General features: G+C 48.4%; 46 protein-coding genes (2 of these 46 running past the window's edge). 21 read left to right on the top strand and 25 right to left on the bottom strand.

The window, feature by feature from the left end; all coding sequences use genetic code 11:
* From J0A67_RS09450 to J0A67_RS09440, 3 genes are all read left to right on the top strand, one after another.
* On the top strand, positions 1–1,763 hold the end of the coding sequence (locus tag J0A67_RS09450; RefSeq protein WP_206569066.1) for a hypothetical protein. 3,673 nt of this gene lie to the left of the window's left edge; only the last 1,763 of its 5,436 coding nucleotides appear in the window; its start codon lies beyond the left edge, outside the window; the stop codon is at positions 1,761–1,763.
* Between the two features lie 24 nt (positions 1,764–1,787).
* Positions 1,788–6,059 (top strand): hypothetical protein, encoded by a 4,272-nt coding sequence (locus J0A67_RS09445; RefSeq protein WP_206569065.1) that lies wholly within the window; start codon positions 1,788–1,790, stop codon positions 6,057–6,059.
* Positions 6,060–6,240: 181 nt separating this feature from the next.
* A complete protein-coding gene (locus J0A67_RS09440) occupies positions 6,241–6,792 on the top strand; it encodes a hypothetical protein (protein WP_206569064.1) in 552 nt (183 codons plus the stop codon).
* A gap of 130 nt (positions 6,793–6,922) precedes the next feature.
* Here the strand turns inward: J0A67_RS09440 and topA are convergent, their stop codons facing one another.
* Positions 6,923–9,253 carry a type I DNA topoisomerase gene (gene topA, locus J0A67_RS09435; protein ID WP_206569063.1) on the bottom strand — a complete coding sequence of 777 codons (2,331 nt, stop codon included), beginning with the start codon at positions 9,251–9,253 and terminating at the stop codon, positions 6,923–6,925.
* Between the two features lie 158 nt (positions 9,254–9,411).
* Between topA and J0A67_RS09430 the strand changes: the two genes are divergently transcribed.
* The gene (locus tag J0A67_RS09430) at positions 9,412–9,879 is read left to right on the top strand and encodes a SixA phosphatase family protein (RefSeq protein ID WP_206569062.1); all 468 of its coding nucleotides are present in this window, start codon (positions 9,412–9,414) and stop codon (positions 9,877–9,879) included.
* Positions 9,880–9,975: 96 nt separating this feature from the next.
* Here the strand turns inward: J0A67_RS09430 and J0A67_RS09425 are convergent, their stop codons facing one another.
* Positions 9,976–10,851: a carbohydrate kinase family protein gene (locus J0A67_RS09425; RefSeq protein WP_206569061.1), complete on the bottom strand. Its 876-nt coding sequence runs from the start codon at positions 10,849–10,851 to the stop codon at positions 9,976–9,978.
* Entirely contained in the window at positions 10,844–12,205 is a 1,362-nt protein-coding gene (locus J0A67_RS09420) for a sugar porter family MFS transporter (protein ID WP_317195062.1), read from the bottom strand. The genes J0A67_RS09425 and J0A67_RS09420 overlap by 8 nt, the downstream gene beginning before the upstream one ends.
* Before the next feature lie 144 nt (positions 12,206–12,349).
* On the opposite strand from J0A67_RS09420, the gene J0A67_RS09415 reads away from it, so the two are divergent.
* The 5 genes from J0A67_RS09415 to J0A67_RS09395 all read left to right on the top strand — a co-directional run bounded on the left by J0A67_RS09415 (position 12,350) and on the right by J0A67_RS09395 (position 20,369).
* On the top strand, positions 12,350–15,727 hold the full coding sequence (locus tag J0A67_RS09415) for a methylmalonyl-CoA mutase family protein (RefSeq protein WP_206569059.1): 3,378 nt from the start codon (positions 12,350–12,352) through the stop codon (positions 15,725–15,727).
* A 97-nt stretch (positions 15,728–15,824) separates the two neighbouring features.
* Positions 15,825–16,244 (top strand): OsmC family protein, encoded by a 420-nt coding sequence (locus J0A67_RS09410; RefSeq protein WP_241265127.1) that lies wholly within the window; start codon positions 15,825–15,827, stop codon positions 16,242–16,244.
* Complete coding sequence (locus tag J0A67_RS09405; RefSeq protein ID WP_206569058.1) at positions 16,241–16,480, top strand: hypothetical protein; 240 nt, start codon at positions 16,241–16,243, stop codon at positions 16,478–16,480. Before J0A67_RS09410 ends, J0A67_RS09405 begins: the two co-directional genes overlap by 4 nt.
* A 23-nt stretch (positions 16,481–16,503) precedes the next feature.
* Positions 16,504–17,517: a hypothetical protein gene (locus tag J0A67_RS09400; RefSeq protein ID WP_206569057.1), complete on the top strand. Its 1,014-nt coding sequence runs from the start codon at positions 16,504–16,506 to the stop codon at positions 17,515–17,517.
* The gene (locus tag J0A67_RS09395) at positions 17,517–20,369 is read left to right on the top strand and encodes a PAS domain-containing hybrid sensor histidine kinase/response regulator (RefSeq protein ID WP_206569056.1); all 2,853 of its coding nucleotides are present in this window, start codon (positions 17,517–17,519) and stop codon (positions 20,367–20,369) included. The genes J0A67_RS09400 and J0A67_RS09395 overlap by 1 nt, the downstream gene beginning before the upstream one ends.
* A 33-nt stretch (positions 20,370–20,402) precedes the next feature.
* Here J0A67_RS09395 and J0A67_RS09390 read toward each other — a convergent pair whose 3' ends face one another.
* The 9 genes from J0A67_RS09390 to J0A67_RS09350 all read right to left on the bottom strand — a co-directional run bounded on the left by J0A67_RS09390 (position 20,403) and on the right by J0A67_RS09350 (position 28,478).
* Complete coding sequence (locus J0A67_RS09390) at positions 20,403–21,695, bottom strand: dihydrolipoamide acetyltransferase family protein (RefSeq protein ID WP_206569055.1); 1,293 nt, start codon at positions 21,693–21,695, stop codon at positions 20,403–20,405.
* An 87-nt stretch (positions 21,696–21,782) separates the two neighbouring features.
* The gene (locus J0A67_RS09385) at positions 21,783–23,039 is read right to left on the bottom strand and encodes a competence/damage-inducible protein A (protein WP_206569054.1); all 1,257 of its coding nucleotides are present in this window, start codon (positions 23,037–23,039) and stop codon (positions 21,783–21,785) included.
* A complete protein-coding gene (locus J0A67_RS09380) occupies positions 23,040–23,825 on the bottom strand; it encodes an SDR family oxidoreductase (RefSeq protein ID WP_206569053.1) in 786 nt (261 codons plus the stop codon).
* Positions 23,822–24,325: a dihydrofolate reductase gene (locus tag J0A67_RS09375; RefSeq protein WP_206569052.1), complete on the bottom strand. Its 504-nt coding sequence runs from the start codon at positions 24,323–24,325 to the stop codon at positions 23,822–23,824. Before J0A67_RS09375 ends, J0A67_RS09380 begins: the two co-directional genes overlap by 4 nt.
* 91 nt (positions 24,326–24,416) lie before the next feature.
* The gene (locus J0A67_RS09370) at positions 24,417–25,277 is read right to left on the bottom strand and encodes a DUF4412 domain-containing protein (RefSeq protein ID WP_206569051.1); all 861 of its coding nucleotides are present in this window, start codon (positions 25,275–25,277) and stop codon (positions 24,417–24,419) included.
* A 114-nt stretch (positions 25,278–25,391) separates the two neighbouring features.
* Complete coding sequence (gene fmt, locus J0A67_RS09365; protein WP_206569050.1) at positions 25,392–26,375, bottom strand: methionyl-tRNA formyltransferase; 984 nt, start codon at positions 26,373–26,375, stop codon at positions 25,392–25,394.
* An 80-nt stretch (positions 26,376–26,455) separates the two neighbouring features.
* Positions 26,456–26,833, bottom strand: a complete 378-nt coding sequence (locus J0A67_RS09360; RefSeq protein ID WP_206569049.1) for a hypothetical protein — start codon at positions 26,831–26,833, stop codon at positions 26,456–26,458.
* Positions 26,823–27,212 (bottom strand): hypothetical protein, encoded by a 390-nt coding sequence (locus tag J0A67_RS09355; protein WP_206569048.1) that lies wholly within the window; start codon positions 27,210–27,212, stop codon positions 26,823–26,825. Before J0A67_RS09355 ends, J0A67_RS09360 begins: the two co-directional genes overlap by 11 nt.
* Before the next feature lie 84 nt (positions 27,213–27,296).
* The gene (locus J0A67_RS09350; RefSeq protein ID WP_206569047.1) at positions 27,297–28,478 is read right to left on the bottom strand and encodes an exo-beta-N-acetylmuramidase NamZ family protein; all 1,182 of its coding nucleotides are present in this window, start codon (positions 28,476–28,478) and stop codon (positions 27,297–27,299) included.
* Between the two features lie 40 nt (positions 28,479–28,518).
* On the opposite strand from J0A67_RS09350, the gene J0A67_RS09345 reads away from it, so the two are divergent.
* Positions 28,519–29,736, top strand: a complete 1,218-nt coding sequence (locus J0A67_RS09345) for an ABC transporter permease (RefSeq protein WP_206569046.1) — start codon at positions 28,519–28,521, stop codon at positions 29,734–29,736.
* Here J0A67_RS09345 and J0A67_RS09340 read toward each other — a convergent pair.
* Positions 29,720–30,466, bottom strand: a complete 747-nt coding sequence (locus J0A67_RS09340) for a polyprenol monophosphomannose synthase (RefSeq protein WP_206569045.1) — start codon at positions 30,464–30,466, stop codon at positions 29,720–29,722. The genes J0A67_RS09345 and J0A67_RS09340 overlap by 17 nt on opposite strands.
* A gap of 96 nt (positions 30,467–30,562) precedes the next feature.
* Between J0A67_RS09340 and J0A67_RS09335 the strand changes: the two genes are divergently transcribed.
* Complete coding sequence (locus tag J0A67_RS09335; protein WP_206569044.1) at positions 30,563–31,444, top strand: ATP-grasp domain-containing protein; 882 nt, start codon at positions 30,563–30,565, stop codon at positions 31,442–31,444.
* Positions 31,445–31,785: 341 nt separating this feature from the next.
* Positions 31,786–32,526 carry an MBL fold metallo-hydrolase gene (locus tag J0A67_RS09330; RefSeq protein WP_206569043.1) on the top strand — a complete coding sequence of 247 codons (741 nt, stop codon included), beginning with the start codon at positions 31,786–31,788 and terminating at the stop codon, positions 32,524–32,526.
* 140 nt (positions 32,527–32,666) lie between these two features.
* Here J0A67_RS09330 and J0A67_RS09325 read toward each other — a convergent pair whose 3' ends face one another.
* From J0A67_RS09325 to J0A67_RS09285, 9 genes are all read right to left on the bottom strand, one after another.
* On the bottom strand, positions 32,667–33,467 hold the full coding sequence (locus tag J0A67_RS09325; RefSeq protein WP_206569042.1) for a tetratricopeptide repeat protein: 801 nt from the start codon (positions 33,465–33,467) through the stop codon (positions 32,667–32,669).
* 230 nt (positions 33,468–33,697) lie between these two features.
* Entirely contained in the window at positions 33,698–34,795 is a 1,098-nt protein-coding gene (hisB, locus tag J0A67_RS09320) for a bifunctional histidinol-phosphatase/imidazoleglycerol-phosphate dehydratase HisB (protein WP_206569041.1), read from the bottom strand.
* Between the two features lie 87 nt (positions 34,796–34,882).
* Positions 34,883–35,950: a histidinol-phosphate transaminase gene (hisC, locus tag J0A67_RS09315; protein ID WP_206569040.1), complete on the bottom strand. Its 1,068-nt coding sequence runs from the start codon at positions 35,948–35,950 to the stop codon at positions 34,883–34,885.
* Positions 35,947–37,242, bottom strand: coding sequence for a histidinol dehydrogenase (gene hisD, locus J0A67_RS09310; RefSeq protein ID WP_206569039.1), 1,296 nt, complete (start codon positions 37,240–37,242; stop codon positions 35,947–35,949). Before hisD ends, hisC begins: the two co-directional genes overlap by 4 nt.
* 28 nt (positions 37,243–37,270) lie before the next feature.
* Positions 37,271–38,131, bottom strand: coding sequence for an ATP phosphoribosyltransferase (gene hisG, locus J0A67_RS09305; protein ID WP_206569038.1), 861 nt, complete (start codon positions 38,129–38,131; stop codon positions 37,271–37,273).
* A 486-nt stretch (positions 38,132–38,617) separates the two neighbouring features.
* Entirely contained in the window at positions 38,618–40,903 is a 2,286-nt protein-coding gene (locus J0A67_RS09300; protein WP_206569037.1) for a S9 family peptidase, read from the bottom strand.
* A 102-nt stretch (positions 40,904–41,005) separates the two neighbouring features.
* Complete coding sequence (locus J0A67_RS09295; protein WP_317195056.1) at positions 41,006–41,539, bottom strand: DUF5655 domain-containing protein; 534 nt, start codon at positions 41,537–41,539, stop codon at positions 41,006–41,008.
* A gap of 145 nt (positions 41,540–41,684) precedes the next feature.
* Positions 41,685–42,677: an endonuclease/exonuclease/phosphatase family protein gene (locus tag J0A67_RS09290; protein ID WP_206569035.1), complete on the bottom strand. Its 993-nt coding sequence runs from the start codon at positions 42,675–42,677 to the stop codon at positions 41,685–41,687.
* Positions 42,678–42,754: 77 nt separating this feature from the next.
* Complete coding sequence (locus J0A67_RS09285; RefSeq protein WP_206569034.1) at positions 42,755–43,900, bottom strand: acyltransferase family protein; 1,146 nt, start codon at positions 43,898–43,900, stop codon at positions 42,755–42,757.
* Positions 43,901–44,134: 234 nt separating this feature from the next.
* Here J0A67_RS09285 and J0A67_RS09280 point away from each other — a divergent pair, with 234 nt between their 5' ends.
* On the top strand, positions 44,135–45,526 hold the full coding sequence (locus tag J0A67_RS09280; RefSeq protein ID WP_206569033.1) for a S8 family peptidase: 1,392 nt from the start codon (positions 44,135–44,137) through the stop codon (positions 45,524–45,526).
* 84 nt (positions 45,527–45,610) lie between these two features.
* Here the strand turns inward: J0A67_RS09280 and J0A67_RS09275 are convergent, their stop codons facing one another.
* Positions 45,611–47,821 carry an adenylate/guanylate cyclase domain-containing protein gene (locus J0A67_RS09275; protein WP_206569032.1) on the bottom strand — a complete coding sequence of 737 codons (2,211 nt, stop codon included), beginning with the start codon at positions 47,819–47,821 and terminating at the stop codon, positions 45,611–45,613.
* Positions 47,822–47,990: 169 nt separating this feature from the next.
* On the opposite strand from J0A67_RS09275, the gene J0A67_RS09270 reads away from it, so the two are divergent.
* From J0A67_RS09270 to J0A67_RS09235, 8 genes are all read left to right on the top strand, one after another.
* Positions 47,991–50,546, top strand: a complete 2,556-nt coding sequence (locus J0A67_RS09270; RefSeq protein ID WP_206569031.1) for a family 20 glycosylhydrolase — start codon at positions 47,991–47,993, stop codon at positions 50,544–50,546.
* Positions 50,547–50,635: 89 nt separating this feature from the next.
* Positions 50,636–51,313 carry a response regulator transcription factor gene (locus J0A67_RS09265; protein WP_206569030.1) on the top strand — a complete coding sequence of 226 codons (678 nt, stop codon included), beginning with the start codon at positions 50,636–50,638 and terminating at the stop codon, positions 51,311–51,313.
* Positions 51,310–52,596, top strand: coding sequence for a sensor histidine kinase (locus J0A67_RS09260; RefSeq protein WP_206569029.1), 1,287 nt, complete (start codon positions 51,310–51,312; stop codon positions 52,594–52,596). Before J0A67_RS09265 ends, J0A67_RS09260 begins: the two co-directional genes overlap by 4 nt.
* Before the next feature lie 63 nt (positions 52,597–52,659).
* Positions 52,660–53,475: an HAEPLYID family protein gene (locus J0A67_RS09255; protein ID WP_206569028.1), complete on the top strand. Its 816-nt coding sequence runs from the start codon at positions 52,660–52,662 to the stop codon at positions 53,473–53,475.
* 87 nt (positions 53,476–53,562) lie between these two features.
* Positions 53,563–54,012 (top strand): PepSY-like domain-containing protein, encoded by a 450-nt coding sequence (locus J0A67_RS09250; protein ID WP_206569027.1) that lies wholly within the window; start codon positions 53,563–53,565, stop codon positions 54,010–54,012.
* Between the two features lie 180 nt (positions 54,013–54,192).
* On the top strand, positions 54,193–54,744 hold the full coding sequence (locus tag J0A67_RS09245; RefSeq protein ID WP_206569026.1) for a LemA family protein: 552 nt from the start codon (positions 54,193–54,195) through the stop codon (positions 54,742–54,744).
* Complete coding sequence (locus J0A67_RS09240; RefSeq protein ID WP_206569025.1) at positions 54,745–56,457, top strand: DUF2207 domain-containing protein; 1,713 nt, start codon at positions 54,745–54,747, stop codon at positions 56,455–56,457.
* Positions 56,458–56,499: 42 nt separating this feature from the next.
* On the top strand, positions 56,500–56,883 hold the full coding sequence (locus J0A67_RS09235; protein WP_206569024.1) for a VOC family protein: 384 nt from the start codon (positions 56,500–56,502) through the stop codon (positions 56,881–56,883).
* A 3-nt stretch (positions 56,884–56,886) separates the two neighbouring features.
* On the opposite strand, the gene J0A67_RS09230 is transcribed toward J0A67_RS09235, so the two are convergent.
* Both J0A67_RS09230 and J0A67_RS09225 read right to left on the bottom strand, forming a co-directional pair.
* The gene (locus tag J0A67_RS09230; protein WP_206569023.1) at positions 56,887–57,345 is read right to left on the bottom strand and encodes a DinB family protein; all 459 of its coding nucleotides are present in this window, start codon (positions 57,343–57,345) and stop codon (positions 56,887–56,889) included.
* Positions 57,346–57,357: 12 nt separating this feature from the next.
* Positions 57,358–57,671, bottom strand: partial view of an SRPBCC family protein gene (locus J0A67_RS09225; RefSeq protein ID WP_206569022.1) — the 3' portion only. It continues 190 nt past the right edge of the window; 314 of the gene's 504 nt are visible here — the last part of the coding sequence; its start codon lies off the right edge, out of view — the gene reads right to left on this strand; it ends in the stop codon at positions 57,358–57,360.

Below are 57,671 nucleotides of genomic sequence, written 5' to 3'. Positions count from 1 at the left end.
ACAATGATTTCATGGACCCCATCTTTGTCGCCGCTGCCCGTGGTAGCGTGATTTTGCCGAAGGACGGAAGTTGGTCCATCGTGCAGCACGAGACTGGAACAGGCGAGGTCACGCCACTTCCCACATATATTCCAGTGCCCTTGGTAAGGGAGGGAGCTTGGAAGCCTGGAAATGTGCTCCCGGCAGCAGTCCAAACAGGAAAGCTTCTGCGTATGGCTCATCCCAAGGAGATATTGAGGGACCCCGTCGCGGACACGATGAACTTTGGCTTTTTGCAAACGACGGCGACCCAAAAGGCACTTTTTCTCACACCCAGCTTTGAGTTCAACAAGTCCAAACTGTTCAGCAAGACCCCGCCGGCATTTGCGGATGCCTATCGCTTGATGGACAGTAGCAGTATTTTCCCCAATATCGGAGATGGCTACTCCAACCTAGGCAAGGCGGTGGCTTTGGTGGGAGGAGTAGATCAGAATGGCAATACCGTGGATGCGTTCAAACCCGGTGCACTCATGGACGGAGGCCGACAGGTATTCGAATTGATGGGATTGCTCGCCAAGAAGGATGACGGCACGGTGGTGGAGGCAGTCCAAGGAGTAGCCGGAGAGGTAGTCGACAGGGGATTTAAGTTGCTGACTGGAGAGGCAAACAACCTCCTCAATAAGGCGATCGCTTTCGACGTTCCGAGCCTTGATCCGCTCTATCTCGTCAATATGGACGCGCTGAAGATCTACATCGAATACAAAGCTAAAAAGACAGACAAAGACAATCCGCAACCTTATGTGGACTCCAAGCTGAACTTTGACGTGGATTCATTTGCCAACGATTTGAAGGATACTTGGAAAAGCAGGGTCAACAACGTGGGAATGGTTGTGGATCTGGGCTCTTTTGAGCGACTGATGACTATCAAAGGAAACTTTGACGCCCAGAAAGGGAAGGAATCCGGCTACGAGGGCGGGCCTGAGAATCCCAGCAAGCTCCAGGGTCTTCCTACGCCAGAGATAGAGTTTAGTGAAGCGCTGCAGCCGGTAATCGACCTTTTGCAATTGCTCGCTTCGATGTCGACTGGTAACTACGCGGAAGTTTTGAAGAAGGGCCTACAGATTGCCATGAGCAATGCCGGGGAGATATGGGAATACAAATTTGAGGCGACCAAGGAGATCCCGTTGGTGCGCTTTCCCCCAGAGGACAACCTTTACAATGCTCCCCAGTGCCCTCTTCGTCTTGAGGCGGGCCTTGCGCTCGGTGTCTATTTCAATGCCGCGCTGAAAGTCACTACCGATCCTAAACAGCTTTTGCCCACGGCGGGAGGGTTTATCCAATTCAAGGGGGGACTTGAGGTCATGTGTATGACCGTCGGCGGCGCTACGATTTACGCCATCGGGGCCGTCGAGCTCAAGATCGCCTGTGATACCAAGGTCGGACCAAACCTGACGATGAAGTTTGGTTTTGGGGCTTCCATTTCGGTCGGTCTGCCGGTGATAGGCAATGTCAGCGTCACCTTTATGGTAGGATGCGAAATCTATGCATCTGCCGAAAAGATTTCGGTCACGGCATTTATGATGTTTAAGGGACATGCGAGCCTTGTGGGCGGACTGGTGAGCGTCACGATCTATATCGAGGCAAGCGGCACGGTGACGAGAATACCTGCTGAGGACAAAACCGACTGCACTGCTTCCGTGACCTTCGGACTGGACATCAGCATTGCCTTTATCATCAATATCAGCTTTGAGGAGACCTGGCAGGAGCAACGCCAAATCGCCTGATTTTTTCCCAATAATCTTTTCGACATGGAACCAAAAAGAATCCTAACCCTGATGACCTTTCCCCAAAGACTAAAGGGGAATATACTGACTGTCAATATTGTGGTGGTGCCAAGAAATACCGATCCTTTTGCGGCTTGGCCCACCGGACTCAGCAGTCCGCTCCCGACCCAGGTGCCGGGCTTTGCAAATCTCCAACCCAAATTCAAGCTGGCAATAGTCAAAGGGACGGATGACTTTCCCCTGAGCAATGCCACGGCAGCAAGCAGAAAGCCGATACTTACTGATGTCACTGAAGTTCCAGCGGCCAATAAAGCCAACATTCTCCAGCAGATCGCTGGAACTTTCACCATCACGGACAATTCTGATAAAATGCCCGACCCGGTTCCTTTGGATCAGGCTGGGAAACGGGGAATCAAAAAGTACTTGCCGTTTTCCTATCGAACAAGGTTCAATTTCACCCAGCCGCGCCATCCCAATGCCGTGACGGACGATTCCTACCACTGCGCAGTGAGGGACAAAGTGGATTTGATTCCGAACTACGTGCCCAAAAACAACGTCAGCTGGGGAAAGGTTTTTGCGAACATTTTGCGCCAGCCGATTTTGGCCAAAGCCTGCGGAATGATCTATGAAGTCGAATTGGAAATACAGCCGGAGTGGTTTGAAAACGGTGGGTATCTCTATGCGGATATTGTGGGAGGGGACTATGAGACAGCCCAGAATGCTTCATTGGAGGTATCGGCACCCGCGCAAAATGTAGGTCCCCTTGTAAAGCGATACGCTTCAAAAGTCCCCGAATTGGTCATTGGGGAGGACAGGCCGGTTTTTGCTCCGGTATTGTTTCCAGTTTTGTACCAAAAATCCACCGAGCTCACAGAGCCTATTCCCGCGGGTCCTTGGGATGAGTTGTTTTTGGAAGCACATCTATACAATGACGGTTTTGCCAAGATCGTCCATGCCAATCAGGCAGAAAGCGGAAATCTGCTCGAGGAAAAACCAGACGGACTTCCTCCCCAATCTGACTCGGGAATTCGGATGGGTTGGGATGATGAGCAAATATTGGTTTGGTACCTGCGTCAGATCCTAGAGAATCCAGGTGACGCCCCTGGTTCCAACAAGCGTCTGGACGCGCCTTTGGGCGTGATGGGCTATCACATCGATGTACAGGAAGCAGTGCCAGGTGCAGAATGGGAAAGTCTCAATGTAGTCCAGGTCAATCCTGCTCAGGTAGGACTGGCAAGTACTTTTGCCAACCAGACCGTGGAGCTGCCCTATCAAGTGTATCCGACCAAAATTGCCGGGCCCAGCAGTGATGGGTATTGGCTTCCGATGTACTATGCCTATTGGATCGGGAAGAGTCTCTCGACCGAGGACAAGGATGCCGTCGAAATCTATCGAAATGACCAAGAAAAAATCGCCAAAAAGCAGGTCATAAAACCGACAGGAGAAGTGATCGAAGTTGTAAGTGACGATGCCGAGAAGGTGATAAAAAATACCACACTTGTCCCTGGGGAGATCAAAACACTCCTCAGGTATGGCAACACTTATCGTTTCCGCATTCGACTTGCCGATATTTCGGGCGGAGGGCCTAGTCTTGAAGATGAACCTTTGAATCCAGCTCCGAGTCCGAATACGTCCGTCTCATTCAAGAGGTACGTCAATCCGGGCATGTTGAGGATAGAAAAGCCAAAAGAGTACGTAGAGCACAAGGTTGACTTCTACAACTCCGCAAATGTTGAGGATACCGAATTTAAAGACGGCATTGTCCTGGAGATTGAGCGGCCCCTGCTGGAGTATCCCGCGGTAGTCTTTACCGATAAGTATCAAAAGGCGGGCATGGATCCGATTGCCATGCTAAAGGCCTTGCCTTTTGGTCCTACCGGATTAAAGCCCGCATTGCCGGATCCCGATGTACACAAAATACAGATATTGGTCGAGGTGAAATCTCTCAAGATGGACACTCAACTTAGCAGGTCGGGTAGGGACAGCTATATCCCCCTCTATTCCCGAGAATGGGATTTCCCTGAGGATTTTGATGGCAAGATCGAGCTTCCAATAACCTTCCTCGATGTCCCCGTGCTGAACTTGGGCGAGCCAGCGGATCCATTCCTTTCGAAGAAGTTGGAATTTGATCAGCTGTCAGAAACTTCCCTGGTGCTGCCGACAGGGAGAAAGGTGAGGGTTTCCTTCCGGGCCTTAGCCTCTTCTGAAGAGCCCGAGGTGGAATATTTTGGAATCATAGATGCGGACGAAGAGAAGGATAGCCGCTACGGCAAGGTCCAGCAGTTGATGTTTTACAAGGAGACCCAAGATGAGGAGGATTTGCTTTTGCCCTACAAGAACATTCCAGAACTCCAGGCCTTGTACCTGAAGCCTGACCCAATTCCCACCGCAAAGCAAATTTCCTTGGGAGCGCGACTCAGACGGAAGTCAGAAAATGACCAGCCCGATGTGGTGAAGCGAGTTGCCGACGCCCTGGGCTTGGCATCCAAGGGCCTGACGTTGATGGCCAAAAAGGGAGAGCGCGTTGCCTTTGGCTGCAGCTCCCGCATAAGGCATACCCTGGCGCCGGATGGGAGCAGTATTACCTTTGCTTCCAAAACCGAACTTTATTACCACTGGGTGACCTGTCTCAGCTACCAACTCAACCGGGACTGGAGCTGGGATGGCCATCAGGATGTCGCGTTTGTCATTGAGAGAAAGCACCGTTTCAGAAGAGAACCCAAAAAAGAAGTACGCGTCAACGAATATCTCGACGACATCGAGATCAAGCATACCGTTTCCTTTGAGGCCTTACAGGCAGACAATTTTGACGAAGTCAACCGGCACTATACCCGCATCATCTACATCGATGCCCTGGAACCCAAAAACGAGAGAAAACTGCCAAATTCCTCCGAGTTGAGGTATCCTGACGAGTTGTGGGCAGAATATACGCTGAAGCCCCAAGTGAAAAAAGGACATGGCGAACCTGGAGACGTCACCACAGAATTGCTGAAGCTTCCGACCGTACTCAATCCCTCCCAGACTCCCAAAGTCGTCAGTGTTGGCTTGGCCTTTTCGCCCTACGAGAGGGCGGAAGACTACAGTCAAACTGAGGCGCGGAAACGCTTTCTCTGGGTCGAGTTTGAAGAAGCAATCCAAAATCCCGACGATACCTATTTTTGCCGAATGCTGGCCAACGCGCCGGATCAGCTGATTTCCAACAATGACTTTGATCTATTTGAGGTTCCGGAGGAAGCCTCATTGAGCCTCGATCCCGAGGTGATCAGAAGAATCATCCCGGACCAGAGTGATGACAAATCTGGAATAGACGCGATGCAGATGATGGTAAAGTCCACCGACAGCGACAAACATTACCTTCTTCCGATTCCTCCGGGAATGCACCCCGAGAGTCCGGAGATGTTTGGGTTCTTTACCTATGAATTCCGGGTTGGACACGCCCATTTTATAGACCGGGAGGCAGAGGACGATGAGCTGAGTGCCCAGACTTTTTCCAATGTGCAGGAATTCGAGTTTATCGGAGGTACGCCAAAAGGTAACCTTTGGTCTACCGCCCAAGGTAGGTTTGGCAGGGAGCAGCGCGTCACGGGCATGCAGCATCCGGTTCCTACTCTTCTGTGCTCGCTCAACAGGGACGAAAACCATATGTATGTCTCGGCTCCTTATGCCAAGGCTGTTTTTAAGGGAAAAAATGTGACTTCCAAACCGCCCCGAACCAGTCTCTGGACTTTGCTTTATGCCCAGGTCCATCAGGCTGATGGGCTGGATTTCCGCAATATTTTGATCTCCGAGCAAAAAATGCGTGTTGACGTCAAAATCAACACCGATCCCAAAAAACTCAAGGAAATCAACCAGCTCACCCAGACTACTTATTTCCAACCTAGTCTCCTGGATTATAATAAAGGGGTGTTTAAAATAACGCCGCAGTTATCCACGGCGACGCTTCTTGCCTACTTGAAGGAGACCCATCCTGTAGGCACAGCAGTATTTACCTCTCAGGAGATTGCTGGGTATCTAACCGATCTCGGTCTTCCTGAGGATAGCCCACTCAGCGTACTGGTGGTTGAGGTTTTTGGGAATATCAGGAATATCGCCGAGCATATGAACGTTTTTCGCCGCAGTGCCGGGGATGACAAGGTGCATCACGCCTATCAGGAAGCCCGCAAAGCCATGGATGCCACTGGCGCTGTGACTGATGTGGATCGGGTTAGATTGGGAGATAATCTGGGAAATTTCAGAATTCTGCGCACATCTCCGCTCACCAAAGTGCCCTTTGTTTGTTGCCCAACCTGTGAGTAAGTTGCTGAACCCTCCCTGTACAAAAGCCCAATTTGACGATTGGGCTTTTTTGTGGGAAAACGGAATTGGTGCAGGAGCCCGGCTCCGAAATTATTTTGAGAATATTTTACTTGAGACTATTGATGGGTAGTTTAGTTTATTGGATTTAATTATATTGAAAATCAACTATTTAAAATTGGGTATGAAAAGAATTCCTTTGCTTTTAGTTTTATGGAGTTTGCTCTTTTGTTCCTGTCAAGAGGAGGTAGAGCCGGAAACGGTCTTTGGCAGGTATGTGGTCCAGTCCATTGTTGCAGACCAAGCCATCGATCTATCGGGTGAAGGAGTGCCCGCTGCGGATTTGCTATCCCAGTTTGAATCAATGCGGATATGGCAGCAAAGCATCTTCGTCTCCCTCTATAGTACAAGGGATTTTAATGTAGGTTATCCCCAAGTCGTCTTTACGATTCCTTTCCAATTGGACGAAGATCCCAAATTGGGTTTCGGAAACGGCAGCTTTGGAAGAAGGGCGGACATCTCATCTGACGGAAGGGTCTCCCTGGATTGGTCATTGGCGCCGGATTTTCCCCAGCCAGATCAACTGCATCAAAGCATATGGGTAGAGGAGATACGCCTCTTGGACAATGCCGATAAAGAATTGGAGGTGGTGTTGCACCAGACTTTTTTTGACCAAGCACAACGCGAATGGGTGCAAGCCAAAGTTGTTTATCAATTTCTATTAGAGGAAAGTTGATCCAAAAGGGCTTGGAATTTTTTCATTTCCAACAAAATCCTTCAGGAAAAAATTGGGAGACGCCGTTTAAATGACATCTTCGAAAAGGAAAACCGACCCATTTGAGTCGGTTTTCTTGGTTTATCTGGTATCAACTTTTCTTTTTTGCTCCGAAGCGCCCTTTTTTCTTGCCAGCGTCCGGTTGGGATTCGATGATCTGAAGGGTCTCGGCGTAAGAGAGTTGCTCGGCTTCCTTTCCCTTTGGGATCTTGAAGTTGTTTTTTCCAAACTTGATGTAAGGGCCCCAACGACCATTCAAGATCTGTATCTCAGGGTTTTCCTCGAAAGTCTTGATGTGCTTCTTGGCATCGGCTTCACGCTTGTTTTGGATCAGCGTGATCGCTTCCTCTTCGGAAATGGACATGGGGTCTTGGCCTTTTTCCAAGGAATAGAAGGCGCTGTCGTGACGGATGTAGGGTCCAAATCGTCCGATCGCCGCGGTCATTTTTTTGTCTTCAAAGTATCCGACCTCCCTAGGCAGCTTGAAGAGTTCCAAGGCATCCTCCATGCTGACATTCTCGATAAACTGGCCCTTTTTAAGGCTCGCAAACTGTTTGTCTTCGTCTTCGTTTTCACCGATTTGGACCAGAGGGCCAAACCTCCCAAGTCTTGCGTACACGTTTTTGCCGGAAGTGGGGTGCTGGCCGATCAATCGGCTGGAGTTGACGTCCTGGCGGGAGACCTGCTCGGTTTCTTCCACGCTTTTGTGAAACTTGCCATAGAAGCCGTCAATCATATCCTGCCAATCCTGACCACCGGAGGCGATATCGTCAAATTCCTTTTCAACTCGCGCAGTGAAATGAAAGTCAATTACATTCGGGAAATGCTCAACGAGGAAGTCGTTGACCACCATGGCGGTGTTGGTAGGGAATAGCTTGTTTTTTTCCGCTCCAGTATTTTCAGTCTTGGTTGTATCCTTGAATTGGCCGTTGGCGATCTTCATTTCCACGTAGTTGCGGGGAGTGCCGTCACGGGATTCCTTGACTACGTAGTCGCGTTTTTGAATGGTAGAGATCGTTGGCGCATAGGTAGAAGGTCGGCCTATGCCGAGCTCTTCCAGTTTTTTCACCAAGGAAGCTTCCGTGTATCGTGGCGCCGGACGGCTAAAAGTCTCTCGGCCCTTCATTTCCTGAAGGTTCAAGCCCTGTCCGATAGCCATAGGAGGGAGCAGAGACTTGCCACCGTCCTCATCTTCTTCCGGTTCGTCGTCGGTATCCTCGAGGTACACCTTCAAGAATCCGTCAAACTTGATCACTTCTCCGTTTGCTACCAGATTCAGCGGGGAATTGGAGATGGCAATCGTGATGGTGGTCCGCTCCAGTTCTGCATCTGCCATCTGGGAAGCGATAGCGCGCTTCCAGATGAGCTCGTAGAGCCGCTGCTCGTTTCGGTCACCGGAGACTTGACTTTGCGAGAAGTCAGTCGGGCGGATGGCCTCGTGGGCTTCCTGGGCACTTTCTGATTTGGTGGTAAATTGTCTTGATTTATGGTAATTGGCTCCGTATGAGCTTTCAATCGCGCTTTTCGCCGCTGCCATGGCATCTTGTGACAGGTTGGTACTGTCGGTACGCATGTAGGTGATTTTTCCTGCTTCGTATAGTTTTTGGGCAACGGACATGGTTTGTGCCACAGAGAAATACAACTTACGGGACGCTTCCTGCTGAAGCGTGGACGTAGTAAAAGGCGCTGCCGGAGTTTTTTTGGTGGGCTTTTTCTCCAGATTGGCAACTGAGAAAGAGGCCTGCAGGCAATTTTTTAGAAAGTCCTCGGCTTCCTGTTTGGTCTCAAATTTCTTTGGCAATTCGGCCTGAAAGGTCTTGCCTTCGACTTCGAAGAGCGCGGTGATCCGATACGAGGACTTCGCTTTGTGGGCTTCGATTTCCCGCTCACGCTCCACGATCAGACGTACGGCTACTGACTGCACGCGGCCGGCGGAGAGTCCAGTCTTGATCTTTTTCCATAGGATTGGTGAAAGTTCAAAGCCAACCAGCCGATCCAAAATCCTTCTTGCCTGCTGGGCATTGACGAGGTCATAGTCTATGCCACGAGGATTTTCTATTGCTTTCGTGATGGCGTTTTTGGTGATTTCTCGAAAGACGATCCGTTTGGTGTGCGATTCGTCCAGCTTTAGGACTTCCTTTAAATGCCAAGAAATGGCCTCTCCCTCCCGGTCATCGTCACTTGCGAGGTAAACCGTCTCGGCGTCCTTGGCGAAAGACTTCAGATTTTTGATCACCTCTTTCTTGTCCGCGGTGACTTCATAGGTGGGTTTGAAGCGGTTTTTGATATCTATTGCTTTATCGCCTTTGGGGAGATCCCGTACGTGGCCGTAGCTGGACACTACCTTGAAGTCCTTGCCCAGGTAGCCTTCAATGGTCTTTGCCTTGGCGGGGGATTCGACGATGACTAGATTTTTTGACATAGAGAAAATAGGAAGCTGCCGTCTTTGCGGCCATTATTGAAATGCTAAAAATAGAGGGCCTAGTCTTCTCGTCCAAATATTAAAAAATTGAGACGCTTGGGTTTGGATGGATTTTTGAGGATTGGCAGGATGGATTTCTGGAAAAAAACGATTTCAAAATGAAGCATTTGATACTCTTGAGGCACGGCGAGGCAGGCTTTTCGGACGGGGTTGATTTTCAGCGGCAGCTGACCCCTGATGGCAAGGACAGGCTGAATCTATTGGGCGAAACCCTTCGGTCCAGTGGAATGAAAGTGGATTTTTTGCATTGCTCAGCAGCCACTCGTACTCTGGAGACTGCAGAAATCATAAGAAAATACGTTCCAATCGAGGAAGTGGAGTACACCCGAGAGATCTACGAGGGCCACTTGGAGGCGCTGTTGAAAATACTGGAACACACGCCAAAGTACGCGGACTCTTGCATGCTGATAGGGCATAATCCAACGATCAGCCTGCTGCTTTCCCACCTGACGCATGAGGGTTATCTTGGACTCAAACCTGGCATGATGGCGATCATAGAGCTGGAGGTCAGCGACTGGAGCATGATAGGTTTGGGAACGGGGATTTTGAAGGAGGTTTTGCAATGAGCAGGGCTAGATCGCTGTGTTCAGTCGCAGCCATTGCATACCTGTCTACCGGATTGATCGCCGAATAGTATCATCCAGGCTTTTTCACGCTACCCTTTAGTCCACTCCTTCGATGTCCGCCTCGCTGTACTTGGGGGTTCCTCCCTTTTGGGTTGCGACAAAGGCGCCGATTCTGCAGGCGAAATCGAGGATGTCCTCTGGAGATCTTTCCTCCAAGTAGGTCTTGATGAATCCGCTCAGAAATGCATCCCCGGCTCCTATTGAATCCTGCACATGTACGCGGTAGCCGGGGTGTTCAAAGAGCTTCCCTTTTTGGTAAATCATAGCCCCCTTGGCTCCTCGGGTCACACAGATAATCTCCATCGGGTAGTGTTGGTCAAGGTAGAAACAAAGGTCTTCTATTGTGGGCTCCGTCTGAAAATAGTCGGCAAAGATCTCCATTTCGTCTTCATTGATCTTTAGAATATCGGCAAAGCCCAGCAGCGTTTCTATGACTTCAAAGTCATAAAATGGGGAGCGGAGATTGGCATCAAAAACACGGAGCGTAGGATGGTGGAGAAGCTTGATGAGAGTTTTCAGGCTGTCTGGATTTCTCACTCCGAGCGTCCCAAAGACGAAGGCGTCCGCTTCTTCCACTGCCTTGTCCATCTCTTCATTCCAGATGATATAATCCCAAGCTACAGGAGAGACGATGGTGTAGCGGATATTTTCCGGATCGGCCGTATCAACGAGTACTTTGGAGGTGTCGTGGTTTTCTTTGGTTTGGATCAGGTCCAAAGGTAGTCCAAATTCCCTCAGAAAAGTGAGCAGGTCTTCCCCTTCCTTGTCCAGGCCGACGGCCGAAATAAGGCGGGAGTTGAGGCCCAATTGGTGTAGGTTAAGGGCGACGTTCATGGGTGCCCCGCCGGGCACTGGTCCTGAGGGAAGGCAGTCCCAAAGCATCTCCCCGAATACGACAACGTGATCACGCATGGCTTTTTTGTAAATCTTTTTGAATTTCCTCCAGAGACCTCCCTTTGGTTTCCGGCATTTTAAACATTACCCACAGCAACTGCAAGACCATCATGGCGCAGAAGAACGCAAAGATGTAGCCCGGCCCGAAGCTGTTGGCAAAGAAGGGGAATACGTTGGCGATGAGGGCAGCAAGTATCCAATGGGTAAAAGACCCCAAAGACTGCCCAAATGCCCGGAGCTCATTGGGAAACATCTCGGAAATAAATACCCAGATGACTGCGCCCTGTCCCACGGCATGGGAGGCTATGAATCCAAAGACGAATATCGGTAGCCAAAAACTCGGGATTCCCGGACCGAGAAAATTGTAAGCCATTAATGAAAGCGAGATGATGTAGCCAAAGGAACCAATGTACATCAGGACCTTCCTACCGAGTCGATCAATCAAATACAGGCCAAAGAAGGTGGCAAATAAATTGATGAGCCCGATTCCAACCGTTGAGATCAACGCGCTTTCGGTGGAAATTCCCGCCATTTCGAAAATCCTAGGAGCAAAGTAGATAATGGCATTGATGCCTGAGACTTGATTGAAAAAGGCGATCATTACCGCTAGCATGGTGCTGGAAAAGAACCTCTTGCTAAACAAAACGCCAAATCCGGACTTCTGCTTCATGCCTTTTTCCTCCTCTATCGCCAGTCGCACGGCTTCATCCACTCCTTCGGGATCGGTCTTGGTCAGGATTTCCCTTGCCTTCACCAAATCGTTGAATTTGGCGATCAGCCAGCGCGGACTCTCGGGGATCCTAAAGATCATGACACTGTAGATCAATGCCGGAATCCCCTCGACTCCGAGCATCCATCGCCAGTCGTCAGCAAGTCCTGCGGTACCAATCAGATAATTGGACAGATAGGCCATTACGATTCCAAAGACGATATTGAACTGGTACAGTGCGACCAAAAGCCCGCGGTTTTTGGCAGGAGCAATCTCGGAGATATACATAGGAGCTACCACGGATGAGGCGCCGACACCTAAGCCTCCAAGAAATCTGAAGAAGGTAAAGGAAGTGATGTCCCAAGCCAGCGCCGAACCCAATGCGGAAACGAGATAGAAAACGCCAATCCAAAGGAGACTTTGTTTTCGGCCCCACTTATCGGCAGGTATTCCCCCAAACAAGGCGCCGATCACCGTACCGTAGAGGGCCGAGGCGATGGCCAGCCCGTGCATCCAGTCGCTCAGTTGCCAGACCTCCTGTATGTCGCGTTCCGCGCCGGAGATGACCGCTGTGTCAAAGCCAAACAAAAAGCCGCCCAAAGCGGCTGTGATGGAAACGAAAAAAGCGTATCGATTGGAAGACATGGGTGGTTTTGGGTCGATTGTTTCACTAAACTAAGGAGAAGCTCCGCAATTCAAAACCCCGCTCGGCTTAATTTTCTTATATTCGCGGGCACCAAAACAGATCCATATAAAAAGTTTATTTCGCCATGGATTTTGCCAATCAGCCACTATAGACCCAAAACTATGACTTCCACAACTGAGGTATATAAGCCCAAAAACCACATCCGAATCGTTACCGCTGCCTCCCTTTTTGATGGGCATGATGCGGCGATCAACATCATGCGCAGGATCATCCAATCCACCGGCTGTGAGGTGATTCACTTGGGACATAACAGGTCCGTACAGGAAATCGTCGATTGTGCGATCCAGGAAGATGTGCAGGCCATCGCGATCACGTCCTATCAGGGCGGGCACGTCGAGTTTTTCAAATACATGTTTGATCTCTTGGGTGAAAAAGGAGCCAGTCATATCAAGATATTCGGTGGGGGGGGAGGTACAATTCTTCCGGAGGAGATCAAAGAGCTGCATTCTTATGGTATTGCCAGAATCTACTCTCCGGACGATGGACGTGCGATGGGCCTTCAGGGCATGATCAATGATATGGTGCGGCGATGTGACTTTCCTATTGGAGATGAGCTTCCCGAAGGGTTTTCCCTTGAAAAAGACCATAAAGAGCACGTTGCCCGAGCCATATCAGCCTTTGAAAATTTCCCCGAAAAATCCTTAGCGCTCCTCGAGCGAGTGAGAAAGCAAAGCAAGAATGGCAAGACGCCGGTACTGGGTATCACCGGTACGGGTGGGGCTGGGAAGTCTTCGCTTGTCGATGAACTGGTCAGGAGATTCATCTTGGATTTTGAGGATAAGGCACTGGCAATCATATCGGTCGATCCGTCGAAGCGGAAAACTGGTGGAGCTCTTCTCGGAGACCGAATCCGAATGAACTCCATCCATCACCCGAGGGTGTTCATGCGCTCTTTGGCGACCCGCCAATCCAATCTGGCGCTTTCCAAATATGTCCAGGATGCGGTAGACACAGTGAAGGCGGCGGGATTTGATATGATTATCCTAGAAACTTCCGGTATCGGACAGTCTGACACCGAGATCATAGAGCATTCCGACCTTTCCCTTTATGTGATGACCCCAGAGTATGGGGCGGCCTCGCAGCTGGAGAAGATCGACATGCTGGACTTTGCGGATGTGATCGCGCTCAACAAATTTGACAAGCGTGGCGCACTGGACGCAATCCGAGATGTCAAAAAACAATACAAACGAAACCACAACCTGTGGGATATTCAGGATGAGAATATTCCGGTTTTCGGGACTATAGCGTCCCAGTTTAACGATCCCGGGATGAATCAGCTCTACCGCGCAGTCATTGGAAAAGTAAATGAGAAGTTTCGGGGCTGGGAAAGCAATTCAGAGTTGACGACTGGGACATCCGAGAAAATTTACATCATTCCACCTGCTCGAACCCGCTACTTGAGCGAAATCACGGAAATCAACCGAAACTATGACCAATGGGTAGAGGAGCAAAAGGAGATTGCCCAGCAACTCTACAGCATCCAAAAGTCCATCAATGCGATCAAGGCTGCAAAGGTGGCTGATGCTGACCGGCTTGTGAAAGAGCTCCAGGAAGTGTATGCGCAGGTTGAGTTGAGCCTCGATCCGAAAAACAAAAAATGGCTGGAGGAATGGCCTGCCGAAGCCGCCAAATACGGCGAGGATTTTTATGTATTCAAGGTTAGGGACAAAGAAATTAGAATACAGACCTATGCCACTTCCCTTTCAAATTCCAGGATTTCAAAGGTTGCTTTGCCGAAATATGAGGCTTGGGGTGAGCTGCTGAAATGGAGCCTGAGAGAAAACGTACCGGGTAAGTTTCCTTACACAGCCGGTGTTTTTCCTTTCAAAAGGGAAGGCGAAGATCCAACGCGGATGTTTGCTGGAGAGGGAGGCCCAGAGCGCACGAACAAACGCTTTCACTACGTATCTGCCGGGATGCCGGCCAAGAGGCTTTCGACAGCCTTCGATTCGGTGACGCTTTACGGAGAGGATCCGGACTACAGGCCGGATATCTACGGCAAGATTGGAAATTCGGGAGTGAACGTCTGCTGTCTCGATGACGCCAAAAAGCTATATTCTGGCTTCAATCTCGTAGATCCAATGACCTCTGTGTCGATGACGATCAATGGGCCTGCGGCGACGATGACGGCATTTTTCATGAATGCGGCCATTGACCAGCAATGCGAAGTTTACATCAAAGCCAATGGTCTTGAAGTGGAGGTTTTGGAAAAAATCGAGGCGATCTACAAGAAGAAAGGCCTCGCGAAGCCTGCCTACAAAGGGGCAATCCCTGACGGAAACAATGGTTTGGGATTGATGCTTCTGGGAGTGACAGGCGATCAGGTTTTGCCAAAGGAAGTCTATGAAAATATCAAAGCCGACACGCTGTCCAAAGTGAGGGGCACGGTGCAGGCGGATATCCTCAAAGAAGATCAGGCTCAAAATACCTGCATCTTTTCGACCGAGTTTTCTCTTAGGTTGATGGGGGATGTGCAGCAATATTTCATTGAACAGAATGTAAGAAACTTCTATTCGGTTTCCATATCTGGCTACCACATAGCAGAAGCTGGTGCCAATCCGATCACGCAGCTTGCGCTGACACTTTCCAATGGCTTCACCTATGTGGAATATTATGTCTCACGTGGGATGAACGTGAATGATTTCGCGCCAAACCTTTCCTTCTTTTTCTCCAACGGAATAGACCCAGAGTATGCCGTCATCGGACGAGTGGCGAGGAGGATTTGGGCGAAAGCAATGAAGCTGAAGTATGGTGCGAATGAGCGCTCGCAGATGTTGAAATACCATATCCAAACCTCCGGACGCTCACTGCATGCACAAGAGATAGATTTCAACGACATTAGAACGACCCTTCAGGCGCTCTATGCGATCTATGACAATTGCAATTCGCTGCACACCAATGCCTATGACGAAGCTATCACCACGCCTACTGAAGCTTCCGTTCGGCGTGCGATGGCTATCCAGCTGATAATCAATAAAGAATTGGGTTTGGCTAAAAACGAAAACCCGCTTCAAGGCGCATTTGTGATTGAGGAATTGACAGATTTGGTAGAGGAAGCTGTGTATGCGGAATTCGATCGGATTACCGAAAGAGGAGGCGTGCTCGGCGCTATGGAGACCATGTATCAGCGAGGGAAGATCCAGGAGGAAAGCCTTCACTATGAGATGCTCAAGCATACCGGTGAGTTTCCTATCATCGGCGTGAATACGTTTCTTTCTTCGGAAGGCTCTCCCACGGTGACTCCGGGTGAAGTGATCCGCGCAAACAAAGACGAGAAGGAAGCTCAAATCCAAACTTTGAGGAACTTACACCAAGCTTACGAAGGTTTGGAACACGAGCTTTTAAAGGAACTCCAGGCCGCCGCGGTAAAAAACGAAAACGTTTTTGCCAGGCTGATGGAGACATCGAAAGTCTGCTCTTTGGGGCAAATCACCAAGGCGCTCTACGAAGTGGGAGGGCAGTATCGCAGAAATATGTAAGTAGACCGAAATTTGAATTAAAAGACCAACTGTCTTCCGAACGCCGCCAGAATTCAATGGGGTTTTCGCAGGACTTAAATAGACAATCAATAATAGAATGGCGAATAAAAGAAATGTCACCGTCCGCATGAAGGCGGACCTTGAGTACGAAGCACTAAACCTCCAGGGCAATCTGGTCAACATTGACATGTATGATCCCGAACACAAGCGTGCCCAGTCACCCATGGACCTGCTACTCTCTGCACTGGGAAGCTGCGCCTCTGTGGATGCCGTATTGATGATGAAAAAGAAGAGGAGAGAGATCGTTGAGTTTTTTGTAGAAGTAGAAGGAACCAGAAATGACGGTGTTCCGGCCTTTTTCACTGACATTGAGCTGACCTTTGTAATTGTGTCCCCCAATGCTACAGAGGAGGAGTTTGCCAAGGTAGTGGCGCTTTCCGTGGATAAGTATTGCTCCGTAGCTTCCTCGCTGAAGTCAAATATAAGCTATAAGTCGGAGGTAAGAAGACCCGAATGAGAGTCGTCAAAGAGTTGACCCGGGAGGAAGTGCGGATCAGCATTTTCTCCTGGAATAATAAATATATCCTCAAGTTTGAGCTCGGTCCGATGGAGCAGACATTTAAGCTCAGTGAGACCGATATTCTGGATGAGCAAGATCTCGAGCTTTTTCTTGCGGGGGAGTTCTTCGAAAAAGTAAAGCTTAGATTTGACGAAATGGGAAAAACTTTTCGTTCGCAGCTTGAAAATCTCTAATTTCCCTGAAATCGGATTGACTTATGCGTCTTTTTAGAATAGGCTCGATCAGTCTAGGGGGATTAGCTTTCATGGTGGGTTGCGGTGCTTCGGAGGAGAAATTTCCCGAGCAGGACTTCGAAAAACTCAATGGTGTGATCCAAGAGATGATCTATCATGGGGAAAGGATGGCGACCGATATCGATACCATCGCGCACTACTATGAGGAAATAGTCTCTAAGAAGGACTCCGTCCTGCGGGTGGCACCACCCAGTCCCTATCACTTTGTCGGGGCGATATCCACCAACCTTCCCGGCCAGGATTCCACTCTCAGCTCGGTGATCATCCTCAATTCTACGCCAGATCGCAAAATGGCCGAGGAAGAAGTGGTCTTGACCAATTCACTCGATTCGCTTTTTGCCGAATTTATCAAGGGCAACCCACGTACCGCACAGATTTACTCCAATTCTGCCATGCAGGTAAGCCGGGTATTTCCGGCCTATGACGTCAAAAATATCATTGATACCGACATTGACGTGACCAAGTTCAATTTTTACTATAAGGCCGACTTGGAGCACAATCCCTCAAAAGGCCTCGTTTGGATCCCGGAGCCCTACGTGGATCCAGCGGGAAAGGGTTGGATAATATCGCTCATTCATCCCATTTACGACGGCGATCAGTTATTTGCGGTTTTGGGAGTAGATTTTACTGTCAGCGACTTGGTACAAAACTACATGGATGCCGTGGAGGGGGAAATATTGATGGTAAACGCTAAAGGGGAAATTGTTGCTGGAAAGGCAGGGGCGATTGAATCCCTTAGTATGCCTCCCCTGAAAAACCACGTCTACCGGGAGACTATCCATTCGGATTACTTCAGGATTTCAGATTTCAACCTTTTCAGCAGCAAAAGCAGGGAGGTGAGGGAAATGGCGCAGCAGTTTTTGCTCGAAAAGAAAGACAGGTTTGAGTTTGACGAGGAGACTAATCTCAGCCGGGCGATTTGTGTGCCCTTTATTGGGATAGATTGGTTTTTGATACAGGTATTCCCCAATTATTGATGGCCAGAAAATTCATCGACCGGTCCAACTTTTGGCTGACTTCCATTGTGGGAAGCTTGTTGGTCGTTTTGGTGATTGCTTTGGGCTACAGTTTTTTCAACGCGATTTCCTTTTCGCAGATGAATTCCAGACGGGAGTTTCTGATCAAGCAAACCGAACTTGCGGCCAGGAGCCTGGAAATGGAATTGAGTCGTTTCAAGGAGGAGTCCGGCGTTTTGATGGCATTTCTGGAAGACCCTGACCTGGACGAGGAGGATTTCAAAGACGAGTTTACGGTTGCTGTGAGGAGGACCTTCACGAGTTTTCCCGGGATGCTTGACTCAGTGATGGTGGATATGGTGGATTCCACGCTGGTCTTTGAGATGACGGAAACGAACGATTTCATCAGAAAAAGATCGCTGGTGGCATTTCCGGGGAGAGAGGAAGATTCCCAGCTTTTGGTAAAGGGAGAAGGTGGTTTTCGGATTCTCTACACGCTGGATATCCCTGCCTATACCGAGGAGTACGTTACCAATTTTTACCTGGATCCAGGAGGGGAAAAGTTTCTGCTTTATAAATCCAACCTCATACCACTCCGCCGGTGGGCGAGGCAGCAGCAGGCATTGCTCGACGAGGATGACCTAAACGCGGTCAAAGCCGATATCGGCCTCGGGCTGAAGGGTTTTTATGAGGTGGAATGGGAAAAAGGGGATGAGCAATATTTGGGAATTTTAGCCCAATACCCATTTAGCTACGCCAATTCGGATACTTCTGCCTCCCTGATGTTTTTGGTACCGATGGATGGGCTTACCTCTGGGATCTACAGCACCTACTTTCTCTTGTTTTTGGGTGTGGTAATTCTGCTGATAGGAACGGTGGCGTTTTTTCTCATTTCCCTCAAAGGAAACATCGACTCGATCAAGGTGCAGGAGGAGAACCTCCGGGAGATATCCACCTTGTTTGATCAGCAGAACCTCTTGTTGCAGGAGATGAAGGGCTTCGTGTTTTTTCATGACTACAAGGGTGAAATCACAAAAGTCTCCGACGAGGTGGAGGAAGTCCTAGGACATTCCAAGCAGGAGTTTTTGGAAGCTTTCAAAGTTGATTCCGAGCACCCCGAGGCCAATAACGTCAAATCCGAGACCATCAAAGCCTTGATGGAAGGTAGACATTTGGTGGATTTGGAATATGATTTTACCAAGCCGAATGGGGAAAAGATCAGGGTGAAGGTCTTTGAAAAGCTGCTTTTTGACGAGCAGGGAAGAATGTGTGGCGGGATGGGTATTGGCACAGATATCACGGCGCAATATCTAGCACGGCAGGAATTGGAGCAAAGTGAAAACCGACTTAGGTCCCTGATCAGTAACATACCCGATACCATTTTTATCTATAACAACGAGGGAGTTGTGTTGGATTTTCATGTTCAGGACAGGAAGAACCTCTTCGAATCGGCCAATTCCACCTTGGGTAAATCCCTGCACGAATTTGTGCCCCACGGGCAGGCCGATGATATCGCGAAGGTATTCGAGCGGGCCAAAAATACCAACAGCATCCAAACCATAGATGTCGTCTGGCATACCCCGCTGGGCGAAAGACACTACGAAATGAGGTTTTTTCCTTTGGATGAAAATCAGATCATGTCCATCTCCAAGGATATCACTGGCCAGAAAATCTGGGAAAAGGGCCTAGTCGAAGCGATGAATGCCGCGGATCAGGCAAGCCGCGCGAAATCTGATTTTTTGGCCAATATGAGCCACGAGATCCGCACCCCGATGAACGGCCTGCTGGGCATCATCGATCTGCTGGAAAGTACCAACCTCAACCGGATTCAGAAGCAGTATGTCGAAATCATCAAGAACTCAGGAAACTCTCTCCTGAGCATCATCCGGGATATTCTTGACTATTCCAAGATCGAGTCGGGTAAAATCGATATCCAACCCGTTCCGTTTGACCCCGTTGAGGAGCTGAAAGACCAGATTAAAATCCTTTCAGGGCTGGCCGGCAAAAAGAAAATCAAACTTGAGTTGACCTACGGCGAATTTGAGAAGACAATCTTGGAGGGAGATAAGGGAAAAATCAACCAGGTACTGCTGAACTTGATTGGAAATGCGATCAAATTCACTCCGGAACTGGGAAAGGTTGGGGTGAGAATGGAGTTGAATCCGGTGGATGACTTTTTTCATTTTCTCTCATTCAGTGTGGCGGATTCTGGCATAGGCATAGCACCAGAGCATTTGGAGCATCTGACTGACCCGTTTTATCAGGTGGAAAGTTCGAATACAAGAACCTACCAAGGCACTGGGTTGGGTCTGGCGATCGCCAAGAAGATTGTGGAACTCATGGGAGGCCAACTTGAGATCGAGAGTGAGGTAGGCAAGGGTTCTGTCTTTAAGTTTTCGGTGATCGTAAGGAAAGTAGATCAGAACAGTGTGCCCCAGGCAAACGAAGAGTTGACATGGAAAGACATCCGGGAGATGGGGACGGAGTTTCCGCTGAGGATTCTATTGGCGGAGGACAATGACCTCAATCTTCAACTGATGACTTTGATGTTTCAGCAGCTGGGCTTCGAATTTGAAGTGGCCCAGAATGGAGCCGAGGCAGTGGAAAAAGTCAAGAACCAAGAATTTGACGTAGTTTTGATGGACGTACAGATGCCTTTGAAAAATGGTCTGGAAGCCACCCGCGAAATCAGAACTCTGCTAGGCAAGGAAAATGTGGTGATTATAGGTCTTTCAGCCAACGTGTTTGAGGAAGACAAAAAAATGGCTTTGGATTCTGGGATGAACGATTACCTAACCAAGCCCATTCGTCTTGCTGTGCTTGCGGATCGACTGGAGTATTACTACAGAAAAGTAAGGGAACGGGCGGATTGAATCATGGCTCCGATTTCCCGGAGCCATGTACTATTAGATGTCTGTGCGTAGGTCAAACTCCTCCAGATAATCCGCTACCCGTCGTACAAACATTCCTCCCAAGGCTCCATCTACGACGCGGTGATCGTAGGAATGTGAAAGGAACATCTTGTGGCGTATTGCGATTACGTCGCCCGTAGCTGTCTCCACCACGGCAGGTTTTTTCACGATTGCGCCTACAGCCATGATAGCTACTTGTGGCTGCGGGATGATGGGAGTGCCCATTACGTTTCCAAAGGAGCCAACGTTTGATACGGTATAAGTACCCCCGGCCAAGTCATCGGCAGTGAGTTTGTTGTTTCTGGCGCGGTTTGCGAGGTCATTTACTTTTTTGGATACCCCGACTAGGTTGAGTTGGTCGGCATTTCGGATTACGGGTACGATCAGATTCCCTGAGGGCAGCGCAACAGCCATTCCGATATTAATATCCTTTTTCCTAATGATTCGGTCTCCGTCGACGGAGATGTTGATCATCGGGAAATCCCGAATCGCTCGGGCAATTGCCTCGATGAAAAACGGGGTGAAGGTAATCCCTTCTCCATATTTGGCCCGGTAAGCGTTTTTGTTTTTCTCTCTCCAGAGCACGATGTTAGTCATATCTGCCTCGACAAAGGAAGTGACGTGTGCAGAGATCCGCTTGGACTCAACCATGCGCTGGGAGATCATTTTCCGCATTCTGTCCATTTCGATGATTTCATCCGAAGCGGAAATGCTGACTTGAACTCTGGGCTCGGAGATGGAAGGTGCGGGTTTGGTCGAAGCGGGACTTTCGTGTCTTTTCTGGACATAAGCCAGCATGTCTTCTTTTGTGACGCGGTTTCCCTTTCCGCTTCCCGGAATTTTGGAAAGCTCTGTCATGGAGATTCCTTCTTCCTTCGCGATGTTTTTTACTAAGGGAGAGTAAAAACGTCCATCCTCAGAAATGGATTCCAAGGCTGGAGCAGGCTGAGCCAAAATTGAGGCGGTATTTCCGGGTGCGGCAGCAACGAGTTCTTCTTTCTTGGATTCGGATACTGTTAGCGATACCTCCGCCACCCCATTTTCAGAGTTGGTTTCAATTAAGGCAATTGGTGCTCCTACGGCGATCACTTCACCCTCCTTGGCAAGGATTTTTTTTAGGATCCCACCGTGGGTGGCGGGCACTTCGGTATCGACCTTGTCTGTGGCGACCTCCAATACCGATTCATCCTGTTCGATCGAATCACCTTCCTTCTTCAGCCAGGTGAGGATGGTGCCTTCTATAATACTTTCACCCATTTTGGGCATCAGCATTTCTACACTTGCCATAGCGATTGAAGTAATTTAATTGGGTTTAAATTCAAGATTTAAAATTAAATTTTATATATCTCGTACCCAAACCTTGAATGTAAAATTTTATTTGTTGTTCTGGATCAGACAAATCCTTAGCAAATTCAAAACAGCGACGGCCGTTATTTGAATATTCAGCAATCGATCCTGCCCCAGTTGAAGCTTTCTGGTCTCTACAAAACCCTCTCCGGCACAAGCGATCCAGACCGTACCTACCGGTTTTTCAGCTGTTCCTCCATCAGGTCCGGCTATTCCGCTACTGCTAAGCCCAATATCCGAACCGAAGATTTTTCTCACACCCTGAGCCATCTCTCGGACTGTCTCTTCACTCACCGCACCCTTGGATTCCAGCGTTTGGGCTGAGACCCCCAGAATATATTGCTTAAACTGGTTGTGGTAGGGGACTACCGATCCGTTGAAGTAGGCTGAGCTTCCGGGAATGCTGGTGACCAAATGGGAAACGTAGCCTCCAGAGCAGCTTTCGGCCAAAGCTAAAGTTTTCCCAGACTTCTTCAAAAGATTTCCAGTGGCGGATTCCAGCGTCTCACCGTCATAGCCGTAGACGTAGTTTCTTATGCGCGGCAATACCAGATCGATTTGATCAGCGACTTCGGCTGTGAGTTTTGTTTGGTCGGTCCCAAAAGCCGTCAATCTAAGCCTTACCTGTCCCAAAGAGGGCAGGTAAGCAAGTTTAATATGTTCGGGTAGTGCATTCTCCCAATCACGGATCAGGTCGGCAAGCCAGCTTTCTCCAATCCCAACTGTCTTGACGACTTTGTGATAGATGACTGGCAGCTCAAAAATCTCCGGCAACTTGGGCAGGACAAAGTCCTTCATCAGCTTTTTCATCTCATGGGGAACGCCTGGCATGGACATCCAGTAGCCCCCGTTTTTTTCAAACCACATCCCTGGAGCGGTACCGACTTCATTGGGAACGTAGGTGCAGCAGGAGGGCAGATGGCCCTGCAAGACATTGAGTGGAGTGATTTCTCTACCTCTTTTCAGGAAAAAATCGGTGACGGCAGCGACGGCATCTGGAAATTCGATGATTCCGCAACCGAAGTACTCCGCCAACAAAGGCTTGGTCAGATCGTCTTGGGTCGGGCCCAGACCACCTGTGATCAGGATAAGATCGGCCCGTTTTTCTGCCTCGGCAAAAGCGGCGAGGATGTCATCCCGCCGGTCTCCGACAGTGGTTTTTCTCACCACCTTCACGCCTATGAGATCCAGCTCTTGGCTGATCCAGTGGGAATTGGTGTCCATGATTTGCCCATAGAGCAATTCATCTCCTATTGCGATGATCTCTGCTTTGATGAGTTGCATTTATCTGACTTTGGCTTTTCTGATGATTTTTGAAAAGATGGAAGGAAAAAATCGCTTGATATAGATAGCCATGGTTTCCTTTCCTCCTATGTAGACTTCTTCTTTTTTGCGGGTGATGGCTGCGTAGATTTCTGTTGCACAATCCTCTGGACTCATGCCGTTTGCTTGGGCATCGTCCATCTGACCGAGAGTGCTTCCATCCGCCGTGATCGCGTTGACGGAGACGTTTGTCCGGATGAAACCTGGGCAGATCATCGTGACAGTGATGTGGTCTTTATAGTGCTCGGCTCGAAGTGTGTCAAAAAAGCCATGGAGAGCATGTTTGGATGCAGCATACGAGGAGCGGTAGGGAGAGCCGATGATCCCGACCAGGGAGCTGATCACAGCAAAATGGCCGGACTTTTGGGATATGAAATGCGGGAGCAAAGCTTTGGTCAAGGCAATCGTACCAAAGAAATTTACCTCCATCAGCTTGCGGTCTACCTCCAAGCCCGTCTCCCGGATCAGTGAGCGCTGGCTGATGCCACCGTTGTGCAACATTGCATCCACTTGGCCGAAACGGGCGATTGCTTGGTCAACTTTTGATTCGAAGGAGGGGATATCTGTCAAATCAAGCGGTAATACGAGTACGTCGGAAGGATTGGCACATGCTTCCTTTACTCGATTTAGCTCCCCTTCCTTCCGGGCGGAGATGATCACCCGATAGCCGTTCTGCGAAAATCTCTTGGCCGAAGCTTCTCCTATGCCGGAGGATGCGCCGGTAATCCAGATGACAGGTTTGATCATGATTTCCTTGCTTTTTCGTAAGTCACAAAAGAATAAGGAAATTCGTTTTTCTCGTCCGCCGCGTGGTTCTCTCTTCCCTTTTCTTCCCAAATTCGGGGATCAATCTCAGGGAAAAAGGTGTCGCCTTCGGGGCTTGCTTCGACTTCTGTTATTTCCAGCCTATCGCAGAGATTGATGGTCTCGGCATAGAGCTGTCCCCCGCCAATGACGAAGAGTTTGTCCTCTCCGATTTTGTTGCAGTAGATAAAGGCATCTTCGACGGAGGAAAAGACGTAGTGGCCTTCGGGGGCAGCAAAATTAGGGTTGCGGCTGATGATGAGGTGCGTTCGGTTTGGGAGAGGTTTGCCCAAGGACTCGTAGGTTTTTCTTCCCATCAGGATGTAGTGGCCAGAAGTGAGATTTTTAAATCGCTTAAGGTCAGCCGAAAGCTTCCAGATGAGTTGATTGTCTTTGCCTATGACGTTGTTTTTCGCTTTGGCTACGATAAGAATGATTTCCACAGGGCTTCAAAGTTTGGCTTGAAGTTACCAGTCTTTGGAAAGGAAAAAATGAAAAAGGGTAGAAAAACTACCCTTTTGAACGATTAAACGATTAATTGTCGCTTGCCGACATCATATTGGGATAGTCAGACATCCGGTACTTTCGGGGGCTGTCGGTATCGAGTTCGACTACTTTCATGTCTGTGACCGTTCCATCGTTGTCCGTGAAGACCATTTCCATAAAATTGCCCTTTGGCGCATTGGAAAACATCGAAGTGTATCTGTCGATAGTCTTGCTGGAGACCATTGGATTGCTCTGGGGTGAAAACATGGAGAATCCATCAATCGGCTCCTCGGTGACCCAATATTGTCCATTACCATCTTCAGTTTCTACGAGATATTCTTCGCAGGTATATCCCAGGATTTCCTTGGTATTTCCAGTTTTGGTGATTTTGTAATCGGGTTGCTCAAACTGTTTTTCGGCCTCCTCGTCCACCATTCCCTGCACCTTGTCGTAGTTGAGCTTCATCGCCATACTCGATTTGTTCCCCTCATCCTCCAGCAGGATGACCATCGCCTGGTTTTTGGTGTCCATGATGGTGGTAGTGGTGGTATTTACCTTTTTGGGATCGGCGAAGGCCATTCCCATAAACTCCGTATCCGATGAAAGTAGATATTGCATCCGAAGCGGGTCCTCTGTCTTTCCTTTTTTGTCCGTGCTGGTTACTTCCATCACCATGTATCCGGTAAAGGTGTAGTCGGTCTCGGTGGGAGCGGGCTCCATCATGCCGCCAAACATTCCATCCAAAGCGTCGTTGGTGGCCTTTTCGGACGCGTTTTTTGCCCGGTTGGTAGTGGCATTTTCTACGCCTTGGGCGGCGGCATTTTGGATTTTCTTTAATAGCTGGGCTTCGGAAGGCAACGCAACCATCGCACCAGCCAAAATGAGGATACTTAAAACTGACTTTTTCATAATGCGTACAATTAAAAATTCATCCCTAATTTCCTAAAAATGAGCCGGATTAAAAAGCGTTGGCGGTGATCAGTTTGCAGTTTACATCCTGATTACTGCAGACTGCCCATGAGTTTATAGCTTTAATCCCCGGAGTAACTCCTCAATTTTCATCCGTTTTTTTCCTTCAAGCTGCAATTCCAAAACCTCCAGGGAGCCAGCTCCGGTTTGAAATTTCAAGAAGTTTTTTCCGTCGGATTCCCATTCACCGGCTTCCTTTCCAGAAAGGTTTTTTGCAGAAAAGGCTGACTTGAAGACTTTGCAAGTCTTACCCTGAAACTCTGTCCAAGCGGCAGGATAGGGAGAAAGTCCCCGGATTAGGTTGTGAATGGACTCAGCGGAATTCGACCAAACGATTTTGCCTGTCTCTTTGAAGATTTTTGGGGCGTGGTGGATGGCTTGGGTCTCATCCTGCATGGTCGGATTGACCTCGTTTTTGGAGATTGCTTCGACGGTTTTTACCACCAGATCGGCGCCTATGGTCATCAGTTTTTCATAGACTGTTCCCAAGTCGTCCTCTTCCAAAATCTGGATTTTTTCTTGGAAAATGATGCTTCCTGTGTCGATCTCATGCTTGAGGAAAAATGTCGTGACGCCAGTTTCCTTCTCTCCGTTGATGATGGCCCAGTTAATGGGTGCTGCACCGCGGTAATTAGGCAGGAGGGAAGCGTGGAGGTTGAAGGTGCCGAGGGGAGGCATGCTCCAGACCGCCTCTGGCAGCATACGAAAAGCTACCACGATCTGCAAGTCGGCCTGTAGGTCTTTGAGCTCCTGCTGGAACTCTGGGTTTTTCAGGTTGGTGGGCTGGAGGATGTGCAAGCCCAGTTTTTTAGCGGCTTCCTTCACGGGTGAGCCTATCAGCTTTTGTCCGCGGCCTTGTGGCTTATCGGCAGCGGTGATCACAGCGACCACGTTCCAGCCGCTTTCCACGAGTTTTTCCAGGGCCGGCACGGCAAATTCCGGAGTACCCATATAGATGATGCGGAGGTCTTTTCCTTTTGCTTCAGTATTCAAAATACAGTATTCGATATAATGGAATCCAAAGTTATGGATAACCATGAGGTAGTTGGCAAGCTGGCGGAGTCAAAGTTTCAGTTCTTAGGGATTTGTTGTCAGGAGGAGTTAATGTAAAAATTATGCTAGTCAGCAAATTCTTCGTAGGTGACTCTTCTAGCTAGGGTGTCAAAGTACACTCGATATACAGTGAGGCCCTTTTCGCATTGGTATTTAAATCCATTTTCGTCTAATGACCAGTTGCATTCCTGTACCTTGTCGCAGACGAGAGGCTTAATTTTTTTAGACAACTCAAAATTTGCTGTGGTTGACAGTTTGACCTCATAGATCAGCGCATAGTCACTCAACATATCATGAAATTCATCCTTCAAGACATCCTTTTCATCTGGAAGCGGAAAGCCAATATTTGCCTCAAATCGTTGCTCGCTAGAGGTTCTTATGTCGCATGAAACGCAAAATGAAATTAAGATTGACAGTTTCACAAGCCAACTTCTACTCTTCAAGGGGTCGAGGGTTTTCGTACATAATATTGGTCTTTCTTCCCAAGAAGTAGATTTCCTTCTCCATGCGAATAACTTTGCCAGTCGAATTGTAATGAATCAATACGGTTGAGTCATTTCTCCAGCTTAGTTTCAAAGGTATTGGGCTTGCACTTTGGATATCAAAGATTCCTCCACCTCCGCTTCCAGAAGGAGTTGTTATCCAAGCTGCAACTGAAGTTTGAAATACCGTATCTACATTATAAAACGTTTGGTATTCTATAGCTTTGCCATCAGGAGAGATGACATGGTTTAAATCAGCTAGCCAATTTGGGTTGTTTTGGCTGCAAGAACTAGAGGTTAAAATCAATACCGCAAAATAGTAACCAAGCAATTTTTTCATTTTCAAATTCTGATTAATATCCTCTTCAGATGCTACTTTGGAATTGCAAATACCGAAGAGCATCATCTTGCCTCAAGTCCAGAATCACCGATAAATCAAATACTTTTCCCGCTTGGCCTTGTAGGCATCTAAGCCAGCTTTCCAGCTCTCGCGGATTTCGGATTCGGTCTTTCCGGCGAGGATCTGCTTTTTCAGCTCGTCCGTACCGACCAATGTATTGAAGTAGTTGTTGAAAAATTTCTCTTTCATACCCGACTTGGCGTAGGCGTCCAGCAGGTATCTTAGGGTGAAGTGGTGGTCCATCGATTCTCCTCTTAGGTCCACGCCGTAGCAAAGCTTGTCCTGATGGGGTGGTGTCTTGGACATGCCGTCTATGCTGACAGGAGTAAAGGTGAAGTCGCCGAATTTGGGGTCGGGATAGCCATAAACTTGGAAGGGAAAATAAGTGCCGCGTCCGAGCGAAACTACCGTGCCTTCAAAGAGACAGGTGCTAGGGTAGAGTTTGATCGCCAAGTCGCTGGGTAAGTTGGGCGAGGGTTTTATAGGAAGATTGTAGGCAGTGGTGTGTGTCCAGCCTTTTACCGGAATCACTGTGAGGTCGGCTACTAGGCCTCCCTTGAGCCATTTTTCCCCATTGATCATCTGTGCGAGTTCACCCACGGTCAATCCATGGACTATGGGAATGTTGTGCATCCCCACAAAGGATTCAAAGCCGGGCTTTAGCATGGGACCGTCGATGTAGCCTCCATTCGGATTGGGACGGTCAAAAATAATCACCTTTTTTCCCTGTTCCGCACAGGCCTCCATCACGTAGTGCATGGTGCTGATGTAGGTGAAAAAACGCGTTCCCACGTCCTGCAAGTCGAAGATCACCACGTCCAAATCAGCAATCTGGGCTGCACTGGGTTTCTTGTTGTTCCCATATAATGAGACTATCGGCAGCCCGGTCTTTTGATCGACGCTGTTGTCCACCTTTTCACCCGCATCCGCCGTGCCGCGAAAGCCATGTTCGGGCACGAAGACCTTTTTCACCACAATGCCTTTTTCAAGGAGAAAATCGACCACATGTTTGTTGGCTGATTGGGGTAGGATGCTGGTTTGGTTTCCGACGAAGCCAACCTTTTTTCCTTCGAGCAATGAAAGATACAACTCGGGTTGCTCGGCACCGGTCAGGATAGTCTGCTGTGAAAAAGCCAAAGGAACGTTGCAGAGGGTAAGTGAAAACGCCAAAAAGTAAATCAGGAATGAATTTTTCGTTTGCTTCATGCTATTTTGCGAGGATTTCAAGCCAAATTAATACAAGCCCTTGAACCTTTCCTATTTCATTGCCAAAAGAATCAGTTTCAAGCAGGCCGGAGGTTTTTCGGGTACCATACACCGTATCGCGGTCTGGAGTCTTGCCATTGGTCTGGGCGTTTCCATCCTCGCGTTTATGGTTTTGGGAGGCTTCCAAAACACCGTTTCCGAGCGGGTTTTTGGCTTTACAGGGCACTTTCAGGTTCAACGTTTTCAGATGAGCAATGCCTTTGAGGAGGCGCCTTTTTCGCTGCATTCCGAGTTTGTACAAAATTCCAAGCAACTCGATTTTCTCGTCAAAACACAGTCTTTTGCCCACAAGGCCGCCTTGCTCAAGGGTGATGAAGAGGTAGAGGGCATACTCATGAAGGGCGTGGGGAAAGACTTTGACACCTTGGCTTTCTCAAAATACCTCGTCGAAGGCCGTATGCTTCACCTACCGGACTCGGGAGTGAGCAATGAGGTTTTGTTGAGCCGAATGATCGCCAATAAGTTATTGCTAAATGTCGGTGATAAAGTCACCATGTATTTTGTGCAAAATCCGCCGAGATTCAGAAGGGTAGAGGTAGTGGGGATCTTCGAAACTTACCTGGAGAATTTTGACGAAAAAATCGTCGTCGGTGAGCTGCAGACCATCCGCAACCTCAATGGTTGGACGGCAGATCAGGTGGGCGGTTTGGAGGTTTTTGTCGACGATCCCAAAAAGACGGAGGCCTATTTGCCGCTGATCGAGGAACAGATGGATTTGGATCTGAAGCTGGTGGACAGCCGCAGCAAGTTTCTGGAAATCTTCGACTGGTTGACTTTGCTGGACACCAACGTGGTCGTGTTTATCTCCCTGATAGGCTTTGTGGCGATCTTCAACATGGGTGCGATTCTTTTCATCCTGATCATGGAGCGCACGCAGATGATCGGTCTGCTAAAGGCGATGGGAGCGAGGAATGCGCAGATCCGCCGGATTTTCTTCTGGAACGGGATGAAGATCCTCGGACGGGGACTCATCCTAGGCAATTTGATTGGGATTGGGATAGGCTTTTTGCAAGACCAATTCAAGCTTATCCCTTTGGACGCCGCCAGCTACTACATGAGCTATGTACCGATTCAGTGGAACTGGCCTATTTTTATTTGGCTCAATATTGGAATTGCAATTCTGACCTCGCTGGTGCTGTGGATACCGGTGCTGGTGATCTCCCGCGTTGATCCCATCAAATCTATCCGATTCGATTGAGCTTATAGGGGGAAAAAACACTTTTGATTTTCATCCAGATCACACCCAAAACTGCTTCTTTGAAGATTTTCTGGCTCATTTTGGAGGTTCCTTTGGTACGGTCGGTGAAGATAATCGGTACCTCGATGATTTTGAATCCCAGCTTCCAAGTGGTGAATTTCATTTCGATCTGGAAGGCGTAGCCGATGAACTTGATCTCATCCAGTTTTATTTTCTCGAGTACAGAGCGGTGGTAGCACTTGAATCCAGCTGTGGCATCCTTCACAGGTAGTCCCGTGATGAATTTTACGTAAACGCTGGCGAAATAGGACATGAGCACGCGGCCCATGGGCCAGTTGACCACGTTGACTCCGGTGATATAGCGGGAGCCGATAGCCAAGTCAAAGCTGCGGTCCTTCACCGCTTCGAAGAGTCGGATGAGATCTTTGGGATCATGCGAAAAGTCGCAGTCCATCTCGAAGATAAACTCGTAGTTGCGCTTAAGCGCCCATTTGAATCCCGCGATGTAAGCCGTGCCGAGGCCTAGCTTTCCTTTACGCTCCATCAGGTGAAGGCGCTCAGGATAAGTGAATTGCAGGCTTTTGACAATTGCACCGGTTCCGTCCGGGGAGCCGTCGTCTATGATCAGGAGCTCAAAGTCACCGTCCAGACCCATCACTGACTGTACCATGTCGCTGATGTTTTCCAGCTCATTGTAGGTCGGTATGATGACGAGTTTTCGGTGGGTCATGGCGCTATTACAGGCCAAAAGTAAGCCTTTAGGGGGATTTTTGAAGAGTGGCCGCTGTGAAATTTGCTTAAAAGCTAGTTTTGTGAAAAAAACTCCATGTCTCTACACATCGCCATCGTCAGCTATTTTTCAGTCGGAGCCTATGACACCGGAACAGTCAATGAAGACAAGCTGCTTTCCAGCATATTGGCTGAGCTGGGTATCTCCCATGAGATTGTCGTTTGGTCTGATCCCAACGTCGACTGGGCAAACTATAATCATTTGTTGATCAAGTCTCCTTGGGACTATTTCGATTATTATGCGGACTTTTTGCAATGGATAGAGAAAATCAGATCCATGGGCATCCCCGTACTTAACGATCTCGATACCATTCAGTGGAACTCCAGCAAAGAGTACTTGCTTGAGATTGAGGCCGCGGGCTTTCCGGTGGTTTCAGGATTGATTATGGAGAAGGGGAGTAAGCCCGATTTGGAAAAAATCCGGACGAAAATCGTGGCAGACACAATTGTCGTCAAACCCCTGGTCAGCGGCGGCGCAAAGAACACCTTGAAGATTCCGCTCGCCGAATGGGAAATGTACCACGAAAGGGTAGTTGAACTTGTGCAGGCTGAAGATTTCCTTGCCCAGCCTTACATCGCCGAGGTAGCCGAAGTGGGGGAGTATTCTTTGCTTTTTTTCAACGGGAAGTTTTCCCACGCCGTGCTGAAGACTCCGGCAAAGGCTGACTTCCGCGTGCAGCATTACTTTGGTGGCACGATCCAGGAAATCCAACCCAGCCAAACGATGTTGGACTCCGCCCAAAAGCTAATGGATACCTTCGGAAAAGAGACCCTTTACGGCCGGGTGGACGGAGTGGAAATAGATGGAATCTTCCACCTAATGGAACTGGAGCTGATCGAGCCTTACCTGTTTTTGGCCTTGTCCGAAATAGCGATCTCGAATTATCGGGAAGCATTGAGGGAACGATTGCTTGGCTAGGAAATGGTAAATGGGCCCGTTGAACAATGCAGGGTGCGGAAAAGGGAGTCGCTGGCTGAACTGGATGAATCTGTTCGCAAATGGTTGCTGAGCCGGTCGAAGTATGTCGCCGAGCTTGCCGAAGCGTGGATTTGGTTTTAGTTGAAGATTTCTGTTAAGCTTAGAGGTCTGGTGGACTACGGTTTCCTCGAATTTCGAACCTTTTAGGAGAATTGCTAAAGACCGACTTACAATGAGTAGTCACATAACTTTTGAACCTGCATCGGGTATAAACTTCTTCTTTCACTGAAAATCCAAACATTTTTTTCCAAATTCGATTGAGTACCAAACACCTTAGACTGATGAAAAAACTACTATACCTCCTATTTCTGGTTTCCTTTCTCTCTTTTGGCCAAGACCAAATCCCCGCCCAAAATGGTTCCATCACCATACAGCCCATTCTTCATGGAACCCTGGTTGTGTCCTATCAGGACCTCACCGTGTATGTCGACCCCTATGGAGGGGCAAATGGTTTTGCTGGACAGCAAGCCGCGGATTTGGTGCTGATCACCGACATCCACGGAGATCATCACAATCAGGAAACCTTAGATGGATTGGACCTGAGCCAAGCGACGATCATCGCTCCACAAGCAGTTGCAGAGAAACTACCAAAAGACAGATACAAAGCTGTTGTCGTTTTGGCCAATGGATCTTCCACAGACTTCTCTGGGGCAAAAATCAGTGCAATCCCGATGTATAACCTACCTGAGACTGTCGATAGCCGCCATCCCAAAGGGAGGGGAAATGGCTATGTGGTGGAATTGGGAGGAAAGAAACTCTACTTTTCCGGAGATACTGAAGACATTCCTGAAATGCGGGCCCTGCAAGGAATCGATGTGGCATTTGTCTGTATGAACCTGCCCTACACCATGGATGTAGATCAAGCGGCAAATGCTGTCGCCGAATTCAAGCCCAAGATGGTATATCCTTATCATTACCGAGGAACAGAAGGCCTGAACGACGTGGAAAAATTCAAAACACTGGTAAATGCTGAGGCCCCAAGTGTAGAGGTTAGACTGAGGAACTGGTATCCGGAAAATTAAGGGGATCCTCACAGCCGTCCATTACATCGTCGCTATCCCGGCGTCCATCAAGGTAATGGAGCTTTGATCAGCTCACCTACTGTGGTTCGTCGCCCTTCGGCGAACTCAAGGACCAAGCTCACCTATCTCTAGTTTTCTCATCACAAACAATACTCCTCCAAATGACTCTCGGCATAGTCGCTGCCTTTTTTAGCGGCTTCTCGGATCATCTGGCAGCCTTCGGGATTTCCCATGAGGGCCAGGCAGATGCCTTTTCTTGCTAAGGCTTCGATATGATTGGGTTGATTTTTTAGTATAAAGTCAAAGTCTTCCAAGGCCCAAGGGAGGTATCCAATCTTCAGTAAGGCAAATCCGCGGTTGTACCGGGCGGCGAGATTGTCGGGTTCTTTTTTCAGATAGGTGTTGAAGGATGCCGCGGCACCGTAGACGTCACCCCGGCTGGCGCGGGCCATCCCGGTATAGTAGTAAATTGGCGCAAACTCCGGATCCATCTTTTCGGCCTGCTTGAGAAAGAGCTCCGCGCGCTCCCAGTTTTTCACCATAAGTTGGCTACGGCCGGTGAGGTAGATGATCTCAAAATTTTCGGGATCCATGCTGGCTGCTTTCAGGATATAGAGTTCGGCATCCCGGTAAAACTCCTTTTCGAAGAGAATCTTCCCGATCGCGGCATAGGCTTGGGAATAGGCAGGATCAATGTCAATGATGCGGTTATAGTCATCCAGCGCCTCATCCAGCTCGCCAAGCTCCTCATGGCATCGGGCTCGGATATGGAGGGATTTGATTTCGTTGACGTGGATAAACAAACGTCGGTTGATGGCTTGAATAGCCCTTTCGTATTTTCCATCTCGGTACATCTTTTCAATCTGGTCTGGGTTGGCTGAGCAGGAGAAAAGCAAAAGCGCACATGAGATGATCGTAGATATATTTAAAAGTCGTTCCATGACTAAATAAACAAAAATGGTATCGAAATAGAAAGGGGAATGGGGAAAAAAATTGCACTTCGTCAGCCTCAGTGACCGCACATCGTCAGGCTCAGTGACCGCACTTCGACAGGCTGAGTGACAAGGGGTAAGCAAAAACACTTTCCCGATTTCTATTCAGGAAGGTGTTTTTACTTTAGTTCGGTTCAAAACGGCGGTCGACCGTAGGCCGTGGACTGTTGACTAAAACCCTACAGCACTCCCTTGGTGCTGGGAAGTTGGTTGATGTTTCGGGGATCGCGCATCACGGCCATCTTGATCGCCCGAGCGAGGCCTTTAAAGGTTGCTTCGATCTTGTGGTGCTCATTGTCGCCTTCCACTTTGATATTCAGGTTGCATTTGGCGGTGTCTGAAAATGACTTGAAGAAGTGGTAGAAAAGCTCCGTGGGCATGTCTCCAACTTTTTCACGTTTGAACTCCGCATCCCAAACCAGCCAAGGTCTTCCGCCAAAATCGATGGCTACTTGCGCGAGGGCATCGTCCATTGCCAGAAGAAAGCCGTAGCGATAGATTCCCTTTTTGTCGCCCAAAGCCTTAAGATAGGCTTCACCCAATGCCAAGGCCGTGTCCTCGATTGTATGGTGCTCGTCGATGTGCAAATCGCCTTTGACTTGGATTTCCAAGTCGGTGCTGCCATGCTTGCCTAGCTGCTCCAGCATATGGTCAAAGAAATGCAGGCCGGTCGAGATCTTACAGTTACCACTTCCGTCCAGATTAAGCTTGATGTAGATGTCAGTTTCAGAGGTGGTTCTTTTTACCTCAGCTGCCCGCGGAGGCATTTTCAGAAAGTTGTAGATCTCGTCCCAATCTTTGGTAGAGAGTGCCGCTTCTGGATTGGGATCGCCGATAAAGATGGCTTTAGAACCCAGATTTTTCGCCAGCTGCACATCAGTAAATCTGTCTCCGATCACGTAGGAATTGGCCAGATCGTAATCTTCGGAGAAGTACTGGGTGAGGAGTCCGGTCCTTGGCTTGCGGGTGGGGGCATTTTCATGCTCGAAAGTCTTGTCCACGTGGATGGCTTTGAAGAAGACGTTTTCCTGCTCCAGGGTTTTCAGCATTTTGTACTGCGCTGGCCAGAAGTCCTTTTCTGGGAAAGAATCTGTCCCCAGGCCGTCTTGGTTAGTGACCATCACGAGTTCATAGTCGGTTTCCTCGGCGATCTTGCGAAGGTTGGAGATGGCTTTGGGAAGAAATTCCAGCTTTTCCAGACTGTCTACTTGGAAGTCTGTGGGCGGCTCCTTGATGATGGTGCCGTCACGGTCTATAAAAAGTACGCGTTTTTTCATGGTGTATTTTTGTCAGCGGTCGACAGACTTTAGTCCATGGCCGGTTTCTTTCTTTTTTGATTTGTCTATAGAAACGGTCGTCATCGGTCAGTTGACCGTTGACTTTTCAAAGATCTTTTTCAAAGCCAGTAAGAGGATTTCATTTTCTTCCCTTGTCCCTACTGTGATGCGTAGGCAATCCTCGCAAAGCAGCACTTTGGCGCGGTTGCGGACGATCACTTTCTCCACGATCAGGTCATCATATACTTGGGTGGCGTTTGGGATTTTTACCAAAAGAAAATTCGCGTGCGAAGGATGGATTTTTTGTACGAAGGATAATTTTTCCAGCTCAGATTGCAGGAAATCCCGCTCTGCCAGAATCTCGCGGATCATCCGGTCCACTTTAGCTTTGTTGGTAATTGCCGCCAAGACAGTCTCTTGAGTAAGGCCAGAGATATTGTAGGGCGGCTTGATCTTGTTGAGGATGCGGATGATCTCCTCGCTGCCAAAAGCCATCCCGAGCCGCAGGGACGCCAATCCCCATGCCTTGGAGAAAGTCTGCATTACGAGTAGGTTAGGGAAATTGTCCAGCTCAGTCGTGAAGCTGGGCTCGTCGCTGAAATCGATATAGGCCTCGTCCACCACGACCAAGCCTTTGAAATTTTTCAATAGGAAAAGCACATCTTCCCGCTTGGCCTTGTTGGCCGAAGGGTTGTTGGGAGAGCAGATGAAAAGGATCTTGGAGTTTGCATCGGCCGCTGCTAGGATCTTTTCGGGTTGAAGCTGGAAATCTTCAGTCAGTACGACTTTACGAATTTCGACATCGTTAATATTTGCACTGACCTCATACATGCCATAAGTGGGAGGCAAAAGGATTACGTTGTCCCGTCCCGGATTGCAAAAAGCACGGTAGAGCAGATCGATTGCTTCGTCGGAGCCATTGCCGAGGAAGATCTGAGTTGGACGAACTGCTTTGATCTTGGATATTTCCGCTTTTAGTGCGCTTTGGTATGGGTCCGGGTAACGGTTGAAATCTTTTTCGGTAATCGACCCAAACGGGTTTTCGTTGGCATCCAAGAAGACTCCTTCGGAGCCGGTGTACTCGTCTCGCGCCGATGTATAGGGCTGCAGCTCAGCGACGTGCGGCCGCAACAGTGAATTTAGGTCGAAGCTCATTTCTTTTTGCCTTTCAGTTGATTGAGACGGATGGTGACTGCATTCTTGTGCGCATGCAGCAGTTCGTTTTCGGCCATCACTTCTACTATGGGACCCAGCGTTTTCAGACCTTCGGGACTGATCTTTTGGTATGTGATCTTTTTGACAAAAGAATCCAAAGACACGCCGCTGTAGTTGCGGGCGTAACCATAGGTCGGTAGGGTATGGTTGGTGCCAGAAGCGTAGTCCCCGGCCGATTCGGGCGTGTAGTTTCCGATGAAGACGGATCCGGCGTTGAGAATTGCGTCGACTACCTCTTCTTCATTTTCCACAGCGATGATCAGGTGCTCTGGGGCATATTGGTTGATCAAGGCGATCGCACTTTCCTGTTCCTCCATCACCACGGCCGTGGAGTTGGATAAGGCCTTGTAGGCGATGTCTCTGCGGGGAAGGGCTTCGAGCTGTTCGTTGATTTCCTTCAATACTTTCTTCGCGAATTTCTCGGAGGGCGTAACCAACACCACTTGAGAATCCACGCCGTGCTCGGCCTGTGACAGCAAGTCCGCGGCGACAAATGAGGGTTCGGCTGACTCATCGGCATAAACCAAAACCTCCGAAGGCCCCGCAGGCATATCGATCGCGACGCCATATTTGGTGACCAGTTGCTTGGCGGCGGTGACGTATTGGTTGCCTGGGCCGAAGATCTTGTCGACTTGAGGTACGGTCTCCGTACCGAATGTAAGCGCGGCGATAGCTTGGGCTCCGCCGACCTTGACTATCTTGGTGATGCCAATCAGATCGGCCGTAAAGAGGATCGCAGGATGGATTTTCCCCTCCCGGTTTGGAGGCGTGCAGAGGACTATTTCCCTGCAGCCAGCCAACTGGGCCGGTATACCCAACATCAGCACTGTGCTAAATAGTGGCGCTGTACCCCCGGGAATATACAAGCCGACGCGCTGAATGGGCATACTTTTTCTTCGGCAGACCACACCCGGCATGACTTCCTCCACCAACTCAGGCGAGGCTTGGGCGGCGTGGAAGCGCTCGATATTTGACTTCGCCGTGGAAATGGCCGCTTTGAGCTCCTTGCTCACCGATTCCTTTGCGGCATTGATTTCCTGTGCTGAGACCAGCAAGCTATCCAAGTGGACGTGGTCGTATTCTTGTGCGAATTTTTTAAGCGCCTTATCTCCGTTTTTTTTGACTTTCCTCAGGATGGGCTTGACGATCTTGTTGATCGCCTTGGTCTTGTGAACAGGTCGGGCCAGGTTTTTTTTACACTTTTCGAGCGTGGGGTTGACCAAGAGTTGCATAGTATTTTGGGAAAAACTTTCGATCTCGTTAAATAACCATTTTTTCGATGGGAACCACTAGAATGCCCTCGGCACCAGCGGCACGGAGTTCTTCGATGTTTTCCCAAAACTGATCTTCGCTGAGCACCGAATGGATGGAAGACCAGCCTTCCTGTGCAAGCGGTAAAATGGTGGGGCTTCTCATGCCGGGGATAAGTTCGATGATGCGTTGAATGGAGTCGTTGGGCGCATTCATCAGGACGTATTTGTTGCTTTTGCCGGTTTGGACTGCATTGATTCGAAACAGAAGTTTGTCCAGGATAGCTTTCTTCCAGTCCGTCAAATTCTTATTTCCGATGAGAACTGCCTCGGACTTGAAGACTTCCTCCACCTCTTTGAGACCATTCATCATCAGGGTAGATCCAGAGCTGACGATGTCGAAAATCCCTTCGGCCAGGCCAATGCTGGGAGCAATCTCAACGGATCCGCTGATTTCGTGGATTTCGGCTTGGATTTTTTTGTCCTTCAGATAGTCGCCGAGGATTTTGGGGTAGGAGGTGGCGATGTTTTTTCCTTGGAAATAGCGGATGCCTGGATACTCTTCTCCCTTGGGAATCGCAAGGGAAAGGCGGCATTTGGAGAAGCCAAGCTTCTTCAGGGTGTCCACGTCCTTGTCTTTTTCGACCAGTTCGTTTTGGCCGACTATGCCCAGGTCAGCCACCCCGTCAGCTACATATCCCGGGATATCATCATCCCTGAGGAAGAGGAATTCGGCGGGGAAATTGGTGGAGGTGGACTTGAGTTTGCCCGTGCCGTTGTAAAATTTGATGCCACACTCTTTGATCAGGCTGAGTGAGTCATCGGAAAGTCTGCCGCTTTTCTGCACGGCGATACGGATAATCTGTTCCATGGGGACAAGTTACGCTAGGAAAGTTTTTGGTTTCAGTAAAATTTTGGTGGAGTGCCGAATCCCTGTCATCAGCATCACCGGGTGGGTGTATAAAAGTCTTCCTCAGGAGGAATGATGGAAGTGATGCAGCAGATAGGCGTGCTGTGCATTTGCTAAAAATCCAATATTTCTATTGTTGTTTTCCATTTCGGATGGCAAAGTTAGCCGAGGATTGAAAAGAAGCAAATTCTGAGGGGAAATTGTTGGATGATGGATGTATGATGTCTGGAATTTGAAAATCACAAAGTTCGGTTGGTGAATGTAGGCGTGAGACGGTTCGTCATCTGGCAGGTGGCATTTTCACATACAAAAGATGAAAGACGGGAAGCAAGAGGAGGGAAGGTAAGAAGTTGGGAGTTAGGAAGTCGGGAGAATTGACCAAACACATTCCCTACGCCGCAAATGATAGCCGTCCTAATCTAGTTACTTGACACTTGCTACTTTACGCTACTTCGTCACCTGCAACTGATAATGTCGGATGGGTTTTTCACCCATCAGGTGTTCGATGAAGTAGTCCCAGCGCTTTTTGGTGAAATAATCTCCTGGAGGCCGCCCGAAACTGTGGTTGCGGCTCGGCCAGATGAAGAGGTCAAAGTCTTTTCCGGCTTTGATGAGGTTTTCCGCCAATTTGAAGGTGGCTGAGGGGTTCACGTTTTCGTCTATGCCCCCGTGTGCCAACAGCAGGTGTCCTTTTAGGTTTGCCGCATTGGTGATGTTGGACTGCTCATGGTAATAGTTGCCGACTGGATAGCCCATGTACATTTCAGGCCACCAGGCCTTTTCCATCCGGAAATCGTGGTCGCCGGCGGAAGCTACGCCGACTTTATAGAAATCCGGATGCAGGAGCATGGCGCGGCCGGCATCATATCCCCCAGCAGAATGTCCGAAGATCCCAACCCGGTTGATGTCCAGGTATTTTTCCTTTTCGGCCAACTGCGTGATCGCAAGGACATGGTCGGTGGTGCCATCCCCCAGGTTGTTGTAGGAAACATCTGCAAAAGCCTTTGATCGGCCAGCACCCCCAAGCCCATCCACCGTCACCACTACGAAGCCTAGCTCAGCCGTTGCCTGCTGATGGCCGAGGATGGCGGCTTTGAAGGTTTTCGGCACAGTCGAGGTATGGGGACCAGTGTAGGTGTAGTCGATGATCGGATACTTCTTTCTCTGATCAAAAGTCGTTGGGAGGAAATAGACGCCCTGGATTTCCGTCTTCCTGTCTTTTGCCGTTGCGGTGAATGGAACGGGAAAGCGATAGCCTCGGGCGGTAAGATTGGAAATGTCCGCTTCGGAAATCTTGTGAAGGTGTTCTCCGGTTTTTAGGTCAATCAGAATGGATTGGGTAGGCTGGTTGGCAGTCGAGTAGTTGTCCACAGCAAATTTGCCATCCGGTGAGATGTGGACTTCGTGGTAGGCGTTTTCCGGAGTCAGCAATTGCAAATTTGACCCGTCGAGATTTACCCGATAGAGATGGTTGAAGTAGGGGTTTTCGCCCGCTTCTTTCCCTGAGGCTTCAAAATAGATGATGCCATTTTCCTCATCCCAAAAAGTCAAACGGTTGACTACAAATTCTCCATTGGTGATCGGGTGAAGCTCTTTCCCGGTATTCCAGTCGTGCAGGTAGAGCTGGTTCCAGCCGGATTTTTCCGAACTGATTATAAACTGCTCGTTTTCGAGCCTTCGGAAAGCGTTCTCCCGGTTGATGTGCGTAGGGGAGTATTCGGAGTAGATCTTTCTGGTCTGTATAGTTTCGGCATCTAATTCCAAAAACTGGAACTCCTTAAAGCCTCTGGGGAAATAAAATCCGCTCAGCGATTTGCTGTCGTTAGCCCAGCGGAGGTTGATGCCGATAAAGTGCGGTGAGGAAAGCTTGGGGAGTTTCTTTTCCGTCTTGTTCTCCAAGTCAAAGATCACCGGTATGTACATCACCACCGTGCTATCGCCTGGCGAGCCGCGATAGTAGGAGAGTAGCTCTGGGCGGAATTTCTCGTCTTTGCTGAAGTCAAGCAGGTACATTTTTTCGGCGATTCTCAGGTCGACGATCTGGGTATAGATTTTTTTGGAATCGGGAGACCAGTTCACCGTAAAGTGAGGTGGCCTTTCTCCGTTTTCCCCGCTCATCAAATCACTCCAGCCATAGTAGGAGGCATATTCGAAATCCTTTCTGCCATCAAAGCTGACTTGGGTTTCTTCGCCGGTCGCTAGGTTTTTCACGTAGAGGTTGTAGCCTTTGCTGTAGGCTTTCCATTTTTTGTCCGGGGAAAAAGCTTCCATTTCATTCCGCTCGGACATGGGAATGGATTCGACAGAATCGTTTTCCGTATTCCAAATCCAGTTGTGGCTTCTCCAGACAAAGGTGACCTTATTGCCATTGGTCATGGATACCCGCTCGATGGGGAGGTCTCGATGATCTAAGTTTTCGCCGGTTTTGTCGCTCAGTAGCTTGGCCAGTTTTTCGTGATCAAAGGCCAGGTTCGTTTCCAGTTTTTGAGTATCGGTCTTAAAAAACCTTTTTCCCTCGGCCGTGTAGGTCGAGTGTAAGAAAGCTCTGCTGCCCTCAGTCCAAGAGGGGATGACTTCCAGGTGGTAGACTTCCTTTTGGATAGAGTTGAGAAGGAAATATTCCGCCCGGTGGTAGGTGTCCTCAGTGATCTGGGCCTGCAGCTTTAAGGGCAAAAACAAGGCAGCAATCAAGAGTAGGGAAATACTGGAAGGGAAATATTTCAGCTTGTTCATGGTGGAGGGGTAAGGACTGAACATGAAAATAGACAAAAACAGAAAGGGCCTGCGATGTTTTTGTACAAGGCGGCCCTTTTTCATGTAGGTGGGAAATAGTTCTTACCCTGCTGCATCGTAAGCCTTTCTGAGCCAGTCGATCAGCTCCAGGATGATTTGTTCTTCGTGGTTGATTACGACCTTGTGGCTGTACATCGCGTTGGCTTTGCATTCCAATTCGAGAATTCCTTGGGGCGGATGGCCTTTGAGATTAATGCCGACTTCGTATCTGGATTTAGTCGCGGGCACGAGCATGGCAAATTGTTTTTTGCGCTTCACGCTCACGTAGGCATTTTTGGGTATGAATTCTACATCCTTTCCAAAAGTGGCAATTTCCTTCTTCAACTTCTCATAGATAGGCAAGAAGTTTTCTTTGCCCACATACTGTTTGGTGACCAAGGCGTCTTGATCATCGGCTGACCCAGCATCGGACTTCAGCGCTTTGTGGGCAACGAGATTTGCAAAGCCATGGCTGAAGCCGTGGTTTTCTTTCAGGAATTTGAGAATGTCTCCGTGTTTTTGGAGCTTGGCAGAATTGACGGTCTCTATCCACTCATCCAGGGATTTCCCGGTGTTTTTGTGGAGGTTGTCTATCATGGTTTGGGTGGCTTGATCCATGGGTGTTTATCAATTGAAAGATTGTGACATTTTAAAACTTGAAAATTGCCTTGCAAAGTACCAGCTGCCCTGACAGAATTCATTGGACAGGCATTTCCGTACTTAAAATCCTGATACTTGATACTTACACTTCTATTTCCGCCAAAATAGGATAGTGGTCAGAGGCCTGTACCAATTCGCTTTTCAGACTTTGGATTACCGAGTCGTCTTTTTCCAAAAAGGGATTCCACACCTGTCCTTTGAGGACCTTGATTCCTTGGCTTACCAGGATGTGGTCGATCAGCACATTGAATTCATCACCCGTGATCCGATCCCTGTACTTTCCGGAATAGGGAGTCCATCCATAGGCGTTCAATTTTGGTTTGGGCAGCACCGATTTGAGGATCCATTCGGGTTTCCAAGCATCGCCAAGCAGGATCTCAACCGCACTTTTGGAGAATCGATTTTCGTAGAAATCCAGTTCAAAGCCGTCGTTGATATCGCCCATCACCATCACGTTTTGTCCTTTGGCTAGGTATTGGTCGCAGCGCTCGCGGATATGCATACATTCCCCAAATAGCCTGAGGCGATCCCGCTGGGAAAGCTGCTCAAACCTCGCGTAGTCGACTTTGTCAAAGATCCCCTTTGACTTCGTATGGGCGATAATAACCCTGGAAAGAAATTGGTCATCGAGTCCCAATATGCTGAGTTCAAGCGGCGGACGATAGTGCTGGTATTGTTCTTTGATCAGGCGGTTTGTGGTGTCCATCAAGAAAGGCTGGTTGAAGCGGTCTCCGTCCCGAGTCTCGGGGGTAAAGAGAACCTTGAGCTTGGTGGGATCGTACATTGCCGCCAATTCCTGTTGGCCTGAGGAAGGAAAGCCATGGACTGCCGAAAAGCTATGGCCCGGAATGAATTGGTTTGCCCAAGCGAGCAGTTGTCCGGAACTTGTCTTTGCGCCGCTGACCAAGGTGTCCGGACCCTCGACTATACCCAGAAAGTCCACTTGGAGGGCCTGGATGACTGTGGCGAGGATTTGGCTTCGTTTTGCATCCGCCCCGGTGGTTTTGGGAGTGCCATCGGTCTCGAAGAGATTCCGCATCCACTCTACATTGTAAACTGCTATTTTAAGAATCATAAAAAACGGCTTTTGGGGTAAAACAGTAAAGGAATTTACCATTTTACCCCAAAAGCCTTCTTATTAGCCCCTTATTTTTAGAGTTTGATGTAGATCTTTTTTCTGTCCATCCACCAGCCGATCAGCCAGATCAGGAGCATGTAAGTGACTGCGAAAAAGAAAGACGCGTTTTTCGGACTTAGCCAGCTCGTGAAAATGCTATCGTAGATCGCCGATCTCAGGTTGCTTTCCCCGACTGGAATCATGGAGAGAATATCCATGATGACCCAGGCAAATACATAAAGCATCAGTGGATTTCGCCCAAAAACTTCGAAGAAATAAGTCCAGCCTCTGTGATTTCTTACTTCTATCACAAAGATCAACCCCGCCAAGATAAGAAGATCCCACCCCACGGTCAGCAGTACATAGGGGCTAGTCCAGAGTTTTTTGTTGATTGGAAAAAAGGGATCCCAAGCGTAGCTGACGGCTATCAATATAATGCCCGCAATGAGTAGGGTCTGGACTGTCTTCACCGTGTTGCCTTTTCTCTGTATCATCTTGCCTACCAGATATCCCGCGATCACATTGACGATGGAAGTGAGTGTACTGAGTAGGCCTTCAGGGTCGAAAGGAACGCCTTCGCCCATGTACAGCCTTTCGGCTCCGATGAGCACTAAGTCAAGCTTTGTGGCAGCATTGGTGGCAAGGCTGTAGGGATCGCCTGCATCGCCGAAGAAATAGAGGATGAGCCAATACAATACCAAAGCGGCTATGCTGAATATCCATCCCAGTTTTTCCCCGCCCCAGTAGAGGATGAGCGCAGCAAAGAAGTAGCAGAGCGCAATTCGCTGCAATACTCCCAGGAGACGTACCTCCAAGAGGTTTTTCCAGATGATTTCACCTGATGGACCTAGGTCATAGAAAGGGAATGCGTTGAGCAGCCAGCCAACCAAAAATATGAGCAGAGTCCGCTTGATGACCTTTCGATAAAATTGACCCGAGGGCATCTCATTCAGCTTTTTCATGGCAAAGCTCATGGCATTACCCACTACAAAAAGGAAGGTGGGGAAGACCAGGTCGGTAGGTGTGAAGCCATGCCAGGAAGCGTGGGCTAGGGGGGCGTAAAGCGCGTTCCAGCTTCCGGGCGTGTTTACGATTACCATGAAAGCGAGGGTCAGTCCCCGAAATACATCCAGAGCCAGATAGCGGTTGCTCAGGACTTTTAATTGTTGATCAATTGACATAGGTGGTTTTTTGGTGATAGGTAAAACTGAAGTTACAGCAATCCACGAAATTATCAGGAACAATAACTATAAAGGGGTACAATGTCCAAAAAGGACTATTGCCAGCGCATAAAAAATCCCAGTTGCAGAAATTACTAAAAATTACTTTCCAGATAACTTAAGGTGAAAGGATGGAATTATTAAATTCATATTGTTTTAAATATTTGATTTTTAACTATTTAAATTTTTGGAAAGATGAGAAAGCTGTTATTGTTATCTGTACTAGTACTTGTTTTTTCGTGCACTAAAAAAAACAGACAACCACCAACTTTAAATCAAGAATATGAATTTGATGCTTTGTTGAATCCTTATGGAGTGCCAGACAGCCTTCTGGTCAGGGATTCCTATTTGGTCTTTTTAAATGCAGAAAAATTTACCCCGGTATTAAGGGGTTCAAGTTTTGATTTGTTGAAGGATAGTTTGGCAATTGTTGAACTTGAAGTTAGCGCTGAGAAAAAAATCCAAGAATATTTGAATTCTAAAAAGATAAAAATTGACAATGACATGTTGTTGGTCAGCTCGTTGTCAGGATTTGTTTTAGAAAATTCTAATAGAATCTTCATAAGAGAACTTTTGTCTGACAAGGAAAATATAGCGTTTATTCAACAAAATTTCAGGTTCGGAATGGAGAACACTCGAGCAAGGATGCAAAGCGAAGTGCTCGCACAAAATACCCGTGCTCGAATGCAAGAAAGACCTGATTGGGGTTATGATTTTGTAAACTTTACTTCCAAAGCGGTCACTTATTTGGCAGGAGTTAATCGCCAAGTAAGTAAGAATAATAAAATTTGGGTCATCGATTCCGGAATTGATGCCAATCATCAAGATTTAAAGAATCTGGTGAATCGGCAGATGAGCCGATCATTTGTACTAAGGAACACCAATATATTTGATAGTAACCCATTTTTTGATTATTGGGGACATGGAACGCACTGCGCAGGCTTAGCTGCTGCCAAAGCAATCAACCAAGGAAATCGCAATCTCATTGGAATGAATGGGGTCGCTCCAGGTGCCAAGCTGGTTTCCTTAAAAGTTTTTGGTCAAGAGGGATATGCTGAATTTGCTTGGGTAGTTGAAGCGTTAGAATATGCTTCAAGAAGGGGAAGGCTGACTGCAGGTGATGTAATCTCCATGAGTTTGGGAGGTAGAATTACCGATTGTGGTCAAGATGGATTGATGCTGCAGATGCAGGCGATATCAAGTGCCCTAAATGTTAGTATAGTTAGCGCAGCAGGAAATGGATATTTTTGGGCAGGTGAGCAGTCTTCCAGGTTTTTACCTGCTTGTGTAGAAGGAACTAATATTTATACAATCGGATCTATAGATCTCGACTATGAGTCAACAAATCAAGCAGTTGTTTTTTCCGGCTTTTCAAATTATGAGCTTCCACCCATTGACTGGGTTGTTCCAGGGAATCGTATTTTTTCAACCTATCCCAATGATAATTATGCAGTAATGGAAGGGACTTCGATGTCAGCCGCTTTGATGGCTGGCTTATTATATCTGACTGGGGGGGATATTCAAGAAAAGACCAAAGTACCAGGATTATATAGCGAAAACTATTCCTATCCGGTTCCCACGAAGTAGGAAAAGTGGAAGTCTGAGGGAGTTAGTTTAGCTAGGGTGGGCTTTCGTTTTTTTTGTGGCTAATTGGCTAAATAATCAACCAAACTATCTTTCCCGGTTAAACAAGGGCATGTCTAGGTTGCGAGCATTTAGGTCGGAAAGATAGGTGTTGATTTGACCGATGATTCGTTTATACTCTGGGTCGGACTTTGCATTTGAGAAAATCGGATTGCTTTCGACGAAGAAGAGATCTCTCCAGCCATTGATGTATGCTTTGTCGAGGTAATGAAAAGCCATTTTTCTGTCTTGTTTTATCCAGTAGGCGGTAGCAAGATCGAGGAAAAGATTATAGTCATCCATTCCTTCCTCTATAGAGTCCTGACGGGATCTAATTACACTTTCCAAAAGTCCCAGAGCTTTGGCTTTTTCACCCGAGTGGTAGTAGATATAGGCTAAATTGATCGGAACCCCATAAAAAGGATCTGCCCTATATTCCGGGTAAAGAGCAATAGATTGTTCAAAATAGGATTTGGCCAGATCGAAATCGTAAAGATACATAGCAACAATTCCAGCAGTTTTTAATGACCAGGGGTCTCGGTTTATAGAATCTTTCAAATAATCTGAAACTAAGTTGCTAGCATCTTCCGGGGACTTGTTTTTAATAAGAGTAGTTGCCGTCAACTCTATTGTGTTGAGGTTTTTGCTTATGCTTAGTGATTTGTTCAGCCACCCAAGTGCTTCCTCATTTTTTCCTAGTATCCTGCAGATCCATCCTACAATCTGATATGGCAAATAATGATCGGGCCTTCGGTCGGAGGATATGAATTGATATTTCAAAGTCTGCTCCAAGTCGCCTCTGGAAAAGTATACTATACCGATATTTCCAAGCGCTTCACTTTGAGTCGGGCTGTAATTCAAGGCTAATTCAAAAGAATTTTTTGCGAATTCTACTTTGCCCAGATAGTAGTTGGCTAGACCTTGTGCTCCATACCCTTCAGACAATTTGGGTTCGAGGGAAAGGGATTTTGAGCTTGCGGGAAGACTTAGGTTTACAAGTGAATCTGGACTGTAGTAGTATAGCTGAGCATATGTTTTGGCAAGGTCTGCGTAAGCAAGGGCATAATTTGGATCCAGCTCGATAGCCTTTTTAAACTGTTGGACAGCGACTAAGAGATTGTCGGAGTGATATGTTCTATAGTTTTCCTTTCCTTGAAGTCTTTGCTCATAGGCATCAAGGTTGCTGGTTTCCCCTTTGCCTATTTGAGAGGACTCCTCCAATGAAAGAATTGCATCAAATTTTTGTGCAATTGCTTTGGCGATTTCACTTTGCAGTTCTGGAATTAGATTCCCTTCTCTTTCAAAACTGTCCTCCCAGATATTTTTCTTATTTATGGGATCTACAAGCTGAAGATTTATCCTCATTGCATTGTTTAGCATTTCGATGTCCCCTTTTAAAACTACACTTACATCCAATTGTTTTGCGACGCTATCCAAGAGCGCTTCAGACCCTTTGTAATTTTTCATAGTCTCATAGGCTATGGTTTTTATGGATCCGATTTTTGAAAGCTGGTCTATCACATTTTCGGTCAAGCCGTCTTCGAGGTATTCCAATTCCTTATTTTCTTTGACAAGTCGAAACGGCATCACGGCCACCGATTTGTCTTTTTCCCAAACTTGACCATCCCAAAACACCGAAAAGATTAAAGCACCCAAAAGCACCACGATCGCCGCAATCCCTATTCTGTATTTCCACGGATTTCTTTCTTGGTACCTAATGTTTCCAAGGATGTCAGCTCGTTTTGGTATTGCAAGCGGTTCGTTTGAAAGGGCATAAAGCTCCAGCGTATGATCCACATTTTTCAGGTCGAAGCCTCCTAGCTTGATGGCTTGAAAGCCACGCTCCTTGGAAATCTCTCTGCTGATGCGGTCGGAGAAGACTACACTGCTTGGGATACAGACGCTTTGGATGCGCGACGCCACATTGACCGCGTCTCCAAAGATGTCGCCGTGGTCAAATATGACCTCGCCGGACTGCAGTCCGATTCTCAGTTGGTAGCGATTGGTCTGAATGCATCGTTTTTGGATCTCGAGGCTTGCGTTTAGCGCATCTATGGAAGACTCAAAGATGGCAAGGATGCCATCACCCAATTCCTTGATCAATTTTCCCTTATAAAGGGCAAGAATCTCTTGATGCAGCTCGAGATTTTCCTTCATGAGCTCAAAGGCCGCATTTTCGTCTTTCCCCATCAGACGGGTATAGCCGACGATATCCGAAAAAAACACCGTGGATTGTTTACGGTTTAGTTCAGCCTGCATAAAAATGGTTACCTAATCCGAAATAATACCTTTTATCTGCTATATCAAGCTACTGAATTTAAGTGTACCAAAAAAATTGGCTGAAAGTCGGAATAGCCCTTTTTTGTACTTTTTGGGTATTTTCTTTAATCTGAGTCCAAGACTGACAGCTCTATCGCCGAAATCCTCCATGAAAAAAAACTTCCTTTTCGTTTTTCTGTTTTTGTTTGCATTTACCTCCGCGAGAGGACAGATCTCCGCCACTTGGAAACTGCTCGAAAACAAGTTTACCGACAAGCCTTATCATCGGGCGGAACTCGTGCTGAAAAACACCTCTGGGCAGAGTCTTGAGGCTGGATGGAAGCTTTACTTCAATACCGCTTTCCTCTCGGTATCCACCCAAGTGGACAATCCCGATCTGGAGATCAAGCATCTGCAAGGTGATTTTTTTGTATTGGAGGGCAAAGAAAATTCTCCAGCATTGCGCGCTGGAGAGCAAATCAGAATCGAGTATCGATCTTCTGAGCCCTATCTCAAAAATTCCTATGCTCCTGAAGCTCTGATTTTTCTCAGATCCGATGGGAAGCACTTTGAGGTAAGGGACTATGAGGTGAAACACTACACCACGGATCAACTTGCCGAAATGGCTAAAGATACACCCCTCCCGATACCAATAGCTGCGCTTACTTATGAAAGAAACGAGGGCTTGAGCTTGCTACCCGAAAGTGAGTTGCCGCCTTTTCTTCCCAGCCCCAAATCGTGGAAATACACCGAAGAAAGCCTGAAAATCAAAAATGTCGACTTTTCAGTCGTCGGGGTTCCGGAGTTTGCGGAGGAATCTGATTTTTTGAGGGAGACGATACGCAGAGCCTACAAGCCCAAGGTAAATGCTTCTGAAGAGCCGCTTCAGATTCGGATCGAAAAGTCCTCTGGGCTGTCTGATGAGGGATACAAACTCAGCATCAGCGGGCGAAATGTGGTCATCTCCGCATCTCAACCCCAAGGCGCTTTTTATGGTGTCCAGTCATTTTTGGCGATGATGCCTGCCGGGTTTTGGACTGGGCCGAGCGAAGAACTGATTTTGCCCCAAGTGGAGATAGAAGATTACCCTGCTTTTGGCTATCGGGGGTTTTTCTTGGATGTGGCTCGCAATTTTCAGCCCAAATCCCAGATCCTGAAAATCCTCGATATGATGGCCTTTTACAAGCTGAATGTCTTTCACTTCAATTTGGCCAACGATGAGGGTTGGAGACTGGAGATACCCGGACTTCCCGAATTGACTGACTTCGCGAGTCGACGCGGATTTTCCACCGACGAATCGGAGTTTTTGTGGCCGTACTATGGGTCGGGCGCCGATCCAGATAAGAGCCTGAGCGGCACTGGATATTATACGATTGCGGATTTTCAGGAGATTTTGACTTACGCCCAAGCACGACATATAGAGGTGATACCGGAGTTTGGCGTGCCCGCGCATTCCCGGGCGGCGATCCGAGCAATGGAAAATCGCTACCAGCGGTTGATGCAGGAAGGGAAGACTTCCGAGGCGCTGGAGTACCGTTTGGCGGAAGACAATGACCAGAGCAAATACCTTTCCGCACAAAATTTCAAAGGAAATACCGTGTGCGTTTGTCAGGAATCGGTCTACACGTTTTATGAAAAATTGGTCGCTGAGGTTCAGACCATGTACCGACAGGTAGATGTGGAGCTGAAAAATTGGCATACCGGGGGAGATGAAGTGCCGCGTGGCGTTTGGACAGCGTCGCCGGTCTGCAATGATTTTCTTGCCCAAAATCCCGACATCAAGCAGGAGGAGTTGAATGATTACTTCAGATTCCGAGCTTCCCAGATTCTGAAGGAAAAAGGAATGGAAATGGGCGGATGGGAAGAAATCGGTCAGGCCCATCAAGGCGATCAAGTGATTCCAAATCCGAAATTTGCAGACCAGAATTGGCGGCTTTATGCCTGGAATGCAGTTGCAGGTTGGGGGGGGGAAGACATGGCCTACAAGCTGGCCAATGCCGGATACCCAGTCGTGATCTGCTCCAGTGCCAACTTTTACTTCGACCTGGCCTATGACTGGGACCCCAACGAGCGCGGACACACTTGGAGTGGAGTGACGGATTTATATCAGTCTTGGAAGACGGTTCCAGGCAAGCTGTACCTCTCGCATGACCAGACCATCGAGGGCAAAGAATGGGATTGGTCGGAAGTGGCAAAAAATTTCACCCAACTCACGCCAGAGGGAAGAAAGAACATCATTGGTGTATCCGGTCAAGTGTGGACCGAGACGATTAAAAGTCCAGAGATGCTGGAGTATTATATTTTTCCCAAGATGCTCGGATATATCGAGCGAGCTTGGGCAGGAGACCCGGATTGGTCAAATGCAGAGACCGAGGCGAAAATGAAATCCATGAGAGCAGAGGATTTCAATCGCTTTGCCAATGCCGTGGGACAGCGCGAGATCCCGAGACTGGAATCCATGTTCGGCGGCTTCAACCATCGTGTGCCTAAGCCGGGAGCGGTAGTGAGGGACGGGATGATCTTTGCCAATGTACAGACTCCCGGACTGATCATTCGCTACACGCAGGACGGCACTGATCCCACCGCTAATTCCCCGATTTATTCCAAGCCTATTCCCAAAAGAGGCGGAGAGAAGTTCAGGGTCTTCACCCAGTCGGGAGCGGCTGGAGAGGTGCTGGAGCTCGAGACGCAGAAAAAACGGATAGAGGGAAGGGAGCTAGAATAGCCCGGCCGCCAGCCGCTTCGATTTTCAGCAAACCTACCAACGGTTTAAATTCCCAATTCTTTCCCAAATTCGATAACTACCTTTGAGCTATGAAGGTACTGATCGTGGAGGACGAGATAGAACTGCAGAAGACCCTGGCCGATTCGTTGCGAAGGGAGCACTTTGTGATAGAGACAGCGGGCGACTTCGAATCCGCAAGCGAAAAATTGGCCCTATACGACTACGATTGTGTCCTTTTGGACATCATGCTTCCCGGAGGCAGTGGCCTTCGTCTGCTCGATGAGTTGAAGGAGACTGGCAAGTCGGGCAACTTGATCATCATTTCTGCGAAAGATTCTCTGGACGACAAACTGAAAGGACTGGAGCTAGGTGCGGACGACTATCTGACCAAACCATTTCACATCGCTGAACTCAATGCCCGCGTGAAGGCGGTATTGCGGAGAAAGACGCTCAACGGTCGGAATGCCATCGAGTTTTCGAATATTCTGTTGGACTTGGGTGAACGGCAGTTTTTGGTCGACGGGAAGGATGTGGCTTTGAACCGGAAGGAATTCGACGTACTCAATTATTTTTTGCTCAACAAAAACCGCTTGGTCACCAAAAATGCCCTCGCGGAACACGTTTGGGGTGACCACATCGACCAGGCGGACAATTTTGACTTCATCTACTATCAGATCAAAAACCTTCGAAAGAAACTCCAATCTGCAGGCGCTGGGATTGAAATAGAGGCGATCTACGGCATCGGTTATAAGTTGGTCGAAAAATGAAACTCCTCAACCAATCCCTCAAATACCTATCCGTTTCCATCTTGCTCATTTTGGGGCTGTGGGCGGTTGTTTTTTATTTCAACATGCTTCGGGAGATCAAAGAGAGCGTGGACGAGGGGCTGGAAAATTATAAGCGGCAGATAATCCGAAACGCAGCGGAAGATTCGAGCCTTCTGGCAAAACGGGACTTTGACGAGGGACTTTTCACCATTTCGGAAATGTCGAAGCGTGAGGCTCTGGAAGCAAAAGACAGCTATCTCGACACATTGCTCTATATGCAGGACCGTGACGATGAGGTGCCCGAGCTGGAGCCAGTGAGGATGCTGGTCACGGCTTTCGAGCTGGACGGGCGATATTACGAGCTGAAAATGATTAACCCGATGGTAGAGGAGGATGATCTGGTCAAAGAGCTTTTTCTGGAAGCGATTTGGCTCTATCTGATCCTGCTGATTGCCATAGTCTTTGTCAACAATCTGGTGCTTCAGAGACTATGGAGACCTTTTTACGACTTTTTGGAACAGCTGAAAAACTATCGGATAGGAAAGAGCAAAGTTCAACCTAAAGCGGAAACCCAAATCAAGGAGTTTAAAGACCTACAAACGGCGGTCAAAACCTTGCTCCAGCATGCCATAGAGTCCTACGAACAGCAAAACCAATTCATCGGCAATGCCTCACACGAGCTGCAGACTCCGCTGGCCATTGCTACCAACAAGCTGGAGCTCCTGATCGAAAATGGAACTTTGGAAAGCGGACAGGCGGAGAGCGTCGCCGAAGTGCTGAATATCATCGGTCGAATGGTAAGACTGAACAAGTCTCTGCTGCTCCTGTCGAAGATCGAAAACAGGCAGTTTTTGGACAACCAAACCGTCTCTCTGAACGAAATTGCTCGACAGGCGGCCGGCGACATGGAAGAAATCGCGGATTTCAAAGGTGTCCAGATTGTGTTGGAAAGCCAGGACGATATTTTGGTGGACATGGATCCTTCGCTCGCAATCACGGTCATATCCAATCTATTGAGGAATGCCGTATTCCATAACATCGAAGGCGGACTTGTCAAAATCGAACTCAGGGAAAGCCGCATCAAGATCTCCAATACCGGCCAAGTAGAGTCGCTCGATGGGCAGCATATTTTCGATCGTTTTTACAAATCCGATTCAAGCCAGGCTGGCACCGGCTTGGGGCTAGCTATCGTCAAGGCGATTTGCATCTTGTACGGCTTTGAAATTTCGTACCGAATGGAGGGTGGATTGCACTGTTTCGAGATAGATTTTAGAAAATCCTGAAAATTGTTTCTTTCACCTTTTTGATTCCCGATTGTTTCCCAAATCCGGCGGTTGTTTTACCTCATGGAAACGATCAAAAAATACTTTTCAGCCTTAGTGCTCTCGGCACTTGCCTTGGCTGGCTCAGTTGATGGTTTTGCACAGAACCCAGCAAAACTTCCCAAGGTCCATCACGCCGAACCGCTCTACATGGATTTGGTGAGGGATCTGGGTGCCAGAAAAGGCGAAAAGGAATTTAACCTTGGGACTGAGCTCAAGGATAGGTTTGGGTTCAATCAATACACTTTTCTGGCAGAATATGAGTTTGCGCCGATCAATCGGCTGGGATTGGAGGTGGAGGCCGACTTCAACATTTACAAAGCCACTCACTGGAGTGGTTCGGAGTTGCCGGGTAACAAGCTGGAAGGACTCCGCTTTTCCTCCCAGTATTCATTTTTGGTTTCTGTCAAGTATAAGGCCACGCTTGCTCTAGGCTATACCCAGATTCTGGAACTGACAGACTTCAATGACTATGGAGAAACGAACCTGATCTCGGGCACGGTATTCAATCCGTTTTTTGTGGCGGCCAAGCGCTGGGGAGAAAACTTTCACACCGTAGTCTACACCTATCCCATGATCGAGAGGAGTTTTGGGGAAAATACCACGGAAGTCGCTTGGGGGATCAACACGTCCCTGCTTTACTCCATCCCGACGACCAGCCACTTTGTTGGAGTGGAGCTGAACAAGGAGATCGATCAGGGTCATTTCGCAATGACGATCCGGCCCCAGGCCAAAATCAGGGTGAATGAGCGCTTGGCTGTAGGCATGGTCACCGGCTTTCCAGTCCACAAGTCCGGCGAGCGCTTCAGTTCTTTTTTCCGCCTGATCTATGAACCGTAGAAAGTCAAAAGCGAACCCTGTTTACGATTCCCAAATCCTTCCAGAATTGACCTTTTACTTTACACTAAAACTAAAACCAAAACTACTATGAAAACATACGTCATAATCATCGCCCTTGCATTGAGTCTTTTTGCCAGCCAGTCATTCGCGCAGGATATTTCCCAAAGCCAAGTTCCTTCACTCGTGGTAAACGAATTTCAGCAAGCCCATCCCAAGGCACTGGATGTAGAATGGGAAATGGATGGGGGACATTACAAAGTGGAATTTGTGATTGGGTTGCTGGGAACAGACCACGAGATATGGTATGACCAGACAGGTAAAATCCGGCGCCAAGAAGAGGAAATCTCCAAAGCTGATCTACCCAAAGCGGTGCTCTCCAAAATCAAAACCAACTACGATGGATACCGTTTGGATGATGTGAAAAAAATCAGTGTGGGCACGGAGATAATCTATACTCTTGAGGCAAAAACGCTGATGGAAGAGTGGAAACTGGCCTTTGACGAGGTTGGAAATGAATTGAGTAAAATTGCCGACTAAATAGGCTCTGGAAAGGGTCGATAGCCCAAATCTGCCGATAGAGCGAGGCTTTGCTGGAATGATGCCGGCGAGGTCTGTGCCCTGTCCGCGGATTTTTTGGTTTGAAAGGGCTTCAAGATTCGTTCGCGTTCCCGCAAATTTTTATCTTCAAGTGATTTTTAAATACTTAACCGCACTGAAATGACACTTCTCATCATCGGAGTTCTCGTACTTCTCCTGGTTTTTTATGCAATTGGAATTTATAACAAACTCGTCAGGCTGAGGACGCTGGTGGAGGAAGCTTGGAGTGGAATCGATGTACAGCTCAAGAAGCGATACAATCTCATCCCCAACTTGGTCGAAACAGTCAAGGGCTACGCAAAGCATGAGCAGGAGACCTTCGAAAAAGTAGTCCAGGCCAGAAACCTTGCCCAGTCAGCCACTGGTGTGGAAGCACAGCAGGCGGCTGAAAACCAACTCAATAAGGCCTTGGTTAATCTTTTTGCCTTGTCAGAGCAGTATCCGGAGCTAAAGGCCAACCAGAATTTTCTCCAACTCCAAGAGGAACTCTCCGTCATCGAGCAGGATATCGAGAAGTCCAGGAGATATTACAACGGCACGGTGCGGGAAAAAAACATTCTCGTCGAATCCTTTCCCAGCAGTATCGTCGCCAACATGTTTGGATTTGTCAAGTCCAAGTTTTTCGAGCTAGATAGCGAAGTAGAACGATCAGTGCCTCAAGTCAAATTCTAAATGAAGCGACTAGCATCCGTCGTATTCGGGTTTTTTCTGTCAGTGACACTTTTCGCGCAGGAAGAAAAGCTCGAGGAATTCAATGCCACCATTCTCATTGATCCGTCGGGACTCGTTACCGTCTCGGAAACCATCGTTTATTCGACCGAGCTGAGTGGGAAGCGCGGAATCATCCGCTCGCTTCCACTGACTCGCGTGGACGGTCTTGGCGATGCAGCGAGAAATGATTTTTCAATTTTATCCGTCAAACGGGACGGAATGGACTCTCCCTATCACACCGAAAGAGAAAATGGGCACCTTTCGATTTATGTGGGAGAGTCGACTGTGTTTTTGGATCCTGGAGAGTATGAATATGAAATCACTTATACCATTCCGGAGCAGATCCGTTTTTTTGATGCGCACGATGAATTGTATTGGAACGTAAATGGTACGCAGTGGCCATTTTCTGTCGGAAAATTAAAGGCTGAGATCTTCCTCCCCGAGGGGGCTGAATTGATCCAAAAGACATGCTACACGGGGCAGTATGGAAGTGCCGAAAGTGCGTGTCAAAGCGCTGAAAACGGAAAAGTAGTCACATTCGAAGCAGGGCCAATGGCTCCCTACGAAAACCTCAGCATAGCCGTGGGTTTTTCCAAGGGAATCATTGCAGCTCCACCACCGCCGGGATTTTGGCAGCGGTACGGATTCCAAACATTGACTTTGGGTATCGGGGCGCTCCTGTTGGCCTATTATCTACTTACTTGGCTGAGGTTCGGGATCGATCCGCCAAAACCGACTGTTATACCGCTTTTTGATCCGCCTGCCAACCTTTCACCAGCTTCTGTCGGGATGGTGAGCAAGGGGTTTTATTGGCAAGACTTTGTAACCGCGTCCTTGGTCAACCTGGCGGTGAAGGGCTATCTCAGGATAGAAGAAAAGACGAAAGAGTCGCTTTTCGGGCTTTTTAAGCAGAAGGAATTTGAGCTGGTTCAGGAAAAGCTTGACGGAGGTGCGCTGCCAAAAGAGGAGGCTCGCCTACTGTCCACACTGTTTTCATCGGGTCAGCGAGTCACGCTCAACGGAAAGTACGATCCGGTCGTGGGTAAAGCGGTGGAAAATTTCCAATCCAGTCTGAGCTCTCAGTGGAATTCATTGATCTATAGGGGATTCAATCTGAAGTTTTGGATTCCGCCTTTTTTGTTGATGGCCGGGTATATTGCGGTACTCGTGTGGTGGGAGGACTATTTTGTGTTTCAAGAGAAAACGCTGCTCCTGACCGTGTTCCTCTTGTTGAATTTCGTTCTGTTCCTGTTTTACCAATGGTTGATCCGAAAACCTGCCGAACAGAAACTCAAACTTAGAGCTGAGATCGAAGGGTTTAAGATGTACATGGCTGCCGCTGAGGAAAAAATGCTGCAATTCAGCAATCCTCCAGAAATGACTCCAGAAAAATTCGAGGCATTGTTGCCTTATGCGATGGTCTTGGATGTCGAGGAGATCTGGGGGGAGAAGTTCGAACAAAAGCTCAAACTCAGTGCAGAGCGTCCGGAGTACCGGTCTAGTTGGTATCACGGAGGAATGATACAGCGGGCCACTTTTGCCCATATGCTCAACTCGAGTCTTTCCAATACGATGAGCCAATCCAGCGCCAAACCTTCAAGCCGTGGAGGTGGCTCTGGGGGAGGGGGATTCTCTGGCGGGGGCGGCGGTGGCGGCGGCGGCGGAAGCTGGTAATTATTCAACCATTCTTTAAACTTAATTTAAATACTACCGATCATGAAAGAATTCAAGCCCAGCGGGTACAATTCCCTTTCTCCCTATTTTATTGTCAATGACGCGCCGAGGTTTGTTCAGCTTCTCCAGGACTTGTTTGGGGCCGCCGAGCTCCGGAGATATGAAATGCCTGACGGAAGAATCATGCATCTGGAGCTTCGGCTGGACGACTCGGTGATCATGGTAAGCGAAGCAACTGCAGAGTATCCGGCCAACAGTTTCTTGCTGCACTTTTACGTGCCCGATGCCCAAGAAGTCTACGACCGGGCAATCAAGCTGGGCTGCGAGGGAATGCAGGAGCCAGTACAAAAAGAAGATCCCGATCTGCGGGGAATGTTCCGGGACTACAACGGAAACGTGTGGTCGGTCGGAACCCAAATGGAATAGCTTTTATAATGGCTTGGCCAAGATCACGATTTGGCCCAAATGATAAGCCTCATGCTGTAATATCCCCATGATGTGCTCATAATAGCTCATTTGGTTAGGTGGATAGATCCGCTGGTAGGAAGAGGTGTCTATTTTCTTCAAAAAGTCAATCCACTGCCTGTGCAGGGTATCAAATCGAAGAAGTGTTGCCTGCCAGGCCGTTTCGCTGGTGTCAGGCACCGGGTAGATGTAGTTGTTGGCTGGAGTTTCGAGGATCTTGCCCTGCAGCCTTTGCATGACGTTGACTTTCCACTCGATGAGATGGTTCACGATCTCCCAGATCGTGTTGCAGTTGGGGAGGGGGCGTCTGCCTGCATCGGCTGCCGAAATGCGAAGGAGGGTGCCCTGGACTGGAACGTCAATCCAGGACTCCCCATTGTATAGTTTTTCGAACAAGCTGACGATACGATCGTTTTCTTCCATATTTACTTCGGTTTAGCTTCGGGTTTTGAGGTATTCGTCGAGATTTTCCAAACCCATCGCAAAACCTTCTTTGAAACCCATTTGGATAAGTGATTCCAAATCCTCGAGGCTATTGAACTCTAGCTCTATTTCCACGAGAGTCGTATCATTTTCCGTACCGGAAAACTGGTTTAACCAGCTGACGATGGGTTTTGAGTCGTTGGCTATCGCATTTTCGTCGCAAAAGGCATCCTGACCGGAAAAGCTCTTTTGGCTTACGATTTTTTTGAAATCAAAAAGACACCAATGCCGCTCTCCCTGAGGGCTGACCATGGCATAGTGCCAGC

It is taken from the genome of Algoriphagus aestuariicola, assembly GCF_017254835.1.
Classification (GTDB): domain Bacteria; phylum Bacteroidota; class Bacteroidia; order Cytophagales; family Cyclobacteriaceae; genus Algoriphagus; species Algoriphagus aestuariicola.
This window is presented reverse-complemented; position numbering and strand designations above follow the sequence as displayed.

Excerpts from the sequence above, each read along its gene's own strand:
- hisD (WP_206569039.1), bottom strand. The coding sequence starts at position 37,242 with ATGCAACTCTTGGTCAACCCCACGCTCGAAAAGTGTAAAAAAAACCTG.
- J0A67_RS09370 (WP_206569051.1), bottom strand. The coding sequence starts at position 25,277 with ATGAAAAAGTCAGTTTTAAGTATCCTCATTTTGGCTGGTGCGATGGTT.
- J0A67_RS09395 (WP_206569056.1), top strand. The coding sequence starts at position 17,517 with ATGGCCAGAAAATTCATCGACCGGTCCAACTTTTGGCTGACTTCCATT.
- J0A67_RS09400 (WP_206569057.1), top strand. The coding sequence starts at position 16,504 with ATGCGTCTTTTTAGAATAGGCTCGATCAGTCTAGGGGGATTAGCTTTC.
- J0A67_RS09355 (WP_206569048.1), bottom strand. The coding sequence starts at position 27,212 with ATGAAAAAATTGCTTGGTTACTATTTTGCGGTATTGATTTTAACCTCT.
- fmt (WP_206569050.1), bottom strand. The coding sequence starts at position 26,375 with ATGGTTATCCATAACTTTGGATTCCATTATATCGAATACTGTATTTTG.
- J0A67_RS09385 (WP_206569054.1), bottom strand. The coding sequence starts at position 23,039 with ATGCAACTCATCAAAGCAGAGATCATCGCAATAGGAGATGAATTGCTC.
- J0A67_RS09255 (WP_206569028.1), top strand. The coding sequence starts at position 52,660 with ATGGAAACGATCAAAAAATACTTTTCAGCCTTAGTGCTCTCGGCACTT.
- hisG (WP_206569038.1), bottom strand. The coding sequence starts at position 38,131 with ATGGAACAGATTATCCGTATCGCCGTGCAGAAAAGCGGCAGACTTTCC.
- J0A67_RS09275 (WP_206569032.1), bottom strand. The coding sequence starts at position 47,821 with ATGCAGGCTGAACTAAACCGTAAACAATCCACGGTGTTTTTTTCGGAT.
- J0A67_RS09390 (WP_206569055.1), bottom strand. The coding sequence starts at position 21,695 with ATGGCAAGTGTAGAAATGCTGATGCCCAAAATGGGTGAAAGTATTATA.
- J0A67_RS09380 (WP_206569053.1), bottom strand. The coding sequence starts at position 23,825 with ATGATCAAACCTGTCATCTGGATTACCGGCGCATCCTCCGGCATAGGA.
- J0A67_RS09425 (WP_206569061.1), bottom strand. The coding sequence starts at position 10,851 with ATGCGTGATCACGTTGTCGTATTCGGGGAGATGCTTTGGGACTGCCTT.
- J0A67_RS09295 (WP_317195056.1), bottom strand. The coding sequence starts at position 41,539 with ATGATAGACAACCTCCACAAAAACACCGGGAAATCCCTGGATGAGTGG.
- J0A67_RS09270 (WP_206569031.1), top strand. The coding sequence starts at position 47,991 with ATGAAAAAAAACTTCCTTTTCGTTTTTCTGTTTTTGTTTGCATTTACC.
- J0A67_RS09415 (WP_206569059.1), top strand. The coding sequence starts at position 12,350 with ATGACTTCCACAACTGAGGTATATAAGCCCAAAAACCACATCCGAATC.
- J0A67_RS09325 (WP_206569042.1), bottom strand. The coding sequence starts at position 33,467 with ATGGAACGACTTTTAAATATATCTACGATCATCTCATGTGCGCTTTTG.
- J0A67_RS09440 (WP_206569064.1), top strand. The coding sequence starts at position 6,241 with ATGAAAAGAATTCCTTTGCTTTTAGTTTTATGGAGTTTGCTCTTTTGT.
- topA (WP_206569063.1), bottom strand. The coding sequence starts at position 9,253 with ATGTCAAAAAATCTAGTCATCGTCGAATCCCCCGCCAAGGCAAAGACC.
- J0A67_RS09290 (WP_206569035.1), bottom strand. The coding sequence starts at position 42,677 with ATGATTCTTAAAATAGCAGTTTACAATGTAGAGTGGATGCGGAATCTC.
- J0A67_RS09410 (WP_241265127.1), top strand. The coding sequence starts at position 15,825 with ATGGCGAATAAAAGAAATGTCACCGTCCGCATGAAGGCGGACCTTGAG.
- J0A67_RS09335 (WP_206569044.1), top strand. The coding sequence starts at position 30,563 with ATGTCTCTACACATCGCCATCGTCAGCTATTTTTCAGTCGGAGCCTAT.
- J0A67_RS09265 (WP_206569030.1), top strand. The coding sequence starts at position 50,636 with ATGAAGGTACTGATCGTGGAGGACGAGATAGAACTGCAGAAGACCCTG.
- J0A67_RS09445 (WP_206569065.1), top strand. The coding sequence starts at position 1,788 with ATGGAACCAAAAAGAATCCTAACCCTGATGACCTTTCCCCAAAGACTA.
- hisB (WP_206569041.1), bottom strand. The coding sequence starts at position 34,795 with ATGAAAAAACGCGTACTTTTTATAGACCGTGACGGCACCATCATCAAG.
- J0A67_RS09405 (WP_206569058.1), top strand. The coding sequence starts at position 16,241 with ATGAGAGTCGTCAAAGAGTTGACCCGGGAGGAAGTGCGGATCAGCATT.
- J0A67_RS09430 (WP_206569062.1), top strand. The coding sequence starts at position 9,412 with ATGAAGCATTTGATACTCTTGAGGCACGGCGAGGCAGGCTTTTCGGAC.
- J0A67_RS09330 (WP_206569043.1), top strand. The coding sequence starts at position 31,786 with ATGAAAAAACTACTATACCTCCTATTTCTGGTTTCCTTTCTCTCTTTT.
- J0A67_RS09245 (WP_206569026.1), top strand. The coding sequence starts at position 54,193 with ATGACACTTCTCATCATCGGAGTTCTCGTACTTCTCCTGGTTTTTTAT.
- hisC (WP_206569040.1), bottom strand. The coding sequence starts at position 35,950 with ATGAGCTTCGACCTAAATTCACTGTTGCGGCCGCACGTCGCTGAGCTG.
- J0A67_RS09240 (WP_206569025.1), top strand. The coding sequence starts at position 54,745 with ATGAAGCGACTAGCATCCGTCGTATTCGGGTTTTTTCTGTCAGTGACA.
- J0A67_RS09350 (WP_206569047.1), bottom strand. The coding sequence starts at position 28,478 with ATGAAGCAAACGAAAAATTCATTCCTGATTTACTTTTTGGCGTTTTCA.
- J0A67_RS09235 (WP_206569024.1), top strand. The coding sequence starts at position 56,500 with ATGAAAGAATTCAAGCCCAGCGGGTACAATTCCCTTTCTCCCTATTTT.
- J0A67_RS09285 (WP_206569034.1), bottom strand. The coding sequence starts at position 43,900 with ATGTCAATTGATCAACAATTAAAAGTCCTGAGCAACCGCTATCTGGCT.
- J0A67_RS09230 (WP_206569023.1), bottom strand. The coding sequence starts at position 57,345 with ATGGAAGAAAACGATCGTATCGTCAGCTTGTTCGAAAAACTATACAAT.
- J0A67_RS09260 (WP_206569029.1), top strand. The coding sequence starts at position 51,310 with ATGAAACTCCTCAACCAATCCCTCAAATACCTATCCGTTTCCATCTTG.
- J0A67_RS09250 (WP_206569027.1), top strand. The coding sequence starts at position 53,563 with ATGAAAACATACGTCATAATCATCGCCCTTGCATTGAGTCTTTTTGCC.
- J0A67_RS09340 (WP_206569045.1), bottom strand. The coding sequence starts at position 30,466 with ATGACCCACCGAAAACTCGTCATCATACCGACCTACAATGAGCTGGAA.
- J0A67_RS09300 (WP_206569037.1), bottom strand. The coding sequence starts at position 40,903 with ATGAACAAGCTGAAATATTTCCCTTCCAGTATTTCCCTACTCTTGATT.
- J0A67_RS09280 (WP_206569033.1), top strand. The coding sequence starts at position 44,135 with ATGAGAAAGCTGTTATTGTTATCTGTACTAGTACTTGTTTTTTCGTGC.